This is a genomic window from Amycolatopsis jiangsuensis (genome assembly GCF_014204865.1).
Taxonomy (GTDB): domain Bacteria; phylum Actinomycetota; class Actinomycetes; order Mycobacteriales; family Pseudonocardiaceae; genus Amycolatopsis; species Amycolatopsis jiangsuensis.
This window is the reverse complement of the sequence record NZ_JACHMG010000001.1, coordinates 5,615,571-5,671,003: the sequence shown is the minus strand read 5'-3', so window position 1 is coordinate 5,671,003 and position 55,433 is coordinate 5,615,571. Positions and strand designations below refer to the sequence as shown.

The 55,433-nt window shown below is 70.0% G+C and carries 59 protein-coding genes and 1 tRNA gene (2 of these 60 cut by a window edge); 22 read left to right on the top strand and 38 right to left on the bottom strand.

The window, feature by feature from the left end:
- Window positions 1–43: the end of a DNA polymerase III subunit beta gene (locus BJY18_RS25680; RefSeq protein WP_184782513.1), read on the top strand. Its footprint begins 1,025 nt before the window's first position; 43 of the gene's 1,068 nt are visible here — the last part of the coding sequence; the start codon falls outside the window, past its left edge; its stop codon occupies window positions 41–43.
- Between the two features lie 1,287 nt (window positions 44–1,330).
- Here BJY18_RS25680 and BJY18_RS25675 read toward each other — a convergent pair.
- From BJY18_RS25675 to sp36, 7 genes are all read right to left on the bottom strand, one after another.
- Window positions 1,331–1,585, bottom strand: a complete 255-nt coding sequence (locus BJY18_RS25675) for a glutaredoxin domain-containing protein (RefSeq protein ID WP_184782512.1) — start codon at window positions 1,583–1,585, stop codon at window positions 1,331–1,333.
- The gene (locus tag BJY18_RS25670; protein ID WP_184782511.1) at window positions 1,582–2,355 is read right to left on the bottom strand and encodes an MBL fold metallo-hydrolase; all 774 of its coding nucleotides are present in this window, start codon (window positions 2,353–2,355) and stop codon (window positions 1,582–1,584) included. The genes BJY18_RS25675 and BJY18_RS25670 overlap by 4 nt, the downstream gene beginning before the upstream one ends.
- On the bottom strand, window positions 2,356–3,180 hold the full coding sequence (locus tag BJY18_RS25665; RefSeq protein WP_184782510.1) for an NUDIX hydrolase: 825 nt from the start codon (window positions 3,178–3,180) through the stop codon (window positions 2,356–2,358). It abuts the gene before it with no gap.
- A gap of 655 nt (window positions 3,181–3,835) precedes the next feature.
- Window positions 3,836–5,005: a hypothetical protein gene (locus BJY18_RS25660; RefSeq protein WP_184782509.1), complete on the bottom strand. Its 1,170-nt coding sequence runs from the start codon at window positions 5,003–5,005 to the stop codon at window positions 3,836–3,838.
- Between the two features lie 38 nt (window positions 5,006–5,043).
- The gene (locus tag BJY18_RS25655; RefSeq protein WP_184782508.1) at window positions 5,044–5,676 is read right to left on the bottom strand and encodes a hypothetical protein; all 633 of its coding nucleotides are present in this window, start codon (window positions 5,674–5,676) and stop codon (window positions 5,044–5,046) included.
- Window positions 5,676–6,131: a RidA family protein gene (locus tag BJY18_RS25650; RefSeq protein WP_184782507.1), complete on the bottom strand. Its 456-nt coding sequence runs from the start codon at window positions 6,129–6,131 to the stop codon at window positions 5,676–5,678. Before BJY18_RS25650 ends, BJY18_RS25655 begins: the two co-directional genes overlap by 1 nt.
- 10 nt (window positions 6,132–6,141) lie before the next feature.
- A complete protein-coding gene (gene sp36, locus BJY18_RS25645) occupies window positions 6,142–6,303 on the bottom strand; it encodes a Sp36 family protein (RefSeq protein WP_093572516.1) in 162 nt (53 codons plus the stop codon).
- A gap of 129 nt (window positions 6,304–6,432) precedes the next feature.
- Here sp36 and BJY18_RS25640 point away from each other — a divergent pair, with 129 nt between their 5' ends.
- The 3 genes from BJY18_RS25640 to bagB are packed head-to-tail and all read left to right on the top strand — an operon-like array spanning window position 6,433 to window position 8,823.
- Window positions 6,433–6,681: a hypothetical protein gene (locus BJY18_RS25640; protein ID WP_184782506.1), complete on the top strand. Its 249-nt coding sequence runs from the start codon at window positions 6,433–6,435 to the stop codon at window positions 6,679–6,681.
- Between the two features lie 22 nt (window positions 6,682–6,703).
- Entirely contained in the window at window positions 6,704–7,708 is a 1,005-nt protein-coding gene (gene bagA / locus BJY18_RS25635; RefSeq protein ID WP_184782505.1) for an ATPase BagA, read from the top strand.
- Window positions 7,708–8,823, top strand: a complete 1,116-nt coding sequence (gene bagB, locus BJY18_RS25630) for an ATPase BagB (RefSeq protein WP_184782504.1) — start codon at window positions 7,708–7,710, stop codon at window positions 8,821–8,823. The genes bagA and bagB overlap by 1 nt, the downstream gene beginning before the upstream one ends.
- 138 nt (window positions 8,824–8,961) lie before the next feature.
- Here bagB and BJY18_RS25625 read toward each other — a convergent pair whose 3' ends face one another.
- Window positions 8,962–9,258, bottom strand: coding sequence for a WhiB family transcriptional regulator (locus BJY18_RS25625; protein ID WP_184782503.1), 297 nt, complete (start codon window positions 9,256–9,258; stop codon window positions 8,962–8,964).
- A gap of 339 nt (window positions 9,259–9,597) precedes the next feature.
- Here BJY18_RS25625 and BJY18_RS25620 point away from each other — a divergent pair, with 339 nt between their 5' ends.
- The 3 genes from BJY18_RS25620 to BJY18_RS25610 all read left to right on the top strand — a co-directional run bounded on the left by BJY18_RS25620 (window position 9,598) and on the right by BJY18_RS25610 (window position 13,009).
- Window positions 9,598–11,742, top strand: a complete 2,145-nt coding sequence (locus tag BJY18_RS25620; protein ID WP_184782502.1) for a transglycosylase domain-containing protein — start codon at window positions 9,598–9,600, stop codon at window positions 11,740–11,742.
- 183 nt (window positions 11,743–11,925) lie between these two features.
- Complete coding sequence (locus tag BJY18_RS25615) at window positions 11,926–12,906, top strand: metallophosphoesterase (protein ID WP_184782501.1); 981 nt, start codon at window positions 11,926–11,928, stop codon at window positions 12,904–12,906.
- 29 nt (window positions 12,907–12,935) lie between these two features.
- Window positions 12,936–13,009, top strand: a tRNA-Pro gene (locus BJY18_RS25610).
- Window positions 13,010–13,168: 159 nt separating this feature from the next.
- On the opposite strand, the gene BJY18_RS25605 is transcribed toward BJY18_RS25610, so the two are convergent.
- Genes BJY18_RS25605 through BJY18_RS25595 form a run of 3 tightly spaced genes read right to left on the bottom strand, consistent with a single transcriptional unit; the run spans window position 13,169 to window position 15,236 of the window.
- Entirely contained in the window at window positions 13,169–14,020 is an 852-nt protein-coding gene (locus BJY18_RS25605; protein ID WP_184782500.1) for an alpha/beta fold hydrolase, read from the bottom strand.
- Entirely contained in the window at window positions 14,017–14,433 is a 417-nt protein-coding gene (locus tag BJY18_RS25600) for a helix-turn-helix domain-containing protein (RefSeq protein WP_184782499.1), read from the bottom strand. Before BJY18_RS25600 ends, BJY18_RS25605 begins: the two co-directional genes overlap by 4 nt.
- Window positions 14,434–14,492: 59 nt before the next feature.
- Window positions 14,493–15,236 (bottom strand): methyltransferase domain-containing protein, encoded by a 744-nt coding sequence (locus BJY18_RS25595; RefSeq protein ID WP_184782498.1) that lies wholly within the window; start codon window positions 15,234–15,236, stop codon window positions 14,493–14,495.
- Between the two features lie 39 nt (window positions 15,237–15,275).
- On the opposite strand from BJY18_RS25595, the gene BJY18_RS25590 reads away from it, so the two are divergent.
- The 4 genes from BJY18_RS25590 to BJY18_RS25575 all read left to right on the top strand — a co-directional run bounded on the left by BJY18_RS25590 (window position 15,276) and on the right by BJY18_RS25575 (window position 18,871).
- Window positions 15,276–17,123: a S9 family peptidase gene (locus BJY18_RS25590; protein ID WP_184782497.1), complete on the top strand. Its 1,848-nt coding sequence runs from the start codon at window positions 15,276–15,278 to the stop codon at window positions 17,121–17,123.
- A gap of 71 nt (window positions 17,124–17,194) precedes the next feature.
- Complete coding sequence (locus tag BJY18_RS25585) at window positions 17,195–17,650, top strand: hypothetical protein (RefSeq protein ID WP_184782496.1); 456 nt, start codon at window positions 17,195–17,197, stop codon at window positions 17,648–17,650.
- A 43-nt stretch (window positions 17,651–17,693) separates the two neighbouring features.
- Window positions 17,694–18,134: a hypothetical protein gene (locus BJY18_RS25580; protein WP_184782495.1), complete on the top strand. Its 441-nt coding sequence runs from the start codon at window positions 17,694–17,696 to the stop codon at window positions 18,132–18,134.
- Window positions 18,135–18,361: 227 nt separating this feature from the next.
- Window positions 18,362–18,871 (top strand): hypothetical protein, encoded by a 510-nt coding sequence (locus tag BJY18_RS25575; protein ID WP_184782494.1) that lies wholly within the window; start codon window positions 18,362–18,364, stop codon window positions 18,869–18,871.
- A gap of 17 nt (window positions 18,872–18,888) precedes the next feature.
- On the opposite strand, the gene BJY18_RS25570 is transcribed toward BJY18_RS25575, so the two are convergent.
- The 5 genes from BJY18_RS25570 to BJY18_RS25550 all read right to left on the bottom strand — a co-directional run bounded on the left by BJY18_RS25570 (window position 18,889) and on the right by BJY18_RS25550 (window position 22,654).
- On the bottom strand, window positions 18,889–19,515 hold the full coding sequence (locus BJY18_RS25570; protein WP_184782493.1) for a TIGR03085 family metal-binding protein: 627 nt from the start codon (window positions 19,513–19,515) through the stop codon (window positions 18,889–18,891).
- 19 nt (window positions 19,516–19,534) lie between these two features.
- The gene (gad, locus tag BJY18_RS25565) at window positions 19,535–20,926 is read right to left on the bottom strand and encodes a glutamate decarboxylase (RefSeq protein WP_184782492.1); all 1,392 of its coding nucleotides are present in this window, start codon (window positions 20,924–20,926) and stop codon (window positions 19,535–19,537) included.
- Between the two features lie 90 nt (window positions 20,927–21,016).
- Window positions 21,017–21,493, bottom strand: coding sequence for a Dps family protein (locus BJY18_RS25560; protein WP_184782491.1), 477 nt, complete (start codon window positions 21,491–21,493; stop codon window positions 21,017–21,019).
- Between the two features lie 32 nt (window positions 21,494–21,525).
- Entirely contained in the window at window positions 21,526–21,948 is a 423-nt protein-coding gene (locus BJY18_RS25555) for an organic hydroperoxide resistance protein (protein ID WP_184782490.1), read from the bottom strand.
- A 133-nt stretch (window positions 21,949–22,081) separates the two neighbouring features.
- Window positions 22,082–22,654, bottom strand: coding sequence for an NADPH-dependent FMN reductase (locus BJY18_RS25550; protein ID WP_312873957.1), 573 nt, complete (start codon window positions 22,652–22,654; stop codon window positions 22,082–22,084).
- Between the two features lie 185 nt (window positions 22,655–22,839).
- Here BJY18_RS25550 and BJY18_RS25545 point away from each other — a divergent pair, with 185 nt between their 5' ends.
- A complete protein-coding gene (locus BJY18_RS25545; RefSeq protein WP_184782489.1) occupies window positions 22,840–23,901 on the top strand; it encodes an alpha/beta hydrolase in 1,062 nt (353 codons plus the stop codon).
- Between the two features lie 61 nt (window positions 23,902–23,962).
- Here the strand turns inward: BJY18_RS25545 and BJY18_RS25540 are convergent, their stop codons facing one another.
- Entirely contained in the window at window positions 23,963–24,478 is a 516-nt protein-coding gene (locus BJY18_RS25540; protein WP_184782488.1) for a hypothetical protein, read from the bottom strand.
- A gap of 461 nt (window positions 24,479–24,939) precedes the next feature.
- Here BJY18_RS25540 and BJY18_RS25535 point away from each other — a divergent pair, with 461 nt between their 5' ends.
- Both BJY18_RS25535 and BJY18_RS25530 read left to right on the top strand, forming a co-directional pair.
- Window positions 24,940–25,524 carry a nitroreductase family protein gene (locus BJY18_RS25535; RefSeq protein ID WP_184782487.1) on the top strand — a complete coding sequence of 195 codons (585 nt, stop codon included), beginning with the start codon at window positions 24,940–24,942 and terminating at the stop codon, window positions 25,522–25,524.
- A gap of 108 nt (window positions 25,525–25,632) precedes the next feature.
- Entirely contained in the window at window positions 25,633–26,844 is a 1,212-nt protein-coding gene (locus tag BJY18_RS25530) for an MFS transporter (RefSeq protein ID WP_376774769.1), read from the top strand.
- Between the two features lie 222 nt (window positions 26,845–27,066).
- Here the strand turns inward: BJY18_RS25530 and BJY18_RS25525 are convergent, their stop codons facing one another.
- Window positions 27,067–27,444, bottom strand: a complete 378-nt coding sequence (locus BJY18_RS25525) for a DUF8711 family protein (RefSeq protein ID WP_184782485.1) — start codon at window positions 27,442–27,444, stop codon at window positions 27,067–27,069.
- A 205-nt stretch (window positions 27,445–27,649) separates the two neighbouring features.
- Between BJY18_RS25525 and BJY18_RS25520 the strand changes: the two genes are divergently transcribed.
- Window positions 27,650–27,838, top strand: a complete 189-nt coding sequence (locus BJY18_RS25520; protein ID WP_184782484.1) for a hypothetical protein — start codon at window positions 27,650–27,652, stop codon at window positions 27,836–27,838.
- A gap of 45 nt (window positions 27,839–27,883) precedes the next feature.
- Here the strand turns inward: BJY18_RS25520 and BJY18_RS25515 are convergent, their stop codons facing one another.
- Both BJY18_RS25515 and BJY18_RS25510 read right to left on the bottom strand, forming a co-directional pair.
- Window positions 27,884–28,921, bottom strand: a complete 1,038-nt coding sequence (locus tag BJY18_RS25515; RefSeq protein ID WP_246458972.1) for an aspartate-semialdehyde dehydrogenase — start codon at window positions 28,919–28,921, stop codon at window positions 27,884–27,886.
- Window positions 28,921–30,186, bottom strand: coding sequence for an aspartate kinase (locus BJY18_RS25510; RefSeq protein ID WP_184782483.1), 1,266 nt, complete (start codon window positions 30,184–30,186; stop codon window positions 28,921–28,923). Before BJY18_RS25510 ends, BJY18_RS25515 begins: the two co-directional genes overlap by 1 nt.
- A gap of 233 nt (window positions 30,187–30,419) precedes the next feature.
- Here BJY18_RS25510 and BJY18_RS25505 point away from each other — a divergent pair, with 233 nt between their 5' ends.
- On the top strand, window positions 30,420–31,010 hold the full coding sequence (locus tag BJY18_RS25505) for a nitroreductase family protein (RefSeq protein WP_184782482.1): 591 nt from the start codon (window positions 30,420–30,422) through the stop codon (window positions 31,008–31,010).
- A gap of 7 nt (window positions 31,011–31,017) precedes the next feature.
- Here the strand turns inward: BJY18_RS25505 and BJY18_RS25500 are convergent, their stop codons facing one another.
- Window positions 31,018–31,395, bottom strand: a complete 378-nt coding sequence (locus BJY18_RS25500) for a hypothetical protein (RefSeq protein ID WP_184782481.1) — start codon at window positions 31,393–31,395, stop codon at window positions 31,018–31,020.
- Window positions 31,396–31,636: 241 nt separating this feature from the next.
- Between BJY18_RS25500 and leuA the strand changes: the two genes are divergently transcribed.
- The gene (gene leuA / locus BJY18_RS25495; protein WP_184782480.1) at window positions 31,637–33,427 is read left to right on the top strand and encodes a 2-isopropylmalate synthase; all 1,791 of its coding nucleotides are present in this window, start codon (window positions 31,637–31,639) and stop codon (window positions 33,425–33,427) included.
- Window positions 33,428–33,437: 10 nt separating this feature from the next.
- Window positions 33,438–34,406: a helix-turn-helix transcriptional regulator gene (locus BJY18_RS25490; protein ID WP_184782479.1), complete on the top strand. Its 969-nt coding sequence runs from the start codon at window positions 33,438–33,440 to the stop codon at window positions 34,404–34,406.
- Between the two features lie 36 nt (window positions 34,407–34,442).
- Here the strand turns inward: BJY18_RS25490 and BJY18_RS25485 are convergent, their stop codons facing one another.
- Window positions 34,443–35,360: an SDR family oxidoreductase gene (locus tag BJY18_RS25485; RefSeq protein WP_184782478.1), complete on the bottom strand. Its 918-nt coding sequence runs from the start codon at window positions 35,358–35,360 to the stop codon at window positions 34,443–34,445.
- An 82-nt stretch (window positions 35,361–35,442) separates the two neighbouring features.
- Window positions 35,443–36,096 (bottom strand): peroxiredoxin-like family protein, encoded by a 654-nt coding sequence (locus tag BJY18_RS25480; protein ID WP_184782477.1) that lies wholly within the window; start codon window positions 36,094–36,096, stop codon window positions 35,443–35,445.
- A gap of 101 nt (window positions 36,097–36,197) precedes the next feature.
- Here BJY18_RS25480 and BJY18_RS25475 point away from each other — a divergent pair, with 101 nt between their 5' ends.
- Entirely contained in the window at window positions 36,198–36,806 is a 609-nt protein-coding gene (locus BJY18_RS25475) for a TetR/AcrR family transcriptional regulator (protein ID WP_184782476.1), read from the top strand.
- Between the two features lie 93 nt (window positions 36,807–36,899).
- On the opposite strand, the gene BJY18_RS25470 is transcribed toward BJY18_RS25475, so the two are convergent.
- On the bottom strand, window positions 36,900–37,805 hold the full coding sequence (locus BJY18_RS25470; protein ID WP_184782475.1) for a LysR family transcriptional regulator: 906 nt from the start codon (window positions 37,803–37,805) through the stop codon (window positions 36,900–36,902).
- Between the two features lie 87 nt (window positions 37,806–37,892).
- Here BJY18_RS25470 and BJY18_RS25465 point away from each other — a divergent pair, with 87 nt between their 5' ends.
- Entirely contained in the window at window positions 37,893–38,792 is a 900-nt protein-coding gene (locus BJY18_RS25465) for an EamA family transporter (protein ID WP_184782474.1), read from the top strand.
- A 4-nt stretch (window positions 38,793–38,796) separates the two neighbouring features.
- On the opposite strand, the gene BJY18_RS25460 is transcribed toward BJY18_RS25465, so the two are convergent.
- From BJY18_RS25460 to BJY18_RS25405, 12 genes are all read right to left on the bottom strand, one after another.
- Window positions 38,797–39,483 carry a DedA family protein gene (locus BJY18_RS25460; protein ID WP_184782473.1) on the bottom strand — a complete coding sequence of 229 codons (687 nt, stop codon included), beginning with the start codon at window positions 39,481–39,483 and terminating at the stop codon, window positions 38,797–38,799.
- A 216-nt stretch (window positions 39,484–39,699) separates the two neighbouring features.
- Window positions 39,700–40,788 (bottom strand): ABC transporter ATP-binding protein, encoded by a 1,089-nt coding sequence (locus tag BJY18_RS25455; protein WP_184784836.1) that lies wholly within the window; start codon window positions 40,786–40,788, stop codon window positions 39,700–39,702.
- Between the two features lie 122 nt (window positions 40,789–40,910).
- A complete protein-coding gene (locus BJY18_RS25450; RefSeq protein ID WP_184782472.1) occupies window positions 40,911–41,906 on the bottom strand; it encodes an ABC transporter ATP-binding protein in 996 nt (331 codons plus the stop codon).
- Window positions 41,907–41,912: 6 nt separating this feature from the next.
- Entirely contained in the window at window positions 41,913–42,848 is a 936-nt protein-coding gene (locus BJY18_RS25445; RefSeq protein ID WP_184782471.1) for an ABC transporter permease, read from the bottom strand.
- Window positions 42,845–43,846 carry an ABC transporter permease gene (locus BJY18_RS25440; RefSeq protein ID WP_184782470.1) on the bottom strand — a complete coding sequence of 334 codons (1,002 nt, stop codon included), beginning with the start codon at window positions 43,844–43,846 and terminating at the stop codon, window positions 42,845–42,847. Before BJY18_RS25440 ends, BJY18_RS25445 begins: the two co-directional genes overlap by 4 nt.
- Before the next feature lie 93 nt (window positions 43,847–43,939).
- Window positions 43,940–45,616 (bottom strand): ABC transporter substrate-binding protein, encoded by a 1,677-nt coding sequence (locus BJY18_RS25435; protein ID WP_184782469.1) that lies wholly within the window; start codon window positions 45,614–45,616, stop codon window positions 43,940–43,942.
- A gap of 567 nt (window positions 45,617–46,183) precedes the next feature.
- Window positions 46,184–46,711, bottom strand: coding sequence for a uridine kinase family protein (locus BJY18_RS25430; protein ID WP_184784835.1), 528 nt, complete (start codon window positions 46,709–46,711; stop codon window positions 46,184–46,186).
- Window positions 46,708–47,145 (bottom strand): DUF2304 domain-containing protein, encoded by a 438-nt coding sequence (locus tag BJY18_RS25425; protein WP_184782468.1) that lies wholly within the window; start codon window positions 47,143–47,145, stop codon window positions 46,708–46,710. The genes BJY18_RS25430 and BJY18_RS25425 overlap by 4 nt, the downstream gene beginning before the upstream one ends.
- A gap of 11 nt (window positions 47,146–47,156) precedes the next feature.
- Window positions 47,157–47,861 carry a glycosyltransferase family 2 protein gene (locus BJY18_RS25420; RefSeq protein ID WP_184784834.1) on the bottom strand — a complete coding sequence of 235 codons (705 nt, stop codon included), beginning with the start codon at window positions 47,859–47,861 and terminating at the stop codon, window positions 47,157–47,159.
- A 60-nt stretch (window positions 47,862–47,921) separates the two neighbouring features.
- Complete coding sequence (locus BJY18_RS25415; RefSeq protein WP_184782467.1) at window positions 47,922–49,892, bottom strand: DUF6541 family protein; 1,971 nt, start codon at window positions 49,890–49,892, stop codon at window positions 47,922–47,924.
- Between the two features lie 73 nt (window positions 49,893–49,965).
- Window positions 49,966–51,285: a hypothetical protein gene (locus BJY18_RS25410; RefSeq protein ID WP_184782466.1), complete on the bottom strand. Its 1,320-nt coding sequence runs from the start codon at window positions 51,283–51,285 to the stop codon at window positions 49,966–49,968.
- Entirely contained in the window at window positions 51,282–52,307 is a 1,026-nt protein-coding gene (locus BJY18_RS25405; RefSeq protein ID WP_184782465.1) for a glycosyltransferase family 2 protein, read from the bottom strand. The genes BJY18_RS25410 and BJY18_RS25405 overlap by 4 nt, the downstream gene beginning before the upstream one ends.
- A gap of 72 nt (window positions 52,308–52,379) precedes the next feature.
- On the opposite strand from BJY18_RS25405, the gene BJY18_RS25400 reads away from it, so the two are divergent.
- Window positions 52,380–53,489: a UDP-N-acetylglucosamine 2-epimerase gene (locus BJY18_RS25400; protein WP_184782464.1), complete on the top strand. Its 1,110-nt coding sequence runs from the start codon at window positions 52,380–52,382 to the stop codon at window positions 53,487–53,489.
- 84 nt (window positions 53,490–53,573) lie between these two features.
- Here the strand turns inward: BJY18_RS25400 and recR are convergent, their stop codons facing one another.
- Together recR and BJY18_RS25390 are read right to left on the bottom strand one after the other, a co-directional pair.
- Window positions 53,574–54,170, bottom strand: a complete 597-nt coding sequence (gene recR / locus BJY18_RS25395) for a recombination mediator RecR (protein ID WP_184782463.1) — start codon at window positions 54,168–54,170, stop codon at window positions 53,574–53,576.
- 3 nt (window positions 54,171–54,173) lie between these two features.
- Complete coding sequence (locus BJY18_RS25390; protein ID WP_184782462.1) at window positions 54,174–54,536, bottom strand: YbaB/EbfC family nucleoid-associated protein; 363 nt, start codon at window positions 54,534–54,536, stop codon at window positions 54,174–54,176.
- A gap of 95 nt (window positions 54,537–54,631) precedes the next feature.
- Between BJY18_RS25390 and BJY18_RS25385 the strand changes: the two genes are divergently transcribed.
- On the top strand, window positions 54,632–55,433 hold the 5' portion of the coding sequence (locus BJY18_RS25385; protein ID WP_312874121.1) for an N-acetylmuramoyl-L-alanine amidase. Its footprint extends 44 nt past the window's final position; 802 of the gene's 846 nt are visible here — the first part of the coding sequence; its start codon is at window positions 54,632–54,634; its stop codon lies off the right edge, out of view.

The window sequence follows — 55,433 nt, the reverse complement described above, 5'->3', positions numbered from 1 at the left end:
GTTGGACCTCACGTACTACCTGATGCCACTCCTGCCGAGATGAGCCGAACCGCTTCGGCCGCGGCCGTTGGCGGTAGCAGCCGTTGCGGGCGGGACAGCTGCCGCGGGCAGGACCGCAGTCGTGGACAGGACCGCGGCTCCGGCCGCAGGCGGCGGCAGCCCCTGCGGGCGGGGACCACCGCCGTCACCGTGGGCGGCACGGCGGCTGCAAAACCGCGGCTGCGGCCGCAGGCGGCAGCAGCTGTTGCGTGCGGGACAGCCGCCGCGGGCAGGACCGCAGTTGTGGACAGGACCGCGGCTCCGGCCGCAGGCGGCGGCAGCCGAGCCGTCGAGACCACCGACGCGGGCAGGACCGCCGCCGCAGGCGGGACGGCGGCTGCAGGACCACGGCTGCGGCCGCTGCGGGCGGGACCACCGACGCGGGCAGCGCCGCCGCGCGCGGGACGGCGGCTGCGGGACCGTGGCTCCGGCTCCGGCTCCGGCTCCGGCTCCGGCTCCGGCTCCGGCTCCGGCTCCGGCTCCGGCTCCGGCTCCGAGACCATGGTCACAAGCCGAGTCCGCTCGTCCCGCCGGGTCTGCATATCGGGCCGTGACTGCGGTCGGCAGCCATAGCCGCAGGCGGGTCGGCAGCCGTCGCGGCAGACCGCGCACTGGCGCGCCGGTCGGGATATACCGCAGTCTGCGCGTCAGGCCGATCCTCCGCCCGAAGGCCGGAGTCTGCGCGTCGAGCCGTGACCGCGGGTGGCAGTCGTCGCCACAGACCGGGCCCTCGCGCGCCGGTCCGAATCTGCCGTCGCCAGCTGTGCCTGCAGGCGGGACCGTCGCCGCAGACTGCGCCCTGGCGCGCCGGTCCGAACCTGCGGTCAGCAGCCGTCGCCACAGCCGGACCATCGCCGCGGACAGAGTCTGGGCGTCCGTCCGGGTCTGCGGTCAGCAGCCGTCGGGGCAGACCGCGCTCCGGCGCGTCGGTCCGAATCTGTGGCCAGCAGCCATTGCCGCGGCCGGACCGTCGCCGCGGGTCGCAGTCTGCGCGTCCGGTCCGGCGCGGGCCGCAGCTATCGCCCGCGATGGGGGTTTGCACGCCGGCCACAACCGCGCTCGGCAGCCGCCAACCGCGGCCAGCAGCCGTGGTTCTTGGAACCGGCCAGTGGCTGCGGGACTGTGGATTCCCTGTATCGCCGCCGTGACCGGCGACCGTTCCGGATCACGCTTCGTCCCGATTCGGCTCGGCTCGCGGCCGGTGCGACCCGACGGCAACGCCAACGCCAACGGCAGCGGCAGCGGCAGCGGCAGCTACGGCCGCCACTGCCATTGGCCGACTGGCCGACTGTCAGGCTGCGGATTCCGCGCGGACGGCGGCGTGCACCTGCTCGATGCTCGGGTTGACCAGCGCGGTGGTGCCGACGATCACGGTCGGGACGGTTTCGTTGCCGTTCGCGACTTCGCGGACGCGTTCGGCTGCGCCGGGGTCCTCCCAGATGTTGAGTTCCTTCAGGGAGAAGCCGCTCTCCAGCAGTTGCGGGCGCAGTGCACTGCAGAAGAAGCAGCCCGGCCGCCAGTAGAACTCGACCTCGACGTCACTCATCGTTCGTCCTCCGAAGCACGCAGGTAATCCAGCTGGGCCCGGACGCTCGCTTCCGCGGGCACCCACAGCGCCTGGTCGACGTCCGCGTAGACGATCTCGACGACCTGCCTGGGTGTCGCGTCCGCGCCGAGCACCTGCAAGGCCGAACGCACCTGGTCCAGTCGCTGTTCCCGATGTGCCAGGTATTCGCGGGCGGTGGCCGGGAGATCGGGCAGCTCCGGACCGTGCCCTGGCAGGCCCGGCGTGCCCGCGGGAAGGTCGATCAGCCGGCGCAGCGAGCGCAGGTAGTCGCCGAGGTCGTGCAGCACGGTGGTGCCCCGGCCGAGGATCGTGTCGCCGGTCAGGATCTGGTCCGCGACGTGCAGGGACACCGAATCGTCGGTGTGCCCGGGGGTGTGCAGCACGCGAATGTCGAGCCCACCGCCGCGCACCACGTCGCCGTCGGCGAACGGTTCGGCCGCCAGGCACAGCGAAGCGTCGAACGCCCGGACCGGCGCGCCGGTCCGCTCGGCCAGCCATGGTGCGCCCTCGGCGTGGTCGGGATGGTGGTGGGTCAGCAGGATCAGCTCGACGGCACCGACGCAGGCCAGCTTCTCCAGGTGCGCCAGGTCCCGGTATCCCGGGTCGACGACCACCGCGGCGGGAGCGTCCGGGGCACGCAGCACCCAGCTGTTCGTGCCCTCCAGCGTCATCGTGGACGGGTTGTTCTCGAGCAGTACCGACACCGTCTCGGAGACCCGGCGCAGCACGCCGTAGGCGGGGGTGGTCATTCAGTCCTCCGTCGGATCGAGGATGACGCGGACCTGCTCCCCGTCTCGGACCAGCTTCGGGATGGTCTTGACGATGTCGCGCGGCTCGCCGAGCACCTCGCCGGCGGTCGCGCACTCGTCCAGCTCGCTCAGGGTGAGCCAGGTCGGCGGCATCAGCCCGCGCCGGCCTTCGCGCGCGTCGGCGATCGCCGCGGACGGCCGCTGCCAGCCCACGGCGTCGGCCTCGGACGTCGCGCCGTCCGCGCGCTGGCCCTCGGGCAGCTTCGCGGCGAAGAACCGCGTGTCGTACCGGCGCGGCTCCTCCGGCGGCGTGACCCAGTGCGCATACGGGCGCAGCAGGTCGGCGCGCACTGTGAGCCCCGCGTCGGCGAGAAACCCGGCCAACGAGATTTCCCTGCTCTCCAAGGCTTTCCGGGCCGCACGATACGGCGCGACGTCGGCGACCACGGCATCCTCGGTCCCGGCCAGCAGCACACCGGACTCCTCGAAGGTCTCCCGCACCGCGGCGCACACGAGCGCCCGGGCGAGCCCCTCGTCGCACGCGAACCGCTCGCCCCACCACGACGGCGGCGGACCGGCCCAGGCGACGGACGCGTCCGCGTCCCGCGGATCCACACCCCCGCCGGGGAACACGGTCATCCCGCCCGCGAACGCCATTCCGCGCACCCGATGCTGCAGGAAGACCTCAAGCCCGTCCGCGGCGTCGCGCAGCAGGATCACCGTGGCGGCGTCCTTCGGCCGTACCGGCGGACCATCGGCGTTGTCCCGGATCGCGATACCCGGGCGGGCGGGGATGTCGAAAACGAACTCACGCGGCCGATCCACCCGCGCAACATACCTCGCAACCCGCGCGGATCACCGGACACTGGTCACATCTCACGCCGCGGCACCCGCGTCCCGGCAAGGAGGTCCCGCTCGCGAGACTCACCAGTGCCGGTCACTTCACCCAGCACCGGTCGCCACATCCACAAACACCCCGCCGACGTACGCACCGGCAACCCGACGGCGTTCGGCGTCAGAGATTCCATCGGCGCCGGACGTCACCCACGTGACTCACCGGCCAGGTCGACAGCGGCGTCCGGAAGTCGGTCAGCGCTGACCGACTTCCGGGCGAGATCCGCCGAAGCACGCCGGTCACCCGGCATCGCGCTGCATCGGAAGCCAAGCAGGGGCCCGACTTTCAGCCACCGGCGGCACGGCCACACCGACGACCGGCGGACCGGTCACGACCTTCAGCCACCGGCGGTCCGGTCACGATCTCCGACCACCAGCCACCCGCGACCGAGCGCGACCAGCTACCAGTGGACCGGTCACAGCCAACCACCGACGGATCCGGTCTCGACGTCCGACCACCACCAACCACGGCAGCCCCGTCACAACCCCAAGCCACCCGCGACCCAACGCGACCAGCCACCAACGGCCCAGTCGCGACAACCCACCGGCGAAGGCGAAGCCGGGGACGACGTCGCGGCGCCGGGTGTCAGGAAGTCGACCAGCGGGAGTCGCCGCCTGAGCGGGAGGCTCCGTTGAGGCGGAGGCGGGCGGCCTCGGCTCGTTCGCGTTCGGCGAGTTCCTCGTGCAGTTCCCGCAGGAGGGCGCGGTCTCGTTCGGACAGGCTCGGGTCTTCGAGGTCCAGCGCGGGCAGCTCCACGACCTCGTGCATGCTCGGCTTGCCCGCGGCGATCTCGCGGCCCTTCTCCGGGTTCTCCGCCAGTGCCTGACGCAGCTGGGCCACCTCGGCGGGAGTCAGGTCCGCGGTGCGCTCGGCCCGCGATTCCTCCCGGGCCGCGTGGGCACGTTCGGCCTCGGTGGGACGTTCCGGTGGCGGGTTCTGCACGATCGGCACCACCGGAGCGACCGGTGCGGGCGGGGCGGCCGGGGCGGGCGGTTCCGGGGCCGGCTGACGGATGCCGTGCCGGCTCGGCGTCTCCGACACCGGCTCGGCGACCGGCGGCGGTGGCGACGGCGCCGGGGTCCGCGGCGCCGACACCGGTTCCGGGCGGTAGTCCGGGGCCGAATGCGTGCTGCCGGTGACCCACACCGGCGTCGCGACGGCACCGGCCGACTGGTGGTAGTCCGACTTCGGCACGCCCGGGCCGCTCACCTCGACGACCGAGCGGATGCCCGCCCGGCGCAACGCGGTGTCGACGCGGAAGGCCACTGCGGGCGGGTTGCCCTCGGGGCCCAGCTCGACCAGCACCACCCGCTGCGGCAGCGCGCCCGGCACGCTGCCGGCCGGCGTGTTGCGCCACACCGCGTGCACGGACCGCACGTCCGGCAGCACCTGCAGCGTGCGGTCGAGCGCCTCGGCGAGTCCGAACTCCGGCTGGTTGTCGCCGGTGAACCGGTGACTGTGCACCGGTTCGGCGTCCTCGACCAGCAGATCGTTGGCGAGCGTCGCGTCCGACCGGCTCATCTCCAGTACGAGCGCCAGCTCCCGCTGCTCGTTCCCGCTCACCGGGATCCGGCCCGCGATCAACGTGCCGGTGGTCAGTTCCACGGCCTCGTCGATGTGCGCGCGGGCGATCAGCTCACGGGCTTCGGTGAGCGCACTGTCGTCGATGCGGCCAGCCAGGGCCAGCAACAAGTTGTGCAGGCGCAGGGGCACCGAGAACCCGTCCATCGGCGGGCCGTCGTGAACCTCCACCATTGCTGTGCTCCTCCCAGCTCGCCTGGCGGCTATGAGCGTTACGCGGCGACGAGTCGATGACCGGCACCCGCGGCACCGACGCAGACCAGCTCGGATTCGGCGAGCGCGGCCCGGTGGTACCCGGGAAGGTCGAAGCGCGGCGGGATGACCTCGACGCTGGGTTCCTCGTCCCCCAGGACCCGCAGCACCCGCTGCAGCTCCCCGGTGAGCCTCGGCTGACCCGCCGTCGCCGTCACCAGCAGGACCCGCTTGGCCCCACCCTCGCCGGCCGCACCACCCAGGTGCCGCCAGCTCTGCCGCACTTCCCCCACGTCCGCACGCCCACGCAGGGTCGCGTGGAGCAGGACGGACACAGAGTCGACGGAGTTCACCCATTCGGGGGCACTCCGCGTGAATGTGTACCGGGTCTCGACGACGTCGTCTACCCCCAGGGTGGAACTCACCTGGTGCCAGTCCGCGCCGTGCGGGATCAGACCCGCCACGAGCAGGCGGTACTCCGCCTGATCGAGATCGATCCTGTGCTTGAGCAAAGACCTGGGCAAAGTCCGCGCGAGCGTGCCCATGGCACCCTCGCCGAGCCAGTCCCGGAATCGCCACAGCAGCTGGTCCGGCGTGCGGCCGGCCAGCCGGAGCAGCAGCTCGTGCAGCGACTGTTCGATGTCGGGGTCCATCACTCCACCTCCACGATCAGTTCGACCTCCACCGGCGCCCCGATCGGGAGCTCCGCGACGCCGACCGCGGAGCGCGCGTGCACCCCGGCGTCGCCGAACACCTCACCGAGCAGCTCGGACGCCCCGTTGACCACCGCGGGCTGGCCGGTGAAGCCGTCCGTGGACGCGACGAAGCCGACCACCTTGACGATCCGGGTGATCGAATCGACACCCTGGAGCGCGTGCACCGCGGCGAGCGCGTTGAGCACCGCCGTGCGCGCGTGCCCCTTCGCCTCCTCGGGGCTGACCTCCGCGCCGACCTTGCCGGTCGCGGCGAGCACGCCGTCGACGAACGGCAGCTGGCCGGAGGTGTAGACGTGCGAGCCGCTGCGCACGGCCGGCACGTACGCGGCCAGCGGTGCGGCGACTCCGGGAAGTTCGATACCGAGCTCGGCGAGCCGTTCGCTCCAGGTCACGTCCGCCCCCTCAGCTCTTCGGCCGCTTGAGGTAGGCGACGTGCTGTTCGCCGCTCGGGTTGGGCAGCACGGTGACCAGCTCCCAGCCGTCCTCGCCCCACTGGTCGAGGATCTGCTTCGTCGCGTGGATCAGCAACGGGACGGTGGCGTACTCCCATGTGGTCGCGCTCATGACTCGGGAGCGTAACCAAGCGGGCAAGTCCCGTCCGGACCGCCGTCCGCGAAGCTCACCACCCGGACAGGTGAACGAGTCACGCACCGTGACAATCTCCTGCGTCGTCGTGGTCGTTAGCGTGGGCGGATGGAAACGTGGCGGGTGGTGGCGACGGTGCTGCTGGCGGTGGCCGGGGTGCCGCTGGCGTTCGTGGTGATGGCGAAGACGCGGGATCACGTGAACGAGTCGGGCCGGGTCGCGGTCGCCGGCGCGGTGACCGCCACCGCACTGCTCGTGGTGGCCGTGCTCACCCTGACCGTGCTGCCGGGCGTGGCGACCTGGTGCCTCGTCGCGGTGGTCGCGGCTGCGGTCGGCGTCATGATGCTGGCCAGCTGAGCGCCGGTTTACTGTTGATGTCGTGACCACACCCCCCGCCGGCTGGACCGACGAGCTCACCAGGGCCCGGCTGCACTTCGTCACCGGCAAGGGCGGCACCGGCAAGACCACACTCGCCGCGGCGCTGGGCCTCGCGCTCGCCCGCGACGGACGCCGGGTGCTGCTGATCGAGGTCGAGGGACGCCAGGGCATCGCCCAGCTCTTCGACACCGAGCCCCTGCCGTACGCGGAGCAGCGCATCGCCGCGGTACCGGGCGGGGGTGAGTTGCGCGCGCTGCACATCGACGTCGAAGCGGCGCTGCTCGAGTACTTCGAGATGTTCTACAACCTCGGTTTCGCCGGCCGCACCCTGCGCCGGATGGGTGCGATCGAGTTCGCCACCACGCTCGCCCCCGGCCTGCGCGACGTGCTGCTCACCGGGAAGATCAAGGAGTGCGTCGGCCGCACCGAATCCGACGGCAGGCACACCTACGACGCGGTGGTGGTCGACGCGCCGCCGACCGGTCGCGTGGTGAAGTTCCTCGACGTCACGAAGGCGCTCACCGACCTCGCCAAGACCGGTCCGATCCGCGGCCAGGCCGACGGGGTCGTACGGCTGCTGCACTCCGGCCAGACCGCGGTGCACCTCACCACACTGTTGGAGGAGATGCCGGTCCGCGAGACCGTCGAGGCGGTGGCCGAGCTGGACGGCGCCGACCTGCGGCCGGGTGCGGTGCTGGTCAACCGGGTCCGTCCGCCGCGGCTGCCGGCGCGCTCGGTGACCGCGGCCGCGGACGGCCGGGTGGACGCGGCGCGGGTGCGCTCCGGGCTCGCGTCGGCCGGGCTGAAGCTGCCGGACGAGACGCTGGACGCGCTCGTCGAGGAGACCGTGGAGCACGCCGTGCGGGTGGCTGCCGAGCAGCGTGCCAGGGAACAGCTCGCGGAGGCCGACCTGCCGACGCTGGAGCTGCCGGAGAGCACCGACGGCGTCGACGTGGCCGCGCTCTACGAACTCGCCGAGGCGCTGCAGGAACAGGGGGTGCGCTGATGCCGGAGCTGGACGTGGACGCGTTGCTCGACGATCCGGAAAGCCGCGTGATCGTGTGCTGCGGGTCCGGCGGGGTCGGCAAGACCACCACCGCGGCGGCACTGGCGCTGCGCGCGGCCGAACGCGGGCGGCAGACGGTGGTGCTGACCATCGACCCGGCCCGCAGGCTGGCCCAGGCGCTCGGGCTGCGGGAGCTGGGCAACCACCCGCGGCAGGTGCGGGTCGAAGGCTTCGAGCCCAAGGGCGAGCTGTGGGCGATGATGCTCGACATGCGGCGCACGTTCGACGACATGGTGCGGGTGCATGCCGGACCGGAACGGGCCGAGCAGCTGCTGCAGAACCCCTTCTACCAGACCATTTCCACCTCGTTCTCCGGAACGCAGGAGTACATGGCGATGGAGAAGCTGGGGCAGCTCGCCGCCACCGACGAGTGGGACCTGATCGTGGTCGACACGCCGCCGAGCCGGTCGGCGCTGGACTTCCTGGACGCGCCGACCCGGCTGTCCACCGCACTCGACGGCCGGATGATCCGGCTGCTGACCGGCCCGGCCAAGGCCGGCGGCTGGGGTCTGCGCAAGGTGGTCAGCGCCGGGTTCTCGATGTTCGCCAAGGCAGTGTCGACGATCATCGGCGGCCAGCTGCTCGCCGACGCGTCGGCGTTCATGCAGGCCTTCGACAGCATGTTCGGCGGGTTCCGGGAACGGGCCCGCAAGACGGCCGAGCTGTTGCGCTCGTCGGGCACGTCGTTCCTCGTGGTCGCCGCGCCGGAGCCGGACGCGCTGCGCGAGGCGTCCTATTTCGTGGAGCGGCTCGCCGGTGAGGCGATGCCACTGGCCGGGCTGGTGGCCAACCGCACCCATCCGGTGCTGGCGCCGCTGTCCGGGCCGGAGGCGCTGACCGCCGCCGAATCGGTGCGCAACGCCCCGCTCGCCGAGGCCGTGCTGCGGCTGCACGCGGACCGGGTGGTGCTCGCCGACCGCGAGAACCGCCTGCTCGCCCGTTTCACCCGCGCGCACCCGGAGGCTCCGCTGGTGCGGGTGCCCGCGCTCGCCGGAGACGTGCACGACCTCGAAGGCCTGCGCGACATCGGCGGCAAACTCGCCACCTCCCCGTGATCACCGCCGCCTCGGCTGCGGCCAACGTCGCAGCTCACGGGCGGCCGGCAAGGCACCGGCACCGATGTCCGGGCATGACTCGGATCCCCGCGGCCGGGTGGCCGGCCGGCGGGGATCCGAGTGCCGTCAGGGCGTGTTTCAGCCGGCCGCCGCGGCGGCGAGCGCGTCGCGTTTCGCCGCCTCGAGCAGGCCGGTCCAGCTGACCACGTCCGGGCGCCGGCGCAGCAGGGCCCGCCGTTCCCGTTCGGTCATGCCGCCCCAGACGCCGAAGTTGATCCGGCCGTCAAGTGCCTCCGCGAGACATTCCGTGCGGACCGGGCAGCCCAGGCACACGGCCTTCGCCCGGTTCTGCTCCGCGCCACGGACGAAAAGCCCGTCGGGATCAGCGTCCCGGCACGAAGCACTGACCCGCCAGCTCGACTCTTTGGTCTGCATACCCCCAGCTCCCTCATCTGGTGTATGACACCAGCGAAGGCGAAGCTCCCCGCTCCCACCCCCGCGAGCGTTATTCCCTCTGCGCCGCACGTCGGTGCCGGCACCTCCCCGGTGCCGCTGCCGCCGTTCGGGCCAGTGGGGCTCCCACCCGCACTGGACTCCGCTGCCGGCATTACGTGAGACGTTGACGGACTGTAGGGGTCACCGGTTCCCTTCGCCAAGACTTAACCTGCATTCCGTGACCAGAAGTGACCTCCATCGCCCGTTTCATCCCATTGATCCCCTGGCCACGGGTGTGAGGTCACGGAAGCACCACATGCCTTCAGTACCCTGGCCTCCGTGCGCACAACGGACGGTCTGTTCAAGCTGCTCGGTCTCTGCCTGCTCGCGGGCGTGCTGGTCGCGGGGATCCTGTTCCCCGTGGTGGGCGCCGCCGGCGTGGCCTCCAACCAGGCCAGCGAGACGGTGGAACAGACCTCGTCCGACCTCGCGGACGTGCCGCCACCGCTGGTGACGACCATCACCGACTCCGGCGGACGGGCGATCGCGACGCTGTACGACCAGTACCGCGTGCCCGTGGCGCCGGACCAGATCAACGACGCCATGCGCTGGGCGCTGCTGTCCGCGGAGGACAAGGCGTTCTACGAGCACCACGGCGTGAACTGGGCGCGCACGCTGCGTGCCGCGGTGTCGAACACCGCGGGCGGCGACACGCAGGGTGCTTCCACCATCACCCAGCAGTACGTCAAGAACTACCTGATCAACGTCGTCTACCGGCAGGACAAGGCGGGCCAGGAGAAGGCGCAGGAGCAGACGCTCTCGCGCAAGCTCAAGGAAGCCCGCATCGCGATCAACCTCGAGACCAAGCTGTCGAAGGACCAGATCCTCGCCGGCTACCTCAACGTGGTCGAGTTCTCCCGGCAGATCTACGGCATCGGCGCCGCCGCGCACGCGTACTTCGACACGACCCCGGAAAAGCTCACCGTGCCGCAGGCCGCGCTGCTGGCCGGGCTGGTGAACAACCCGATCGTCTTCGACCCGTGGAACCACCCGGACAAGGCCACCCAGCGGCGCAACCTGGTGCTCGACCGGATGGTGTCCAACGAGAAGCTGGCGAAGGCGGACGCGGAGCGGTTCAAGACCCAGCCGCTGGGCGTCGTCCCGGACACCCCGTCGAAGCCGCCGTCGAACTGCACCGGCGCCGGCCCGGAGAACGGGTTCTTCTGCCAGTACGTGCAGGACTACCTGCTCAAAGCGGGAATGTCGAAGGACCAGCTGTACACCGGCGGATACACGATCAAGACCACACTCGACGAGAAGGCCAACCACGAGGCCAAGCTCTCCGCCCAGACGCAGGTGTCGAAGACGCAGAAGAACGTGGCGAACACCTTGTCACTGGTGCGTCCGGGCAAGGACCGGCACGAGGTGGTCGCACTGGCGGCCAACCGCGACTACGGGATCGACGCCGACCAGGGCCAGACGACCTACGCACTGCCCTCCGGCGTCTACAACACCGGCGGCGCGGGCTCGAGCTACAAGATCTTCACCACCGCGGCCGTGATGGACCGCGGCATCGCCGGCATCTACAGCACGATCCCGGTCGGCAGTAGTTATACGTCGCACGTGTTCACCGGCGGTGGCGCACAATGCCCGGCGACGGGGCCTCCGCTGAATTCCAAGTGGTACTGCGTGAGCAACGCGAGCAAGAACTCGCCCGGCTCGAGTTCACTGCAGAACGCCTTGGCGACGTCGCCGAACACCGCGTTCGTGGCGCTCGAGGACAAACTGGGCAGCACCGGCCCTGCCATCGAGATGGCGAGCAAGCTCGGCATGCGCACCACCATGGCCAGTGACACCAACGGCGGTGCCGTGGATCCGAAGGACCCGAAGAGCGTGCCGCAGTCGAAGGCCTACGGCCCGACCGCCAAGTCACCCGGCTTCGGCGCGTTCACCCTGGGCTTCAGCCCGACCAACGGCCTGGAACTCGGCAACGTCGCGGCGACGCTGCTCAGCGGCGGCGTCTGGTGCCCGCCGACGCCGCTGTCGTCGGTGACCGACCGCGACGGGAAACCGGTGCAGGTCAAGGAAGAAGCCTGCCAGCAGGTGGTGCCCGAGGGCCTGGCGAACACCATGGCGATCGGGATGAGCAAGGACGACCAGCCGGGCGGCACGTCGGCGAAGGCCGCCGCCGCCGCGGGCTGGAACCGGCCGCTGCTCGGCAAGACGGGAACGTCGCAGAACAACGGATCGGCCACGTTCGTCGCCGGCACCCCGCAGATGGCCGGCGCCGCGATGGTCTTCCGTACCGCAGGCAGCGGCGGGCTCTGCTACGCCGGTGTCGGCAACGTCCGGACCTGCGGCGAGGGCAACATGTTCGGTGGCGTGACCCCGGCCCAGACCTGGTTCGGCGCCATGAAGAACATCCTGGGCGACCAGCCGGCCGTCCCGCTGCCGCCGGAGGATCCGAAGTACACCGGACGTTGACACGCTGCTATCACCATTCGATGACGTGGAGTAGTCGGAGCGCGAGCCGGTCCGACTGTCCGGACCTGCCACGATCATCCAGGTAGAGCACACAATCCCGACGGCTTCAACACGCTCTGTGATTACCTGAAAACACTGCGCCCATGACACCACGGACCACGATCGAACACGTATCCTCGCATTGTGAGCACGCTCAGTAATTCCAGTCATCGGGGCACGAAAGCTGTCCGCCTCACCGCAGGGACGGTCGCGCTGGGAGCCGCGACCCTCGGTTACGCCGTCGGTATCGAGCGGCGGCGCTGGACGCTGCGGACCGCCGAACTGCCCGTGCTCGCGCCCGGTACCCGGCCGTTCACCATCCTGCACATCTCCGACCTGCACATGCTGCCAGGGCACCTCAGCAAACAACGCTGGGTCGCCGCGCTCAGCGAACTCCAGCCCGACCTCGTCGTCAACACCGGAGACAACCTGTCGCACCGGACCGCGGTGCCGTCAGTGCTGCGGGCACTCGGCTCGCTGCTCGAACGGCCCGGCGTGTTCATCTTCGGCAGCAACGACTACTACGCACCCAAACCCAAGAACCCCGCGCGCTACCTCATGCCCCGCGGCAAGAAGAAGCGCATCCACGGCACCCAGCTGCCCTGGCGCGACCTGCGCGCCGCCTTCGTCGAACACGGCTGGAGCGACCTCACCCACGTACGCCGCACCGTCGACGTCGGCGGCCGGGCAGTCTTCGCGGCCGGCGTCGACGACCCGCACCTGCGCCGAGACCGCTACTCCGACATCGCCGGCCCCGCCGACTCCGCCGCGGTCGTCCGGCTCGGCATCACACATTCGCCCGAACCCCGCGTGCTCGACACCTTCGCCACCGACGGATACGACCTCGTGCTCGCCGGCCACACCCACGGCGGCCAGCTCCGCATCCCCGGCTACGGCGCACTGGTCACGAACTGCGAACTCGACCGCACCCGCGCCCGCGGCGCCTCCCGCTGGGGAGCCGACATGTGGCTGCACGTCTCCGCCGGACTCGGCACCTCCCCCTACGCACCGGCGCGCTTCGCCTGCCCGCCGGAAGCCAGCCTGTTGACGCTGGTCCCCCGCGGATCCGGCACCCCCGACCCCCGGAAGCCAGCCCGGCGCAAGACCGCAAAACCCGTCCGCTAGACTTCTTCCCGACCCGTTAAGCAGTACCTCGGGGTGTGGCGCAGCTTGGTAGCGTGCCTCGTTCGGGTCGAGGAGGTCGTGGGTTCAAATCCCGCCACCCCGACGCGAGTCCCGTGGGGCCCGTGTGCCGGCAGAAAGCGCCGGTTACACGGGCCTCGCGGTGTTTTCCGGGGGTCAAACCCCCGGACCCCCGCCAGGCGGGCGTTGCCCCCTGGCCCCCCACAAGGTGGGGCACCAACCGAGGTCGGTCACCAGTAGTGGGTCACCGTTCCAGGTTGGTCATCAGGAAGGTGTGGATGGGGGCTTGGTAAGCGGTGGGGAGGTGGCCGTTGCCGGGGATCAGGGTGACGGTGGAGTGGGGTGCCGCGGCGTGCAGGCGGGTTGCGGTGTCCTGGCTGTCGAACATGCGGTCGGCGGCGCCGGCGATGGTGAGCACGGGCATGATCAGGGTGCGGAGCTGAGCGTCGGTGAAGCGGGGCACCGGCGTCAGGCGTGGCTGGTAGGAACGCTGCACGGTGAACACGTAGTCGGCGAAAGGTCCGGCCATGGGCGTGGTGGTCGGGCCGATGGCGTAGTTCATCGCCCGGCGGCGGCCGGGGCGGCCGAAAGGCTGCAGCAGCAAGGAAACAGCCAGAGCTCGGTAGCGCTGCCGGCCGATGCCGGCTGGCACCACCAGAGCCAGCCGCGTGACCTTCTCCGGACGGCGAAGGGCGTAGTCGGTTGCCAGCCAGCCGCCCAGCGAAATGCCGGCGAACGCGGCGCTGGTCACGCCCAATGCGGCGAGCACGTCGTCCAGCCACTCCGCATGCGCCGCGGTGTCCAGCGCCGGACGGGACTCCGCGCTCAAGCCCGGTTCGCCGAGCACGTCGACCGCGTGCAGGCGATGGGTTTTCGACCAGACCGGGAAGTCCGCGGCCCAGGCCAGGGTGTTGCTTCCCGCGCCGTGCAACAGAATCACGGGTGGCGCGTCGGGCGGGCCACTGGATCGGACGAAAGTCTCACCGTGCCTGGTCGGCACAGTCGTCTCGTCCGCCCGCTCGGTCTGCTCGAGGAACGTGCGATAGCCCTCCAGTACGGCGCGGCGGGCTGCGACGGATCGGTAGATGCCGGTCATACGGATGCCTCCGAGAAAGTGGCGATCAGGTCGATCAGCCGGGCGGCCTCCGCCGCGGGCCCGATGACCACGATCTTCAGGGTGTTGTGGTGTTCGTCCCGCGCCGTGTGCACGTGCAGTGGGCGGCCGGGATTCGGGCCGTTGACGGCGGCCAGCACGAGCGTGGACAACCGGTCCTGGTGTGCCGGGGAAAGATCTTCCAGCTGGACCACGGCGGTGACCTCCACCCGGCGCGCACCGCGTTCGAGTGGCCGGCTGCCGGTGAAGCTCTCCAGGTCGGCCGCGGCGATCCGGTACTGCTTGCCGATCTTCATCGCGGGCAGCCGGCCTTCCCGCACGTAGCCGCGGACGGTGCGGACGTGCAGCCCCAGGAGGTCGGCGACTTCCTCGGCTGAGTAAAAGGTCGGCGTCATGTCCCGATACTGACGTAAACTTCCCTAATAAGCCACCTAATAAGGAAGGTTAGGGAAGATCAGCGCGTGGCGGTGAGCTCCTGCCAGCACTGGACGAAGTCACCGGGGCCCGCGGTGCGGACCCACGACCAGGCGGACCGGGCCGCCGAGGTCAGCTGGTCACGGTCCGGATGGTCCGGATCGGCGAGGGCGGCGGCCAGGCGGGACTCGACGTAGGTGGCCAGGGAGCGATACGGCAGGTCCTCGCGGAAGCGCGCGCGTTCGGAGATCCCGGTGAAGCCGGCCTGCGCCACCAAGGTGCCGATGCCGCGGCCGGCGAACGGGTCGCCGCCCGCGCGGCGTCGCAGGAGGTAGTGGCCACGCAAGGCGGCGTCGACGTTCGCGCTGCGCGGCCGTACCCTGGCCCGACTCCAGTCCGAAGTGGACAAAGCGAGGCGGCCGCCGGGGCACAGCACCCGCCGGACTTCGGCAAGCGCCGCCAACGGATCCGCGAGGTGTTCGAACAGAGCGTGGGAGAAAACGACGTCCACCGATGCCGTGCTGAACGGCAGGGCGTACGTGCTCGCCGCGACGAAGTCCACTGTGGACGACCCGGGTAGTACGGCGAGGTGCGCGTCGACCCCGATGACGTGCGCGCCCGCGGCCAGCTCCGCGGTGATCGAGCCCGGGCCGCAGCCCAGATCGAGCACCCGCATCCCCGGAGCGACCAGCGCCCGCGCGAAGGCCGCCCGCTCGGCCGCGGTGCGTGCCGCCATCATGGACACCGCATCATGGCCGTACCCCGGCGCGTAACCCTCCAGCACCCCGCACACAGTACGGCCAGAAGGTGGCAGGATCGAGGGGTGAGCACGCAGTCAGGCAACCAGTATCCGCCCGCGGTGGTCCCGGACCGCCTGTTCGACGACGCCGAATCCGAAAACCGCTGGCGAGCCCGTTTCCACGCACCCCGCATCTCGGTGCCCGACTGGGCCCGCGACGCCCCGGACGCCAACGTGTACGTCTCCAACGCCAGCGGCGTCTGGGAGGTGTACGCCTGGGATCGCGCCACCGGCGGTCACCGCCGCGTCACCGACCGCCCCAACGGCACCCTGCACGCCACCCCCACGCCGGACGGTTCGGCGATCTGGTGGTTCGACGACACCGACGGCGACGAGTTCGGCTCCTGGCGCAGCCAGCCGTTCGACGGCGACAGCTCGGCCGCGGCCAAGGCGCTGCCGGACATCCACGACGGCTACCCGGCCGGGCTGGAGATCGGCGCACGGGTGATCGCGGCCGGCGTCTCGACCGACGACGGCACCGAGCTGTTCGCCAAGATCGACGGCACCACCGAACGCTTCTACCAGCACGAGGACGACGCGGGCATCGCCTCGCTGTCGCGCGACGAGAGCCTGCTGGCCATCTCGCATTCCGAGCACGGCGACTCCCGGCACCCGGCGCTGCGCGTGCTGTCCACCGACGGTTTCACCACCGTCGCGGAGAAGTGGGACGGCGAGGGCAAGGGCCTGCAGGCGCTGGAGTTCTCGCCGCTGCCGGGCGACCAGCGGGTGCTGGTGCTGCACGAACGGCGCGGCCGCGAGGAGCTGCTCGTCTGGGACGTGCGCGCGGACACCGAAACCGAGCTGGAGATCGACCTGCCCGGCGAGGTCGTGGCCGACTGGTACCCGGACGCGCGGGCGCTGCTGGTGGTGCACTTCCACGAGGCGCGCAGCTCGCTCTACCGTTACGACCTCGACACCGGTGAGCTGTCCTCTGTGGACACCCCGCCGGGTCGGATCGGCGGCGCGGGCGTGCGTCCGGACGGCACCGTCGAGTATTCCTGGTCCAGCGCGGCCGAACCGGCCGCGGTGCGGGCGCGGACCGCCGAAGGCGCCGATTCGGTACTGCTGACGCCGCCGGGCGAGCCGGCGCCGGGTTCGGCACCGGTCACCGACGCGTTCGTCGAGGGGGTCGGGGGCCGGATCCACGCACTCGTGTCCCGCCCGGAGAACGCGCCGGAAGGGCCGCTGCCCACGGTGTTCTCCCTGCACGGCGGCCCGCACGCGGCGGACGAGGACCGGTTCTCCGCCTACCGCGCGACCTGGCTCGACGCCGGGTTCGCCGTGGTCGAGGTGAACTACCGCGGCTCCACCGGCTACGGCTCGGCGTGGCGTGACGCGATCGAGGGCCGCCCCGGCCTCACCGAACTCGAGGACGTGGCCGCGGTCCACGACTGGGCAGTCTCGAGTGGACTGTCCGATCAGGACAAGTGCGTGGTGAACGGTGCTTCCTGGGGCGGGTACCTCACCCTGCTGGCACTCGGCACCCAGCCCACACGCTGGGCGGCCGGGGTCGCCGGCGTCCCGGTGGCCGACTACGTGGCCGCCTACGACGACGAGATGGAGCAGCTGCGCTCGTTCGACCGAGCGCTGTTCGGCGGCGCCCCGGCCGACGTACCGGCGGTGTACCGGGAGTGCTCGCCCCTGACCTACGTCGACGCGGTGGCCGCCCCGGTCCTGGTCCTGGCCGGCGACAACGATCCGCGTTGCCCGATCCGCCAGATCGAGAACTACCTCGACCGCCTCGGCAAACGCGGGGCACCGCACGAGTTCTACCGCTACGACGCGGGCCACGGCTCCCTGGTGATCGCCGAGACGATCAAGCAGACCTCCATCGAGGTCCACTTCGCCCTGCGAGCGCTGGGGATGCGCTGAGTATCGGGGCCGTCCGGGCGTCTTCCCCGGACGGCCCCGCGGAGGTGGCTCCTTCGGCTAACATGCGATCGATGCCCACGATCGCGCTCCGAGATTTCAGGTGCAGCAGTCAGTACACAACTTCCGGCACCCTCGTTCTCGCAGAGGTCAGACTCGTTGATGAGCGTCCGCTACAGGTGGCTCTGACGGAAGTGTTACAAGTCAACGCACTCGCCGCCCGGCTTCGCCGCAGAATGGCCTACCGTGTGCTGCAGCACGAGTTACGTCTGGTGCTCAGCTTTCTCCGCACACCGAAGAACGGAAGGCTGGTCGCCCGAACCGGGGACATTCAGTCGGCTGCGCGGCACATCGGAAGCTTCTTTGCGGAATCAGTGGGGTTGGGCCTGTTGACTGCCGGGATGCGTAGCGAGCACGGCTGGGACGGCGACTACCGGAACCGGATCGATCGCCGGCGAAGCCCGCGGACGATCGTCGAGGCAATCGAGAATGACCCGCCCTACCGCGGAACAGCGCAAGCGCCTGGGTGAAATGCTCGACTGGTCGGGCCGCCACGGAAATCATCCAGTGACCATGGCCTGGACCTGCACCGGCGGTGACCATATCGGAGTCGATCTGTTCACGTTCGACGCGCCGGCGGAACCACCACGGCCGATTCCGGTGAAACCCGCACCAGAGCTGCGAGAACGAAAGTTCGAGACTCTCCAGGTCAACACCGCGGCGGCGCTCGACGCGCTCTACGCGACCGCTCCGACCTCGGACGGCATCCACTTTCTCGACAGCACCGGAGAAGTTCGCGGCGACTGGGTCCGGACCGACCTGATCGCCGAGTCGACGACTCATTTGTTCGTGGGCGTACTCCCCCGGGAACCTGGCTCTGCTCTCCGGACAGCAGCGCAGCGGGCGTCCGAGGGCGCCATCCAGTTCGGGGTCGTCGGCCGACTACTTCTCGCGACCACACACAGCATCGCCGGACCTCCCCCGTGGGACGAAATCCGCGCGGCACTCGGCTGATCTTGCCTGCTGGGCGTCCCGGACAACGCTGGGCCGGACAGTAATGCGGCTCCGGCTCGGGGCTCTTCACGACAACACTGCGCACGACGTGGAGTTCGTCGCCGATGACCCCCGCGGTGATCCCGGCATTGGGCGCGGTGCAGTTGGTGCCGGGAGTCACCAGGGCCTGACTCGTCCGGTACGAAAATGAGTGGCCCGCAGTGCCATCCCTGAGCGACGCTCGGGGGATGGAAATCCACTTCCGGCATGATCCGCGGGGGGAGAGTTACACGCGTATCCGGCGGGTGGACGGGGTTGTGCTCGGTCTCCCTTCGTATTCGCGCAAGTGGCGGGTGCCGCATGATCTGGCGCATGCGGTTGCCGAGCGTGAGCTCGGCTGGGGCGGTGGGGTCTTCGGCTGCATCGCGGCCGGTGGGGTGTTCGACAACATGGTGGTCCTGCGCGGAAAAACTCGGCACGACGCCCGGGTTCGCAGTCAGCGCGTGTTCCGGTCGGCGAAGCGTTCGATCGGCGTGGCGGAATGCCTGTCCGGCGTGCTGCACCACGCGGTGGAACATCGGCTCGGCACCCCGCTGGCCGAGGCCCGGGAAGCATGGGGCGTCCTGCGCGAGGACTCGTTTCCCTGGCAGGACAGCGAAATCCGCGACGCCACCGATCGGCTACGCGAGCTGGCCGGCGTCTGGTCCGGCGGCGCCGACCTCGACTTCCACTGGCCGGAACGGCTGCGGCCCGCCTGACCACGCCGCCGTCGGCCTCACACCCCGCGTTTGGCCGAAATCAGCTGGGCCACCGCGGACTCGTCCCCCTCGTAACCCAGCTTTACCGCGTCGCGACCGAAGACGAACAGCAGAAGGTCCACCGGTTCTCCGGTCACGGTGACCACCGGACTGCCGGAGGCGACGGCGGCGGAACGGCCGTCCGGGGTGCGCAGGACGACACCGACCGGGGTTTTGCGGAGGTTCAGTTTCGCCGCCTGGCGGGCCAGCTGCCACACCCGGTCCGCCCGCGCGGGGTCGAGCCGGCGCGGGTGCCAGCCTGGCTGCGCGCGGCGGACGTCTTCGTGGTGCACCAGGAACTCCGCGGCGTTGGTCAGCTCCGCGAGCGGGCCGATCGCGGCAGGCCAGTACCACGCCGGACCGCGCCGGACCTGTTCCACGAGCTCGGGCCACGGCTGGGCCGCGTAACCGTCCTGCACCCGCTGCGTGTAGCCGGCCAGCGCGGGCACGGCGATGCCCGGCGCCGCGTCCAGCCGGTGCTCACGCACGACCAGGTGCGCGGCCAGATCACGCGTCCGCCAGCCCTCGCACAGCGTCGGCGCGTCCGGGCCGACCTCGTCGAGAAGCGTGCTCAGCAGTCGGCGTTCGTCCGCGGCAAGGCCCATCTGCCCAGGTTACCGCCGTTCAGTGGTGGAAAGCGGTCGAAGTGGCCTGATCATGCTGAGGCTCGGGCTGCCGCCGCAGCTCGGGCAGTGCGCGGACCAGGTCTTCGAGCAGCAGATCGGCCAGATCGTGGGTGAAGCCGTTGCGCACCACGACGCGAAGCACCGCCAGATCGGTCCGGTCCGCCGGGAACGTGTAGGCCGGCACGAGCCAGCCGCGCTCACGCAGCTTGCGGGAGACGTCGAACACGTCGAACCCGGTCACTTCCGGCCGGGTGGTGAAGGCGAACACCGGCAGCTGGTCCCCGCGGGTCAGCAGCTCGAACGGCCCCAGCTCCGCGATCGCGGCGGACAGGTGCGTGGCCACGTCCCGCGACGCCTGCTGCACGGCGCGGAATCCTTCCCGGCCGAGCCGGACGAACGTGTAGTACTGCGCGGCCACCTCCGCGCCCGGGCGGGAGAAGTTCAGCGCGAACGTGGGCATGTCGCCGCCGAGGTAGTTCACGGAGAACACCAGCTCCTCGGGCAGCGCCGCCCGGTCGCGCCACACCACCCAGCCGACGCCCGGGTACACGAGGCCGTACTTGTGTCCCGACGTGTTGATCGACGCGACCCGCGGCAGCCGGAAGTCCCATTCGAGGTCCTCGTCCAGAAACGGCGCGATCATCGCGCCGGAGGCACCGTCCACGTGCACCGGGATGTCCCAGCCGGTGCGCTCGGCCAGCGAGTCGAGCGCGGCCGCGATCTCGGCCACCGGCTCGTAGCTGCCGTCGAACGTGGAGCCGAGGATCGCCACGACGCCGATGGTGTTCTCGTCGCAGCGTTTCACCGCTTCCTCGGCGGAAAGGTGGAACCGGTCACCCGCCATCGGCACCAGCCGCGGCTCGACCTCCCAGTACTCGCAGAACTTCTCCCAGCACACCTGGACGTTCGCGCCCATCACCAGGTTCGGCCTGCCCCCGCGGCCCAGCTTCGACCAGCGCCGTTTGAGCGCCATGCCGGCGAGCATGCAGGCCTCCGACGAACCGGTGGTCGAGCAGCCCATGATGTCTTCCGGATCGGGGGCGTGCCACAGGTGCGCGAGGATGTTCACGCACCGGCGCTCCAGCTCGGCCGTCTGCGGGTACTCGTCCTTGTCGATCATGTTCTTGTCGACGCATTCGGCCATCAGCTCGCGGGCCTGCGGCTCCATCCACGTGGTGACGAAGGTGGCGAGGTTGAGCCGCGCGTTGCCGTCGAGCATCAGCTCGTCTCGCACCAGCTGCAGAGCCGTGTCCGGCGGCAGCGAGTCGTCCCCGAGCTTGTCGCGGGGCATGCTGAACCCCGCGGCAAGTGCCGGATTCGCCCCGGCATACAACGGATTCGTCCCCGGTTTCCGTTCCGTACGGCGAGTTTTCCCGTGATGCAGCACCATGCCGGTGAACCTACTGCGCGGCCCGGTCCGGGACCACCACACGCGGAAAGCCGCCCGCACGCGGCGGACGGCTTTCCGGGTGAAGCGTGCTCAGGCCTGCTGGGCCTGCCACATCCAGTGCGCCTTCTCCAGCTCCTGGGTGATCTCGATGAGCAGGTCCTGCGTCACCAGATCGCTCTTGTCGGTCTCGTCGATACGCTTGCGCAGCCGCTCGATCAGGGCCTCCAGCGCGGCGACGACACCGGTGATGGTGGACTCCACCGACTGCCAGTTGTCCGGGTACTCCGGAATGCCGGAGCTCTCCACGACGGTCTTCGCCTTGCCGTTGGGCGAGATGCCGATCGCGTTCGCCCGCTCGGCCACCGCGTCGGTGTACTGCCGGGCGGTCGCCACCAGCTCGTCGAGCTGCAGGTGCGCGCTGCGGAAGTTGGCGCCGACCACGTTCCAGTGCGCCTGCTTGGCGATCAGCGACAGGTCGACCAGATCCACCAGGGTCGCCTGCAGGGCGTTGCCGGTGATCTCCTTGTCGGATTCCGCCAACGGGCTCTTGATCGGAGAGTGGGCCATCTCTGGTGTCCTTCCTGTCTTCCTCGGGGTGCTCAGACGGTGGTGCTGAGCGCCACCTCGATATTGCCGCGGGTCGCGTTCGAATACGGGCAGACCTGGTGGGCCTGCTCCACGAGCTGGTCCGCCTGGCCCTGGTCGAGGCCGGGCAGCGAGACGGTGAGCCGGACTCCGAGCTGGAAGCCGGGGTCCTTCTTGTAGACGCTGACCTCGCCGGTCACCGTGGCCGCCGGCAGCTGCACCTTCGCCTCGCGCGCGACGGCCTGCAGGGCGCTGAGGAAACAGGCCGAGTAGCCCGCGGCGAACAGCTGTTCCGGGTTGGTCTTGTCCCCGCCGGGACCACCCATCTCCTTCGGGATCGCCAGCGATTCGTCGATGACCCCGTCGGACGAGGTCACCTCGCCGTTGCGGCCCTCGCCGCGTGCGGTCGCCGCTGCGGTGTAGATCGCGTCAGCCATCCGTTGCCTACCTCCTCGTCGGGACGCCTGGAGTCAAAGCGTCTCAATCAGGAGAACGCCCCGCATCCGCGGATCAGTGCCGCGGCATGGCAGGCATCACCCCGGGAATACCCGGCGGCAGGCGCGCGAAACCTCAGCGCGAGCGCAGCAGTGCCTGGTCGGCCACCTGGGCTCCGATGAGCCGGAGCGTGCGCACGGTCTTCTCGTCGGAGGCGCCGCCGCCCTCGTCGAACTTGGTCTCGGCGGAGTTGACGGAACCACCCAGCGGGGTGGCCCACCCGCGCAGCGCGTGCGTGATGGTGCGCAGCTGCTCGAGCGTGGTGACCGCGGCCTGCCAGCCGTAGGCGACCGCGGCCAGCCCGACCGCGCGGCCGTCGAGGTAGGGCCGGGTGTCCTCGCGCAGGTCCTCCACGTAGTCGAGGGCGTTCTTGACGAGCCCGGACAACGCGCCGTGGTACCCCGGTGAGACGACGATCAGCCCGTCCGCCCGGCGCACCGCCTCGATCAGCCGCACGGCACGTTCGGTCCGCTCGGCGGCGGCCGTGTCGTAGAACGGGAGCACGAGTTCCGGGCCCGGGATCAACTCCGTGACGACCCCGCGTTCGGCGGCCGCGTCGAGCGCGATCCGCAGCGCCCGCTCCGACTGCGAACCCTCGCGCAGCGAGCCGCCGATACCGAGCACCCTGACCGGGTTCGCTGCCGTCACGTCCACCGTCCCTTGTCCCACGACCACCCGAAAGTGGTCTCGACGTCCTGCGTCTCCAGGCTAACTGCTCTACCTAAGTGGAGGACCAGGATGTGAGAGGGAGTGCTGGGTCACACGAAACGGCCCACTGGACCGAGCTGCCTACTCGCTAGTAACGTCGGGGCATCCGGCGTCGAGGAGGAACGATGGCGATCCCGCTCCAGATCCGTGTCCAGGCCGCGGCCGCGCAGCTGGTCTTCGCGCTGCCCAGGCCACTGCGGCGGTTGATCGCCGGACGGCCGGTGCGCATCGACGGACAGGAACTCGCGCTCGACGCGCAGGTGCTGCTGCGGCTGCAGAAGGTTTCCGGGGCCGGGCTGGGCACCGGAGAGGTCCCGAACGCCCGCACGATGCTCGAAGCCGGGCAGCTGGTCATCAACGGCAGGCGGACCGAAGGCGTCACCACTCGCGAGGTCACGATCCCCTCCGGCGACACTTCGCTCGAGGCCACCCTGTACACGCCGGACGGGCTGCCCGAACCGTCCGGGCTGCTGGTCTTCTACCACGGGGGCGGCTGGGTGGTCGGCAGCCGGACCACGCACGACGGCGCGGCGAGCTACCTCGCGAAGCACGCCGGGGTGCGGGTGCTGTCGGTTGAGTACCGGCTGGCACCGGAAGCTCCCTTTCCCGCGGCGGCGGACGACGCGCTCGCCGCGTTCGACTTCGCGCACGCCAAGGCCGCCAATCTGGGTGCCGACCCGGACCGCATCGCGGTGGGCGGCGACAGCGCGGGCGGGAACCTGACCGCCGTCGTGGCACTGGAGACGACCCGCAGGGGCGGCCCGGCGCCGGCGTTCCAGCTGCTGCTCTACCCGGCCGTCGACTTCACCACCCGGCGCCGCTCCCGCGCGCTGTTCGGCGAGAACCTGTTCCTGACCGACGAATCGATGACCTGGTTCGAGGGCCACTACGTGCCCGAAGGTACCGACAAGGCCGATCCGCGGCTTTCGCCACTCCTCGCGTCCGACCACAGTGGACTCCCACCGGCGTATGTGGTCACCGCCGGTTTCGATCCACTGCGCGACGAAGGCGAGGCGTACGCGGAGAAATTGCGCGCGGCAGGCGTATCGGTGGCGCTGAGTCGGCAGGAGGACCTGATCCACGGTTTCCTCAGCTTCACCGGGATCGGTACCCGCTTCCGCGAGGCCGTGTCGGAAGTGGCCGGCGCGCTTCGTCTGGGATTGGCGGACACGAAAACCACCTCGTGAGCGGTCGCACCGGCTTTTCCGGTGCAGTGCCCACGAGGTGGTTTTCGGCGTGTTCGCGTTTTTACGTGGCCGGAACGGGAACCGGCAATGGTGGCACCGGTACGGATCCGAGCAGGCCGCCCAGAATGCCGGTCACGGCGCCGAGTACCGCTTTGAGCAGATCGCTCACGATTTTCAGCGGGCCGGGCAGGTCCGGGATCGGCGGCAGCGGCAGCGGCGGAAGCTGCTGCGGGACGGCCGCCGGGTCCGCCAGGAGGCGGTTGGACTCGTCCGCGCGCACCTTGGCCGCCGACGAGAGGTTCTGCGTTTCGGACTGGACCTGGTAACGCTTGCCGGACGCGAGATCGCCGAGCACCGGGCTCAGTTTCTCCAGATCGCCCCTGGTCATGCCGACGTCGCCGGCGTACGCCACCTTGGTCAGATCATCGCGCATCTGCAGCACCTGCGCGGCGACTGCCTGGGTGGACGACGACCCTTTGCCGCCGGCGGGGCTCGCGGCAGCGATCCCCGAGGTGCTCACCGCGAGCAGACTGCCGGCGGCTACCACGGCGAGGATTCGCCCGATCTTGCCTTTCATTCCCTACCTCCTGGCCTCTGGGGACCTGACGGGATAAATCGATACCCGCCGTGTCGGCCCAGCACCACCCGATCACCGGTCAGTGAGATTTTCTCACCCTCACGTGCCGAATCCGACGACGACGAATAGCCCCGCAATTGATTAACGTGGATCGCTTGTCCATCCCCCCGAAGATCATCGGGACCGATTCTGAAATTGACTCATGGTAGCCGTGCCCCCTGAAAGGACGGCGCGCTCACTCACACGGGGGTAGTTGGCTCCCGGTTACCCGCTTCACTCCGTCGGACAGCGTGTCGCCACTGCTCCGGCCGGGGCGTCCCCCACGCACGCACCGCCACCCGGGCAAGCGACCCGGCGTGCCAGCACGTGCGGTCCGGCGCGGCCGGAACCGACGTTCGTCGGGCCACCACGCCATTAGGCTGACCGGACTGCATTCCGTGGACCTGCGCCAAGGGGGAACGATGGAGTTTCAGGACGTGGTGCGGCGGCGGCGCATGGTGCGCGAGTTCACCGACGAGCCGGTGCCCGACGAGAGCATCCGGCGGATCATGGCCAACGCGGTGCGCGGGCCGTCGGCCGGCTTCTCGCAAGGGCAGTCCTTCCTGGTGCTGCGAGGCGACGAGGTCAAGCGGTTCACCGAAGTGGTGGGGCACTGGTCCGCGGACGCCTACCGGACGGCCCCGCTGCTGGTGGTCCCGTTCGCGGTGAAGGACGCCTACCTCGACCGGTACGCGGAGCAGGACAAGGGCTGGACCGACCGCAGCGAGGACCACTGGCCGGTTCCGTTCTGGTACATCGACACCGGCATGGCGGTCCTGCTCATCCTCCAGACGGCGGTGGACGAGGGGCTCGGTGCGGTGTACTTCGGCATCGGGGACGAGGACTTCGACACGCTGCGCACCGAGTTCGGCATTCCGGCCGGGCACGTGCCCATCGGCGCCGTCGCCATCGGCCACGACAACGACCGGAAGATCTCCGAAGGCGCCTCCCCGAACACCCGCAAACGCAAGCCACGCAGCGAGGTCGTCCACTACGGCCGGTGGTGAGCCAGCGGCCGTATCGAGGAGAGGAGCGCCGGCTCGTGGCGGGCCGTGGTCTCGCCCGCTGGAAAAAGAAGTTGCACGCGCGTACCAACTCTTGTTCTCATGGGGCACGTGCCTTTTCAGCCGTACCGCCGGGTTCTCGCCGTGCCAGGGGTCCGTCCATCGATCACCCTGATGTTCTTCGCGCGGCTGCCCCTGACCATGACCGGCGTCACGCTCACCCTGTACGTGGTCAGCGACCTCGGGCACGGGTACGGCGCGGCGGGCGTGGTCGGCGCCGCCTCCACCCTGGGCACGGCGCTCGGCGCACCGCTGGTCGGGCGCTGCATCGACCGGTACGGCCTGCGTCCGGTGGTCGCCGCCTGCGGGACGACGTCCACCGCGTTCTGGTTCGCGGCGCCGCACCTCTCGTATCCGGTGCTGGTGGTGTGCGCGCTGCCCGCGGGCGTGCTCAGCATGCCGGCCGGTTCGCTGGCCCGGCAGATCCTGGCCGCGCTGGTCCCAGCGGGCCAGCGGCGGGCGGCCTACTCACTGGACACGATCCTCGTCGAGGCCTCGTTCATGATCGGACCGGCGGGCGGGATCGCGGCCATCACCTCGCTGTCGGCGACGGTCGCGCTCAGCGGGATCGGCGTCCTGTTCGGGCTCACCGCTCTGCTGACGTACCTGCTGAACCCGTCGATCCGCAACGAGGACGAGCTCGCCCCTGCCGGTTCCGTGCGGCCCCCGCTGCGGAGCTGGTTGTCCGGGCGGCTGGCGGCCACCCTGCTCGTCGCCGCGGGCGCGCTGTTCTGCCTGGTCGGCACCGAGGTCGCGACGCTGGCCGCGCTGCGCTCGCACGGCGACGTCGGCTGGACCGGCCTGGTCATCGTGGTGATGTGCGCGGCCTCGATGCTCGGCGGCATCGTGCACGGCGCGGTGCGGCGCTCGCTGCCCCAAGGCGTGCTGATGGTGTTGCTGGTGGTGCTCGTGATCCCGGTTGGCCTGGCGGATCAGCCGTGGTGGCTGCTGATGCTCGCGCTGATCCCGACGAACCTGCTGTGCGCCCCGACGCTGGCCGCGACCACCGAGACGGTCAGCTCCCTGGCCCCACCGGCGGTCCGCGGCGAAGCAATGGGCCTGCAGGACGCGTCCACCCGGCTGGGCCTTGCCGCGGGCAGCCCGGTGGTCGGCTTCGCGATCGACCAGACGAACCCGTCGTGGGGCTTCGCCGCGGCCGGCCTCGGCGGCTTGCTCCTGGCCGCGATCGGACTCCTGTGGACCGCACGACGCGGGACCACGAAGGTCCCCGCACTGGCCGCCGCGCTACGGGCGCGCCGCTGACCCAGCCGGCCCGCCCGGCATCGGCACCCGGCACCGGCGTCTGGCACCCTGCACGTCGCGTCGCGTCCCGAAGTCCCGGAGCGTCCGTGGAGCCGTGCGGGAGGTGCCGAACGACCAGCACAACCGAGTCTCGACGCGGGGCAGCCAGCGCGGCCGGGTCCGGACGCAGGGCGACCTGCGCAACCGTCCAGCGCAGGCAGGAAGTGAAGCGCGAGGCCGAGGTCAGCCGCAGGCTTTGCGCAGGACGTCGAGTTTCGCCACGTTGCGCTTGGCCCACCGGGCGATCACGCCGGCGTCCTCGATGTGTTCCTTCTGGACCTGCACGTACGAGTCCGCCATGCCGAGCAGCGCGTTCTTCACCTCGTTGTCCTGCACGTCGCCCGCGAGGTCACGCAGCCGGCGTTCCTTGTCCTGCGCGCGGGCCTTCAGCTTGGCCGGGTCCACGAGCGGGTTCAGGTCCGCCAGCCCCAGCGCCTCGGTGCACGCGGAAACCTTGTCCACGGCCGAGCCCGCCCCCTCGACCGCCGAGTCCACCTGGGCGCACCCGGCCATCAACGTTCCCCCGATCGCCAGTACGGCGAGCGCTCCCCACCTCTTCATACGCCAAGGGTAGCGGTCCTGTGGGCGGACCGGGACCGGTTTCGCCCGCGGGAGGTGCCCGGTCCAACTGACTTCCCGGCCACACGAACGCGGTGGGACCCGTCCCGGAACGTTCGTGGTGCACTCGCCCCATTGCCGCCGAGGGCGGTGCGCGACCTCGAAGGAAGGGCGGTTCTTCCGTGACCGGAGCATCGCCGCACAGGCGGTGCTGCTGATCGGCACGATCCTGGCTTTCGCCATGAGCTCGGGATCCGGCGGAACAGGCGCGCCTGCCGGGCTGCTGCTGTGGGGCCTGCTGATGCAAGCGGTACTGCGGCCCGTGCACAATCCGGAGCTGCGCGCGGCATTCGGCATGCCGCCGGTCCGGCCACGGCAGAAAAAGCCGACGAAGTGAACCGCGCCCGGCCCCGAGATCGGGGCCGGGCACCGTTCGGACCGGTCAGCGACCGGCTGCCACCAGTTCGGCGATCTGCACGGTGTTGAGCGCGGCACCCTTGCGAAGGTTGTCCGCGGTCACGAACAGCACCAGCCCGCGTCCGTCCGGCACGCCAGGGTCGGCGCGGATGCGGCCGACGAAGCTCGGGTCGGCACCGGCCGCCTGCAACGGCGTCGGCACGTCGGTCAGCTGCACACCCGGCGCGTGCGCGAGGAGTTCGGTGGCACGCTCCGCCGAAATGGGACGCTCGAACTCCACGTTCACCGACAGCGCGTGGCCGGTGAACACCGGCACCCGCACGCAGGTACCGGACACCAGCAGCTCCGGGATACCGAGGATCTTGCGGCTTTCGTTGCGCAGCTTCTGTTCTTCGTCGGTCTCGTTGGTGCCGTCGTCGACCACCGAACCCGCCATCGGCAGCACGTTGAACGCGATCGGCGCGACGTACTTGGCCGGAGCCGGGAAATCCACCGCCGAACCGTCGTGGGTGAGCGCGGCCGCCCGCGACGCGACGGCGTTGACCTGCGCGGCCAGCTCGTCCACCCCGGCCAGCCCGCTGCCGGACACCGCCTGGTAGGTGCTGGCGATCAGCCGCACCAGCCCCGCCTCGTCGTGCAACGGCTTCAGCACCGGCATCGCGGCCATCGTGGTGCAGTTGGGATTCGCGATGATTCCCTTGTGCGCCTCCTTGATGGCCTCCGGGTTGACCTCGCTCACCACGAGCGGCACATCCGGGTCGCCGCGGAAGGCCGACGAGTTGTCGACCACCGTCACGCCTGCCGCGGCGAACCGCGGGGACTGCTCACGCGAAGTCGCGCCGCCAGCGGAAAACAGCGCGATGTCCAAACCGGACGGATCCGCGGTGGCGCTGTCCTCCACCGTGATTTCTTCGCCACGCCACGGCAGCGTGCGCCCCGCCGAACGGGACGAGGCGAAGTACCGGATCTGCTCGACCGGGAAATCCCGCTCATCGAGCAGCTTCCGCATCACAGCACCGACCTGGCCGGTCGCGCCGACCACGCCGATCCGAAGCCCTGCCATCAGCGACCACTCCCCGCGTACACGACGGCTTCCTCGTCGCCGCCCAGTTCGAACGCCTCGTGGATCGCGCGCACCGCCTCGTCCAGCTGCGCGTCGCGGATCAGCACGGAAATGCGGATCTCCGAGGTGTTGATGATCTCGATGTTCACGCCCGCGTTGGCCAGTGCCTCGCAGAACGTGGCCGTGACACCGGGGTGCGAACGCATTCCCGCGCCGACAAGGGAAACCTTGCCCACGTGGTCGTCGTAGAGCACCGTGTCGAAGCCGATCTCCGCCTTGATCTTCTCGAGTTCCTTGACCGCCTTGGCGCCGTTGGCCTTCGACAGCGTGAACGTGATGTCGGTGCGCCCGGAGGAGGTGCTGGACACGTTCTGCAGCACCATGTCGATGTCGATCTCGGCGGCGGCGACCACGCGGAAGATGCGACCGGCGGCGCCGGCGTGGTCCGGCACCCCGGTGACCGTGATCTTGGCTTCCGAGCGGTCGTGTGCCACTCCGGTGATCAGCGCTTGTTCCACGGGGATCTCCTCGATCGATCCGGCCACTGTGGTGCCCGGCTTGTCGCTGTAGGAAGAACGGACTCGGATCGGCACGCCGTAACGGCGCGCGTATTCGACCGAACGCAGATGCAGGATCTTCGACCCGCTCGCGGCCAGCTCGAGCATTTCCTCGTACGGAATGGTGTCGAGCTTCCGCGCGTCCGGCACGATCCGCGGGTCCGCGGTGTACACACCGTCCACATCGGAATAGATCTCGCAGGCGTCGGCGTTCAGCGCCGCGGCGAGGGCGACCGCTGTGGTGTCCGAACCACCGCGGCCGAGGGTGGTGATGTCCTTGGTGTCCTGTGCCACGCCTTGGAAACCGGCGACCAGGGCCACGTAACCCTGTTCCAGCGCCTCGGTGACGCGGCTGGGGGTGACGTCGATGATGCGCGCGTTGCCGTGCACCGACGTGGTGACCACGCCTGCCTGGGAACCGGTGAACGACCAGGCCTGCGCGCCCTGCGCGGAAATGGCCATCGCGACCAGCGCGTTCGAAATGCGCTCACCGGCGGTGAGCAGCATGTCCATCTCCCGCTCCGGCGGGGCCGGATTCACCTGCTGCGCAAGATCAAGCAGCTCGTCGGTGGTGTCACCCATCGCGGAACAGACGACCACCACGTCGTTGCCCGCTTTCTTGGTGGCCACGATCCGTTCCGCCACGCGCTTGATCCGATCGGCACTTTCCAGCGACGATCCGCCGTACTTCTGGACCACGAGGGCCACGCCCGAACCTCCTTGACGGGCCGGGTCTGCTCCTGGCGGGCACCGAGGAGCCCCCGCGTCCCTTCATGTGGGGCAAAGCCTACCGGCGCGGCATCGGCTCGCCACCCCATCGAGTGGCCGCGGTCGCCCGGACGGTGCCCTTCGGAAGTAAATTTTCCTTAATGCCACGGAAATACTCGGAGGGCTTCCGCCGGAGTGATAGAGAGCACTCCCGCCGTACTACGGTGCGAAGCGTGCGCAAACCAGCCGAGACGAGCGTCCCCGTCGCGCCGGCCATCGCCGAGCGCTGGAGCCCCCGTGCCTTCGACGAGACCGCCGCGATCACCGACGACCAGCTGACCGCGCTGCTGGAGGCGGCCCGCTGGGCACCGTCCTTCGGAAACACCCAACCGGCGCGGTACCTGGTCGGCCGCCGCGGTGAACCCGCGTTCACCCGCATCCTGGCCACGCTCAACTCCGGCAACCAGGCGTGGGCGCTGCGCGCGAGCGCGCTGCTGGTCGGGGTGATGGTGACGACGAACGAGAAGGGCGAGGTCCCCTACGCCGAGTACGGGCTGGGGCTGGCCAGCGAGAACCTCGTGGTGCAGGCGGTGGAGCTGGGCCTGGCCGCACACCAGATGGCCGGCTTCTCCGCGGACGCGGTCCGCGCGGAGTTCGCCCTGCCCGCGGACGCCGTGCCCCGCGTCGCGATCGCGGTGGGCACCCCGGCCGACGCCTCGGTGCTGGGCGACCCGAAGCGAGTGGAACGAGAACTGGCCCCACGACGGCGACTACCCCTGGCGGAGTTCGCCTTCGGCGACGGGTGGGGCACTCCCGCGCTGTGAAGCCGCGTCAGGAACCCAAGCCGCCGATGCGGCGGAGGATCTTCGCCAGGATCGCGGACACGACCAGCCAGAAGATCGCCGCGATGCCGTAGTTCACCAGGACGCGCAGCTTTTCGTCACTGGGGGTGAACAGGTCGCGGAAGCCGAGGGACAGTCCGTCGGCCCAGCTGCGGACGAACGACACGATGCCGTTGCCCGGGTTGGCGGAGCCGATCACGAAGATCACGTGCAGGACGAGGATCGCCGCGAACACCAGGCCGACCCAGCGCACCACCGAGGCGACGAAGGAAAACCCCTGCTCACGGGTGCGTCGCCAGTTCACCGGCGCGCGCTTGGCACGCACCTCGGTGTCCTCGCCCTTCGCCGATTCGGCATGCTCGCCCATGCCGGGCAGTCTGGCACGTCGCCGGGCCTGCCGCTACCCGCTGGTAACACCTGACGGGCACCGGACGTAACAGTTCGATCGCGCGGCCGCCTTCCCAACCGGGGACGCCGGTGGTTAAGGTGGGCACGTGGCTCGCGCTCTCCTGCTTCGCTGCCGCGACGGGGCCTGATCCGACCGGCTCCTCGTCGCGGGGCTTCGTGGTGCCGGTCAACCGCACCCTTGACCAGGAGATTTCCCAGCAATGAGCAGCAGCACCGATCCCCGCACGTCCACCAGCCGCATCCGTACGCCCTCGCGTCCCGCGCCCGCCGGGCAACCCTCGTGGAACTCCCAGCGCGGCACCTCCATGCCGGTGCACCGCTACCGGCCGTGGCACCAGCTGGTCGAGAACATCGAGCTGCCGGACCGCACCTGGCCGGGCAAGCGCATCGAGCGTGCCCCGCTGTGGTGCGCGGTCGACCTGCGCGACGGCAACCAGGCGCTGATCGACCCGATGTCGCCCGCCCGCAAGCGCAAGTTCTTCGACCTGCTCGTACGCATGGGCTACAAGGAGATCGAGGTCGGCTTCCCGGCCGCCTCGCAGACCGACTTCGACTTCGTCCGCGAGATCATCGACGAGGGCGCGATCCCGGACGACGTGCACATCCAGGTGCTGACCCAGTGCCGTCCCGAGCTGATCGAGCGGACGTTCCAGGCGCTGGAAGGCGCGCCGCGGGCGATCGTGCACATCTACAACTCGACGTCGATCCTGCAGCGCCGCGTGGTCTTCCGCGAGGAACGCGAGGGCATCAAGAAGATCGCGACGCAGGCCGCGGAAATGGTGGTCGAGCTGGCGGCGAAGCAGCCGGACACGGACTTCCGGTTCCAGTACTCGCCCGAGTCCTACACCGGCACCGAACTGTCCTACGCGGTCGAGGTGTGCAACGCGGTCACCGAGATCTGGCAGCCGACGCCGGAGAAGCCGGTGATCCTCAACCTGCCGGCCACGGTCGAGATGGCCACCCCGAACGTCTACGCCGACTCGATCGAGTGGATGAGCCGCAACCTGGAACGCCGTGATTCGGTGATCCTGTCGCTGCACCCGCACAACGACCGCGGCACCGGGATCGCCGCCGCCGAGCTGGGGTACGCGGCGGGCGCGGACCGGATCGAGGGCTGCCTGTTCGGCAACGGGGAGCGCACCGGCAACGTGGACCTGGTCGCGCTGGGCATGAACCTCTACAGCCAGGGCGTCGACCCGCAGATCGACTTCTCCGACATGGACGAGATCAAGCGGACCGTCGAGTACTGCAACCAGCTGCCGGTGCACGAGCGCTCGCCGTGGGGCGGGGACCTGGTGTTCACCGCGTTCTCCGGCAGCCACCAGGACGCGATCAACAAGGGCCTGGACGCGTTGAAGGACGCCGCGGACAAGGCGGGCACCCCCGTCGAGGAGTACGGCTGGGAGGTGCCGTACCTGCCGATCGACCCGAAGGACGTCGGCCGCAGCTACGAGGCCGTGATCCGGGTGAACTCGCAGTCCGGCAAGGGCGGCGTCGCCTACATCATGAAGGCCGAACACCAGCTGGACCTGCCGCGGCGGCTGCAGATGGAGTTCTCCAAGGTGGTGCAGGCCTACACCGACACCGAGGGCGGCGAGGTCGACCCGGCGACGATGTGGAACGCGTTCTCGACCGAATACCTGGCCGCGAAGACCCCGCTGGAGCTGATCAAGCAGCGGGTGACCGACAGCGGTGGCGGCGAGTACGACCTCGAGGCCACGGTCAAGGTCGAGGGCGACGAGCACGACATCACCGGCCGTGGCAACGGCCCGATCGCGGCGTTCTTCGACGCACTGTCCACAGTGGGCTATGACCTGCGGCTGCTGGACTACAGCGAACACACGCTCAGCCCGGGTGACGACTCGCGGGCGGCGTCCTATATCGAGTGCGCGATCTCCGACCGCGTGTTCTGGGGCGTGGGCGTGGACCCGTCGATCGTCACCGCGTCGCTGCGCGCGGTGGTGAGCGCGGTCAACCGGGCCAACCGCTGATCCGGTCGCGATGCGCGCCGAACGGCTCGTGGCGCTGCTGTTCATCCTGCACCGCAAACGCGCGGGCACGGTGGGCGAGCTGGCGCGCGAGCTGGGCGTGACCGAGCGGACGATGCGTCGCGACCTCGCCGCACTGCGCGAGGCCGGCGTTCCGCTCTGGAGCGAACCCGGACGCCATGGCGGGGTCCGGCTGGTGGACGGCTGGCGTTCGCGGCTCGACGGGCTCACCTCGCGGGAGGCCGTCGCGCTGCTCGCCCTCGACGCGCCGGACGCGCTGGCCGGGCTCGGCCTCGGCACCGCAGTCGCCGCGGCGCACGCGAAGGTGTCCGCGAGCATGCCCGCGCCGCTGCGGGACCAGGCAAGGACCGTGGCCGGGCGTTTCCACCTGGACGCCCCGGCCTGGTTCCGTTCGGCGGACGACGCGGCCGCGCTGCCCGCCGTGGCGAAGGCGGTGTGGACCCAGCGTCGTCTCGACGTGCGGTACCGGCGGCGGGACACCATCGCCGAACGGCGGCTGGATCCGCTGGGGCTCGTGCTGAAGGCGGGCGTCTGGTACCTCGTCGCCCGGGCCGGGGACGGCGGATTGCGCACCTACCGAGTGTCCCGGCTGGTCGCGGTGGACGAGACCGGCGAGACCTTCGCACGCCCGCCGGAGTTCTCGCTGGCCGACTGGTGGCGGGCGTCGTCAGCGGAGTTCGAAAAGGTCTCTTTTCCGCTGCGTGTCACGGTTCGGCTCGACCGCCCGGCGGTGTCGGCGCTGCGCCGGGTGTTCGGCGAGGAGTATCTGGCCGAAGTGGTGGTTTCGCTTGCCCAGCCGGACGAAAGCGGCTGGGCGGCGGCCGAACTGGCGTTGGAGAACAAGGAAATCGCGGTCGGCCAGCTGACCTCGCTCGGCCCCGGGGTACAGGTGTGCACGCCGGCGGAGATCCGCGAGGCGGTCGCCGACGTGGCCCAGGCGCTGGCCGACCGCAACCGCTGACGCGCGACGACGGTTCTCCCGCCGCGCATGAGGATCTCAGCGGTAGCCGCTCGCGTCCGCGGGCTTTCCAGTCTCCTGCACTTCCACGACGTACCGCCACGCGTCCGGTCGGCTGCCGTCCACGTCGTCGATGCCGTAGACCGCGGCCAGCTGTCCACTTGAGACAGTCTGGCCGCTCCACCGGGCGCGGTCGGGATCGGCGGCGAGAGCGGCGACCGTGCGCCCGGCGAACGTCGGCGTCTCCGAAATCACGAAATGCGGCTGGCGAACCGTTGCGGCACGCCAGTTTTCTTCCGTGACGCCGTAGGCGTCGAGCATTGCCTCCGAACGCAGCCAGCCCGGCGTGAAGGCGACCGCGTGACAGCCGTACTCCGCGAGCTCCGCCGCTTCCCCGGTCGCCAGCGGATGCGCGGACGCCTTGGCCAGGTAGTACGGCAGCGCGGTGCCTTCGCGGTACTTCGCGTTGTACTCGGCGGTGCCGTCGGTCAGCTCGACCACCAGCCCGCCCGGGCGGCGGATCAGCAGCGGCAGCAGGTGGTGACTGGTGATCAGGTGCGCGTCGATCGCCAGCCGGATCATCCGCAGTGCCTTCTCCAGCGAATGCGCCCAGACCGGCCTGCCCCACTCCAGGTGGTTGTCCCCGCCCCAGATCCCGTCGACCAGGAGGTCCAGCCGGCCGTGCCCGGCGTCGATCCGCTCGGCGAGCGCGGCCACCTCGTCGCTCACCAGGTGGTCGACCCGTACCGCGGTGCCCGTGCCGCCGGCGGCCTCGATCAGGTCCACCGTGCCTTCAACGGTTTCCGGACGGTCCACTTCGGACCGCCCGTGCCGGGTGCTGCGCCCGCTCACGTACACATGCGCCCCGGCCCGGCCCAGTTCGACCGCGATCGCCCGGCTCGCCCCGCGCGTGCCGCCGGCCACCAGCGCCACCTTGCCGGACAGTTCCCCGCTCATCCTGATGCTCCCTTCCGTCGATGGAGCACCAGCCTCTTCGCAAACCCGGACAAGACTCGTCCGGGTTCGCGAAGAGCGTGGGTCAGCGCTCGTCGAGCGCGGCGAGCACCTGCGCCGGGTCGGTGCGGGTGGTGTAGTCCGGGTGCACGTCGAGGAACTGGATCGTGCGGTCGGCAGCCACCACGGCCACCGCCGGATGCGGCAGCTCCCATTCGCCGGTCCCGTTCTGCACGCCCAGGTCGAGACCGAGGCTGGACTGCGCCTCGCGCACCTCGTCGGACGTGCGGAAGGTGATGCCGAGCCCCCGCGCGACGATGTTGCCGACGTCGGAAAGCACGGAGTACTCCAGCCCGTTCGCCTCCTTCGCCGACAACGACCCGTCGGGAATCTGCGGGCTGATCGCGGCCAGCCGGACGCCGCGGCGGTTCAGCTCGGGCAGCAGGTCGCGCTGGTAAGCACGCAGCGCGACGTTGCAGTACGGGCACCAGGCGCCGCGGTAGAACACGAGCACCGCCGGACCGTCGGCGACCAGCTCGGACAACGACGTCTCGCCGCCGTTCGCGTCCGGCAGCGTGAATTCGCCGACCGTGGCGCCGACCTGGGCGAACTTGTCGCGCTCCACGGTCTTTTCGGTCCGCTCGGCGTCAGCCGCGAAAACCGCCGAGACGGCGGGCGGCAGCTTCTCCTTGCTCTGGGTCCGCAGGTCGTTCAGCTCGTTCTCGAGTGTGGTGCTCACCGGATCTCCTTTTGTACCGATCAGTACAGCGACTTCGACTGTACTATCCGGTACAGATTTTCACCAGCCGTTCTGACCTGCGGGAATGTACTATTCAGTACATGGAGGCGCACAGTACGGCGGCGGTCACCGATCGCGGACGGCGCTCGCGCGAGGCAATCGTCGACGCGGCCGCGGACCTGATGTACCGCAACGGGGTGGCGGGCACCAGCCTGGACAGGGTGCTCACCGCCAGCGGTGCCGGGAAGTCCCAGATGTATCACTACTTCAAGAACAAGGATCAGCTGGTCGAGGCGGTGATCGACCGGTACCTGGAACAGATCCTCGGCAACCAGCCCGCCATCCGCGGCCTCGCGTCGTGGGCCGATTTCGACCGCTGGGCCGAGGAACTGCTGGGCCTGCACCGCGGACCGGACGGTCCGATCCCCTGCCCGCTCGGCAACCTGGCCGGCGAGCTGGGCGACCACCCCCGCGTGCGCACCCTGCTGGACCGCGCGTACCGGGAATGGGAATCCTATCTGGAACGCGGCCTGAAAACCTTGCGGGACAACGGCTTGCTCCGCGCCGACGCGGATCCCGCGCGGCTGGCACAGGCCACCATGGCCTGTCTGCAGGGTGGCCTCCTGCTCGCCCACATCCGCGGCGAGTCGACCCCGCTCGAGGACGTGCTGCGGATCGCGATCACGCACCTGCGCAGCCACGCCGTCTGATCACTCCCGGGCCGTGAAGGAGCCTTGACGGACGACCAAGTCCCTGAAGGTCCCCCTTCACCGGCACCAAGCCCGTCGAGCCGAGGTGGCAGGTCAGGCGGTCAGCGCGGCGACCTCGGCCCGCATTTCGTCGATCACCGTCGCCACCGCGGGCCGGTTCAGCGCTCCGGTGCGGCACACCACTTCCACCAGCCGGGCGGCACGGATGCCGGCGAGCGGACGGGCGACGAGTCCGCTGCCGCGCCGGGTGTCCATGGTGTAGCGGGGCACCAGCGCAATGCCGTGCCCGGCCGCGACGAGCCGTTCGGTGATCCGGAAATCGTTGATCCGCTGGACGATCCGCGGGCGCACACCGGTGCGCACGGTCAGCGAGCGCAGCACGTCGTCGACCGGGAAGCCGTGGTCCACGGAAATCCAGCGTTCGTCAGCGAGATCGGCCAGCCCGACCCGGCGTCTGCGGGCCAGCCGGTGATCCGAGGGCAGCGCCACGTCGAGGGGTTCCCGCAGCAGCGGAACCACCTCCAGCCGTTCCGAGCCGAACTCCGCCGCGTGCTCGTCGCGGTGCGCCACCACCACGTCGTAGTCGGCGAGCAGGCCGGGTACCTGCGGCGGGATCATGTCCACATCGCGCACATCGACGTCCAGCCCGTCGTGCCGGGCGATCCGGCTCAGCAGTCCGGGCAGCAGCATCAGTCCGGCCGACTGGAAGATCGCCATGCGCACCCGGCCGCGGGGCGCGCTGCGGTAGGTGTCGAGCTCGGCCTCGGCACGGTCGAGTGCCGCCAGCACCTCGTCCGCGCGGGCCACCAGCGCCTGCCCGGCGTCGGTGAGCCGCAGGCCGCGTCCCGCCGGCTCGGTGATCGCCACACCGATCTCGTCCTGCAGCGCACGCAGCTGCTGCGAAACCGCCGACGGCGTGCAGTGCAGTGCCCGGGCGGCGGCCGTAACGCTGCCTCGGTCGGCGAACTCCCGCAGGGTCCGCAGCCTCCCCACATCCATCCGCCGAGTGTATGTGAAGCAGAACTGAACGGTCAGTGCAGTTATTCTCGCTGGTCCTTCACAGTTTTCCCCGGCAGAGTACGGGGTATGGCCGTTCGTGACCGCTTGCTCGCCGTGTTCGTCGCCGTCCTGTGGGGCCTCAACTTCCTCGCGATCCACGCCACGCTCGGCCAGTTCCCGCCGATGTTCGCCGGTGCGCTGCGGTTCGCACTGATCGCGGTGCCCACCCTGCTGTTCGTCCCGCGGCCCCGGGTCAAACTGCGGTACCTGCTCGGCTACGGCCTCGGGTTCGGCACCGGACAGTTCGCGTTCCTGTTCGTGGCGATGGACCTGGGCATGCCGACCGGCCTCGCCTCGCTGGTACTGCAGTCCTCTGCGCCGTTCACCGTCCTGCTCGGCGCGGCGCTGCTGCGGGAACGCATTTCCGGGCGCCAGCTGGCCGGGATCCTGCTGGCCGTCGCGGGCATGACGGCGATCGCCTGGCAGCAGGCCGGGCACGCCGCGCTGGTGCCCATGCTGCTCACCCTGCTCGCCGCGCTGAGCTGGGCGTTCGGGAACCTGAGCATGCGCAAGGCGGAGCCGGACAATCCACTGCACCTCACGCTGTGGATGTCGGTCGTGCCGCCGCTGCCGATGCTCGCGCTGTCACTCGGCTTCGAAGGCACCGCGGGCTTCCGGTCGCTCACGACCCTGGGCACGCACGCCGGGCTGATCGGCCTCGCCGGGCTGGCTTACGTGGTCCTCTTCGGCACCGTGGTCGGCTCCGGCGTGTGGACCACGCTGATGCGCCGGAACCCGGCGAGCGTGGTGGCCCCGTTCTCCCTGCTCGTGCCGGTGGTCGGGCTGAGCGCGTCGTTCTTCGTCCTCGCGGAGGTGCCCACCCTCCTGGAGATCGTCGCCGCGGCGGTGGTGATCGGCGGCGTGCTGCTGGGCAGCCTGCGCCGGAAGCCGGCAGCCGCCCTGGACGAGGAGCTGCTGCCGGCTTGAGCGTTCAGGCGACCGCGTCGTCCTTCGTCGCCGGGTCGGTCTCGGCGTCCGAGCTGCCAGAGGTGCCTGAGCTGCCTGAGTTGTCGGGGTGAGCGCGGCCCATCCGCTTCTTCAGCACGAACGCGATGACCACACCCAGCACCAGCGCCACGGCGAGGGCCGCCCACTGGAAACCCTTCAGCCACTTGTCGGCGACCACGCCCAGGTAGTAGATGAGCGCGGTGGTGCCGCCGGCCCAGACGATGCCGCCCAGTGCGTTCGCGATGAGGAAGCGCGGATAGTGCATGTTGAGCGAGCCGGCGAGCGGGCCGGCCAGGATCCGCAGCACCGCGACGAAGCGGCCGAAGAACACCGCCCACATCCCGCGTTTGTGGAACATCCGCTCGGCATTGGCCACGTGTTCCGGGCCGAAGTGCTTGGGGAACTTCCGGCCTGCCCAGTCGAAGAGCCGTTTACCACCCTTGCGGCCGATCAGGTAGCCGATGCTGTCCCCGATGATCGCGCCCGCACTGGCCAGGCCGCCGATCCACAACGGGTTCAGCCCACTGTGCGACGAGGCCAGCAGCGCCGCGCTCACCAGCACGATCTCACCGGGCAGCGGGATGCCGAGGCTCTCGATCATCACCACCAGCCCGACCAGGAGGTAGACCGAGATCGGCGGAATCGCCTCCAGCCAGTGCTCGATACTCACGTACGCCAAACCCCCTGCTGATCGCCGGTTCCGTGCCTGCTCCCCGCAGCGTACCGGCGCCGCTTTCCCCCGGCGTCACCCTTCAGTCGGGGGTGGGATCCGCCTTGAGACCGGGGTAACCGGACATATCACCCGAACCGCACACCTGCGTCGGGTGTCGCCGGTCCGTGACGGCCTCCCCTCAGGAATGTTCCCCGAAGGAGGCCGTCACGGCCGTCAGAGGATCTCGGTGACCGAGCCGACGTCCGGTGGGCCGGAATCGGGGTTCACCGCGCCGGCTTCGACCAGCTCCGGTTCGACCTTGTGCGGCTGGATCCGGCCGTCGCGGATGTCCTCGGCGTAGTGGCAGGCCACCCGGTGTCCGGCGCCGATCTCCCGCAGCTGCGGACGGTCGGTGTCGCACAGGGTCGCCTGCCGCCACGGGCAGCGGGTGTGGAAACGGCAGCCGGTCGGCGGGTTGGCCGGGGACGGCAGGTCGCCGGCCAACAGGATCTGCTCACGGCTGTCCTCCACCACCGGATCCGGCACCGGGATCGCCGACAGCAGCGCCCGGGTGTAGGGGTGCAGCGGATTCTCGTACAGCTCCGCCGAGCTCGTCTCCTCGACGAGCGCGCCCAGGTACATCACGCCGATCCGGTCGGAGATGTGCTGCACCACGGCCAGGTCGTGCGCGATCACCACGTAGGTCAGACCCAGCTCGTCCTGCAGTTCCTCCAGCAGGTTCACCACCTGCGCCTGCACCGACACGTCGAGCGCGGACACCGGTTCGTCGGCCACGATCAGGTCCGGTTCCACCGCCAGCGCCCGTGCGATGCCGATGCGCTGGCGCTGGCCACCGGAGAACTCGTGCGGGTACTTCCGCAGCGACGACTCCGGCAGGCCGACCGCCGACAGCAGCTCCCGCAGCCTGCGCGCGGTGGCCTCGGGATCGCGGTCGAGGCCGTGCGCGTGCATGCCCTCGACCAGGATCGACTCCACCGACTGGCGCGGATCCAGGCTGGACATCGGATCCTGGAAGATCATCTGCATCCGCCGCCGGGCCCTGCGCAGCTGCTCGCCCTTGAGCCGGGCGACATCCGTGCCGTCGAACACGACACTGCCCGCGGTGGGCTCGTTCAACCGCAGGATCGCACGGCCCAGCGTGGACTTTCCGCAGCCGGATTCGCCGACCAGCCCGTAGGTCTCGCCGCGGCGGATGGACAGGTCGACGCCGTCCACCGCGTACACGTACCCCACCGTCCGGTCGACGATGACGCCACGCTTGATCGGGAAGTGCACCTTGAGGTCGGTGACCTCCAGCAGCACTTCCCCGGACGGCACCTCGGAGTCCGGCAGTTCGGAGTTCGGCGGTTCGAAGTCCGGCGGCCGGGAGTCAGACGGCTGGGGGTTCGGCGGCTGGGGGTTCGGCGGCTGGGGGTTCGGCACCGTCATCGGGTCCCTCCTCCGGCGGCCACCGTGGGCTGCACCGGGTTGTGGCAGCGCAGCAGTCCGCCGCGGTCCGCCGCGAGTTCCGGCGTCCGTTCCCGGCACACCGGCAGCGCGTTGGGGCACCGGGGCGCGAAGGCGCACCCGTTGTCCCACGGGATGTTGTCGGCCACCGAACCGCGGATCGGCACCAGCTTCTCGCCCCGGCCCTCGTCCAGCCGCGGAATCGAGGCCAGCAGACCGTTCGTGTAAGGATGCCGCGGCTCGGCGAACAACGCGTGCCGTTGCGCGCGTTCCACGATCCGGCCGCCGTAGAGCACGTTCACCTCGTCGCACAGCCCGGCCACCACGCCGAGGTCGTGCGTGATCATGATCAGCGCGGTTCCGGTGTCGCGCACCAGGTCCCGCAGCAGCGCGAGGATCTGCGCCTGGATGGTCACGTCCAGCGCGGTGGTCGGCTCGTCGGCGATGAGCAGCCGCGGCTGGCAGGCCAGCGCGATCGCGATCAGCGCACGCTGCCGCATCCCGCCGGAAAGCTGGTGCGGGTACTCGGAAAGCCGCCGCGACGGATCCGGGATGCCGACCTTGTCCAGCAGTTCGGCCGCCTCCACGCGGGCCTTCTTGCGGGGCATGCCCCGGTGGCGTTCCAGCACCTCGGTGATCTGCAGCCCGATCGGGATCACCGGGTTCAGCGAGGACAACGGGTCCTGGAAGACCATGCCGAGGTCGCGACCGCGGCGGTCACGCATCTCCCGGCCGGACAGCTTCAGCAGGTCGGTGCCCTCGAACCGGACCGAGCCGCTGACCCGGTTGCCGCGCTTGGCCAGCAACCGCATGATCGCCAGCGACGTGACCGACTTGCCGCAGCCGGACTCGCCGACGAGGCCGACGGTCTGGCCCGGCTCGACGTCGAAGCTCACGCCGTCCACCGCGGTGAACGGCTGCTCGCCCTTGCGCTGGAACACGACCTTCAGGTCGCGGACTTCAAGGAGTGCCATCGGGAGTCACCGCCGGTTCTTCGGGTCGAGGGCTTCGCGCAGGGACTCGCCGAGCAGCGTGAACCCGAGTGCCACCACGACGATCGCGACGGCCGGGTAGTACGCCAGCTCCGGGCGGATGTCGAGGAACTGGCGCGAGGCGTTGCCCAGCATCAGTCCCCATTCCGCACGGGTCGGGTCCGGATCGCCGAGACCGAGGAACGACAGCGCGGCCGCTTCCAGGATCGCGGTGGCCAGGGTCAGCGTGGCCTGCACGATCACCGGGCCGAGCGAGTTGGGCAGCATGTGCCGGAACACGATCGTGCCGCGTTTGACGCCCAGTGACGTCGCGGCCAGCACGTGGTCCGCTTCCCGTTGCGCCAGCATCGAGCCACGCAGCAGCCGGGCGAAGATCGGCACGCCGATGATCGACACGGCCAGGATCACCGTCCACTGGCTCGGCTTCGCGAACAGCGCGGCGATCGAGATCGCCAGCAGCAGCGAGGGAAACGCCAGCAGCACGTCGACCAGTCGCATGAGGACGGTGTCGACCCAGCCGCCGAACGCGCCCGCGATCCCGCCGATGATGACCCCGAGCAGCACGCCGATCACCGTGGCCAGCACGCCGACCAGCAGCGTCTGCTGTGCGCCGACGAGCAGCCGGGACAGGAAGTCGCGACCGAAGTCGTCCACGCCCAGCGGGAAACCGGGCTGCGCGCCAGGGATGATGCCGCGGCCGAGCTCCACCTTGTCCTGCAGATAGCGGGTCTGCGGGTCCTTCGGGGTGAGCAGCGGCGCGAAAATCGCCAGCAGCAGGAACAGCAGGGTGATCACGCCGCCGGTGATGGCCACCGGGCTGCGCAGCATCCGCCGGAACGCCTCGCCGCCGAGGCTCCGCCCGCTCACCGACGACGCGGCGAGCTTGTCGATCGGTTCCTTCTTCTTGTTCAGCAGAGTGTTCACCGCACACGCACCCTCGGGTCGATCAGCCCGTACGAGATGTCGACGAGCATGTTCACCACCACGTAGACCAGCGCGCCGAACAGCAGCAACGCCTGCAGCCGCGGATAGTCCCGCCGTTCGATGCCCTCGGCCAGCAGGAATCCGAGGCCGCGGAAGTTGAACACCCGCTCGGTCAGCACCGCGCCGCCGAGCAGGGCACCGGTCTGCAGGCCGATCGTGGTGACCACCGGCAGCAGGGCGTTGCGCAGCACGTGCCGCTGCCGCACCACCGAATCGGTCAGGCCCTTGGAGTTGGCGGTGCGGATGAAGTCCTCGTTGAACACGTCCAGCACCGACGCGCGGGTGATCCGGGTGATCACCGCGAGCGGGATGGTGGCCAGCGCGAACGCCGGCAGGATCAGGTGCTGGATGGCGTCCCAGACCGCATCCCACTCGCTGGTCATGATGCCGTCGAGGATGGCGAAGTTGGTGACCGCGGTGGCGTCGATACCCGGCGCCTGCCTGCCCTGCGACGGCAGCCCGAGCGGGGCGGACAGCAGGTCCTGCATGGTGTAGCCGAGGAAGAAGATCGGCACCGCGACGCCGACCAGGGTCAGCACGATGATCACGTTGTCCGCGACGCCGCCGCGGAACCGGGCGGCGAGGTAGCCGAACGGGATGCCCACCACCACCGCGATGATGATCGCGGACAGGCCGAGTTCGATGGTGGCCGGCAGGAAAGTGCCGATCTCCGACATCACCGGCTGCGCGGAGACCAGCGAGTTGCCGAAGTCACCGGTGACCGCCCGGCCGAGGAATCTGAAGTACTGCAGGAAAATCGACTGGTCGAGGCCGAGCACGTGGTTCAGGTCGGCGATTTTCTCCGGGGTCGCCTTGTCCCCGAGCAGCGCGGCGGCCGGACCGCCGGGCAGGGAGCGCAACCACGCGAAGACCAGGATGGACAGAATCAGCAGCGTCGGGATGGCTTGCAGCACCCGGCGCACGATGAAACGGAGCACGAGTAGTCCTTTGTGTACAGCCCGGGAACGTGGACCAAGGGGCAGGCGCGGTAGCACCTGCCCCTTGGCCTGAGCTGTTAGTGGTGGTGCACGTCAGCTGGTCGTGACGTTGTTGAAGCGCTCGTCGGTCAGCGGGCTCGCCACGATGCCCTTGACCTTCTCGTTGACCACGATGGCGGGCGAGGGATAGGCGATCGGGATGGCGGGCAGGTAGTCCATGATCTGCTTGTTGGCTTCCTGGTAGGCCTTCGCGTGCTCGTCACCCGCGGGCGAGGCGTCGGCCTGCGCCAGCGTGTCGAACAGCTCCGCGTTGTCGAAGCCGAACTCCTTCTTCGGGCGGCCGAAGAAGGTCCCGATGAAGTTGCCGGCGTCGTTGTAGTCACCGGTCCAGCCGAGCAGGTGGATGTCGTGCTTGCCGAACTGCTGCACGTCGTCCTTGTAGCCGCCGTTCCATGGCTCGGCCACCGGCTGGATGGTGATGCCGATGTTCTTCAGGTCCTGCGAGATCGCGGTGAAGGTGTCGGCCGGGTTCGGCATGTAGGGCCGGGTGACCTCGGTCGGGTAGTAGAACTTCAACGACAGGTTGCTCGCGCCTGCCTGCTGCAGCAGCTGCTTGGCCTTCTCCGGGTCGTACGGGTACTTCTTCACGTCGTCGGTGTAACCGGAGATGGCCTTCGGCACGAACTCGGTGGCGACCTCGGAACCCTCGGCCAGCTTCGACTTCACGAACTGCTCGCGGTTGATGCCGTAGGCCAGCGCCTGGCGGACCCTGGGGTCCTTCAGCTTCGGGTTGCCGGACTGGTTGATGCCCAGGTACAGCACGTTGAACGACGGGCGGACCAGCACCTGGTCACCGTCCTTGCGCAGCAGCCCGTAGTCGGCGGGCGCGGGGAAGTCGTAGCCGTCGATGTCGCCGGCCTTGAGCGCCTGCTTGCGGGCGTTCTCGTCCGGGATCACCTTGAAGATCAGCTTGTCCAGCTTCGCCGGCGAGGGCATCGTGCTGCTGTCGTTGCGCACCAGCGTGATCTCGCCCTTGCCCTGATCCCAGCTCTCGAACTTGAACGGGCCGGTGCCGGTCACGTGCTTGTAGGCGTAGTCGCTGTAGGTGAACGAGTCGCCGGACTGGGAGACCTTGTCCGCCTGGTACTGCTTCATGGCGGACGGGCTCTGGATGGACAACGCGGGCAGCGTGAACGCGGCCGGGAACGCACCCTTGGCCTTGTTCAGGTTGAGCACCGCGGTGTTCGGGTCCTTGGCCTCGCAGTTCTTGTACAGCGGGTCGCCGGTCGCGGAACCCTCGTTCTTCGCGAAGCCGCCGAAGACGTCGGCGTAGTAGATCATCTGGCTCTGCGCGGCCGCGCCCTTCATATTGAACCAGCGGTCGAAGTTGTAGCAGACCGCGTCGGCGTTGAAGGGCGTTCCGTCGCTGAACTTCACGCCCTGCTTGAGGGTGAAGGTCCAGGTCTTGCCGTCGTTGCTGGGCTCCCACTTGGTGGCCAGCGAGGGCTGGAGCTCGGCGGTGCCCGGCTTGTTCTGGATGAGCGTGTCCAGCATCTGCCGGGTGATGCGGTACGTCTCGCCCTCGTCGGTGAAGGTCGGGTCGAACATCTTCGGGTTGCCGGTGTTGCCGAAGACCATGGTGCCGCCGGAGCCGCCACCTCCGGCCTCGTCGCGCTTGGACTCCGCGCACGCGGACAGCGAGACCGCGAGCACCCCGGCGAGCCCGATCAGGGCCGCACGACGTGTTCGGGTCAGCCGCAATTGCTGCATCTGGCACCCCTTGGGAGATGTTCGGTCTCGAAGTCACCGCCCACGCCGGTCGGCAGACCGGAAATGTCGGTGTGGTCGCCGACATTAGCGGCAAGTGGGCCCACGCTTAAGCACGTGAGGTTACGATCGCGCTACGCAAGGACCGAAATGACCGCAAAGTGTCGGCAAATCTGTACGTTACGTAGTTGAATCGTGGGTTTTGGCACGAAGAGTGGCAGCTTGGTCGCACGAATGGACTAGTCGGATTAGCCCGGACGCGAGCACCTGCGGACGACTTCGGACACGCCGTGACGATCCCGGCGGCACCAGCAGCGCACAGATACGCACGGGCGTGCCGAAGGTTCAGACCACCTGCGGCCGGATGCTGGGCAGGATCGTGCTCGGTGGCCGGGGCTCGCGGTCGCCGGGCCTCACGATCGCCGGGCCTCACGATCGCCGGGGCACGCGGTCGCCGGTGTCCAGACCACTGGCAGCCAGTCTCACGAACACCGATTCCGCCCCGCTGCCGACTGTCGTCACCTGCGTGCCGACGTCCAGACCACTGCCAAACCCGCGCCGCCGCGTTTCTCAGTGCAGCCGGATGTCCGCGGCGGCTCGGGTGCCGTCCACCGGGAACCAGCCTCGTTCGAAGAGCTGCCACCGGTGCAATTCCTCGCGAGAAGCGGGGCCATCGCGAATGAGGGTGCGGGAGAGTCTCGTCGCCTCGTCGCCGCCCTCCAGCCAGCAGAGGCGGGACAACCGCGCGCGCATCGCGTGGCGGCCGCTCGAGACGCCTTCCAGGATCAGCACCTCCGGTACCGGCAGCCGCACCACAGCGCCCGCGCGCGGGGCGCCGGAGGTCCAGTCCACCTGCCGGTAAGAGCCGGGACGGCCGCGGGACAGGGGCTCCAGCACACCGTCCTCCAGCCGGGGCCACCAGGACACCGGTTCGTCCCAGGTGGCGAAGGCGTCCGTGCTCACCAGCGCAGCCGTGGGACCGAGGGCGGCGAGCACGGACCGCGCCAGAGTCGATTTGCCGGCTCCGGACGGGCCGTCGATCGCGAGGACCCGGACGTCACCGAGGCGAGGTGGGGCGGCGAACAGGGCCGAGATCAGCGCACGCGTGCGTGACTCACTTCGGGGAGCCCGTTCACGTCGTCCGGGGCGGAGGTGCGGGCCTCGAGCTCGGCGATCCGGGTTTCCAGTGCGCGCTTGCTGTCGTCCAGCTCGCAGCGCAGCAGCGCGATCTCCTCCACCGACGTGCGCACCTCCTCCTCGAGGTGACCGACCTCGGTGGACAGGTGCAGGGCGACCAGCGCCAGCACCACGCCGGCCAGCAGGAAGACGAAGTTCGACGGGGTCTGCACGCCGGTGATCTTCGCCAAGAACGACGCGGCCTGCGGAATCACCGCGAGCACCACGACGCCCACCGCGACCAGGAGCCACACGCCCGCGTACTTCTCCCGCAGCTTCCGGCGCCGCATCATCTCCAGGACGACGAAGAGCACCAAGCCCGCGACGACGATGCTGAGAATCTGCCAGCCTGCCATGTGCGGACCCCTTACGCTGCGTCGGACGAGTCGACGGACGGACGGCGGCGCACCAGCGCCAGCAGGAGCGCGAGCCCCGCTCGGCCGAGGTACACGGCCGATTTCACCGGCGAGTGGCTGGGTGTGCCCCCGGCCCGCTCGCGCATCAGCACCGGAACCTCGGCGATCGTCAGCTTCGCCCGGATCGCCATCACCAGGCCCTCGACGGTGTCCCCGAGGTACTCGGCCGGGTAGTAGGAGGCGAACAGCTTGATCGCCCGCGGGCCCATCGCCTTGAACCCCGAGGTGACGTCGGTGAGCTTGTTCCGGGCCAGCCGGGAGAACACGAACGACAGCACGACCATGGCGTACTTGCGTGGGCCGACCGCACGGTAGGAACCCTTGCCCGCGAACCGGGAGCCGATCGCGATGTCGGCGCCCTCCTCGAGCACCTTCAGCAGCGCGGCGACCTCTTCCGGATCGTGCTGGCCGTCCGCGTCGACCTGGACGACGACGTCATAGCCGCGGGCGGCGGCGTAGCGGAAGCCGGTGCGCATCGCGCCGCCCACGCCGAGGTTCACCGCCAGCCGCGCGACCTCGGCGCCTGCCTCCCGGGCGATCCGGGCGGTCTGGTCCTGCGAACCGTCGTCCACCACGAGGATGTCCAGGTCCGGCAGGGACCGCCGGACCTCGGCGAGCACGGATCCGACGCTGGCCTGTTCGTTCAGCGCCGGCATCACGATGAGGACTTTCCGGGTGCTCACAGAGGTGGTGGACACGGCGAACACTGTATCTTCTCACTGCCCGTGAGGGGCGTCGGACCCGGACGCGGCCCCCGCCGCGACCACACCCTGCTGTCCCTCGATCTGGTAAACGGTGGCCCCGGCGTTCTCGAAGACCACGCGGAACTCCGGGCTCGCCTCGAGGTCGGCCACGGCCATCGACGGGCGCGCGTCCGGGGTGACCTTGCCCTTGCCCTGCATCACGTAGCGCACGTGCAGGTCGGTGAGATCGTCGCGGACCTGCTGGTACTTGTCGATCTCGTTCAGCCACAGGCTCAGGTAGCCGGCCTTGGTGTCCGGTTCGGCGCCGTAGTAGGTCCACTCCACCGGGGTCACCCCGGCCAGCGCATACATCCAGACCGATCCGTCGGACTTGTCGTTCATCACGCGTTCACCCGGCTGGGTGTGTTCGGCGAGCCAGGCGTACGCGGCCTCCTCGTCCTTCGACACGGCCGGGCCGTTGTCGCCGTAGTTGATGGCCAGGCTCGAGGAGTTGCGGCCGAGGTAACCACCGCGGCTGAGTCCGGTCACGACCAGGCCGACCAGCACGGCCGCGAGCAGCGTCACGGTGACCGGCCGCAGTTTCACCCGGCCCTGAACCTTGCCGGCGAGCCAGCCCGTCACGGTGTGCACGAACTCGCCGAACGCGACCGCACCCGCCAGCGGCACCAGCGCCGCGATCCGCCAGTGGTCGTTGTAGAAGATGCCGGTGAGCGTGTGGATGAGCGGCGTTTCGAGGGAGACGGTGAACGTGAACAGGACGCCGAACACCGCGTAGGCGGCGACCATCCAGAGCATCCGGCGGTGCCGCACCATCAGCACGATGCCGGCGAACGCGGGCAGGCCGATCCACCACTGCGGGAAGTTCGACATCGGGGAGAACGTGACCGTCTCGCCGAACCCGCCGCTGACCGTGGCCTCCGACGCCCAGAACGCACTCGTCACGCCACCCGCGTTGTAGAGCGACGGCAGCACCAGCGGGACGCCGAGCACGGCGGCCAGCACGACGGTGGCGATCAGCGAGGGCGCGCTGCGCCGCCACTGCATTTTCTCGAAGCGGAACACGACCGCGAGCAGGATGAGGATGAAGTAGACCGCGATGACGAACACGATGCTGGTGTGCAGGCCGGTCAGCCCGGCCACGCCGACACCGATCGCGACCGGGCCGGCGATCCCGCGTGGCCGCAGCAGATACCGCGAAATGGCCAGCATCGCCGGGATCATCGCCACGCCGGCCACGTACGGCCACAACGGGCCTCGCCACAGCGAGTCGTACGGGAACGCGGTGAACCAGGTGGAGACCGCGGCGGCCGCGGCGGTGCCCAGGACGGGCATGCGCCACGCGTGACACATCGCGGCGACGCCGAGCGGGACGCTCAGGATCACGGCCAGCACGGCGAGGTTCAGGGTCGGCATCATGGTGAGGCCGCCCTTGTCGAACACGAGCGCGAGCAGTGCGTGGTAGGTGTCCGGGTAGAAGTAGTCGCTCTGGTCCGGCAGGTTCGCGATCGTGCCCACTGTGGACGGACGCGCGTCGCCGTGCTCGGCGATCCAGCGCACCAGGTTGCCGTGGAACGGCGCGTCCCAGCCCTGCTGCACGTTGGTGATGGAGTGGGTGCCGCGCAGGAAGGTGGCGGTGCCCACGACCATGCCGACGAGCACGCCCAGCCCGATCAGCACCTGCCCGCGCACCGAACGGTCCGTCGAGGGCTCGCCCTCGGTCCAGTCCTCGTGCCGGCGGGCGGTAAAGCGGCGCACCAGGAACGCGACGCCGTACGCGACCGCGGACAGCACCACCGTCCACAGTGCCACGTCCAGCAGGTTCCAGCGGATGCCGAGACCGCCCAGCACCGGAACGCCGAGCGCGACGATCCCGAAGCTGAGCAGGGGCCCGGACGCGGCCAGCGTCCAGCCGCGCAGCCCCACCGCGGTGCCGAAGACCAGCCCAGGCAGCCAGAAGGCGAGCAAGATCAGTACTACATTCATCGGATTCGCTGTCCAACCCTCACCGGTACACCACACCGACCGTTTCGGCGGATCGACCCGGGGTGCACATTACTCAGACGCCCGGAGCGTCCGGCACGTTGCCCGGCCTCCGCAGGACGAAGCCCAGCGCGACCACCAGCCCGGCGGTCGGCCCGATGGCGAGGCCGAGCACCGCACGCAACACCGTGTCCCCCGGCACCAGCACCAGGACCAGCGCGGTCGCCACGGCCACCACCGCCCAGGTGACCAGCACCCGGTTCGCCTGCGTCCGCGCGACGAGCACCGCGGTCATCAGCTGCAGCGCGGTCAGCAGCACCGCCCCCCAGACCATGCCGGCGATCCACCAGCCCTGCGCACCGGCGTACTTCGACCGGAACAGCAACTCCACCAGCCACGGTCCGATCAGCCAGCCCACCACGACACCGAGCACGCCGACGCCGATCGTGCCGAGCGTGCCGAACGCGAGGAGCCGGCGCAGCCGATGCATGCCGTCCGCGGTACCGGACAACCGGACCACGGTCGGTACCGCGAGCGCCTGCAGCGGCGTCAGCAGCAGCAACGGCACCCGGGAAACCTGCAGCGCAGCGAAGAGAATCCCGATCTGCTGCTCGTCCCCGCCGGGCGCGAGCACGCGGACCAGCGCGGGATACCCGGTGATCACGCTCGCCGTGAGACCCGCGCCGAGCAGCAGCACCAGCATGCGCGCGGTGACCGGGCGCCAGCCCTCACCGTCGACCTCGAAGTCCAGCATCCGCCGGGCAGGGCGCACGAAGAGCAGCCAGGCGAACGAACCGGCCGCGGCGGCGATCGCGAACGTGGTGATCCCGGAGATCGCGGACACGACCACGAGCCCCATCAGCACCGCGCGGATCGCGGCCTCGGCCACGACCAGGCGGGAGTAGGGCTTGATCGCGTTGCCGCCGACCAGCAGGCCGCGGGTGGCGAACTGGCAGGCGAAGGCGATCCCGCCGCACAGGGTGATGATGCCGAGTTCGAGGTGCCCGCCGTAGAACCGCTCGTTGAGCACCGGCACCGCGAGCGTGATCGCGGCGACCACCGCGACCGCGACCATGCCGACCGCGAGCACCCGCAGCGCGGACCGGCCGACCCGGTGCCCGGCCACCGACGCGACCGCGGACTGCCGGGACAGCTCCTGCTCCAGCGGCGAAAGCGCGCCGCCGAGGCCCATCAGAATGCCCCAGAACGAAGCGAAGACCGCGTTGTTCGCCGGCCCCAGCACGATCGCGGACACGAAGGTGAAGACGTAGCCCAGCCCGATCGCGACCAGCAGCGAGATGCCGATCTTGCCCGCCGAGCGGCCGGTTTCGCGGGCCAGCGAGGGCCCCGACGGCTCTGGGGATTCCGGAGTTTCCGCGGTCACCGGCGTGCTCATCGGCCGGACCGGCGCGTGCGGCCGCGCAGGGCGAAGACGAGGCCACGGACCGCGCCGGCCCCGAAGCCGGTTCCGAAGACCGGGGTGAGCAGAGCGACCGCGCGGGCTTCGGCCCTGGTGGCACCGAACCGGGTCACCGCGGCGCCCGCGACGGCGGAACCGGCCGCGGCCAGCGCCACCGCGGTACGCGGACGGCGGGCGGCGAGGCCGAGGCCCAGCGCACCGGCCGCGAACACGGCGAACAACCCGTTGCGGGCCGGTCCCGGCGACGCGAGGTAGGAATCCACGAACGTGGTACCGCGGAAGTAGGACTGCGCGGTGAACTTCCGGAACGAATCGCGCCCGTGATAGGTCGCGGACAACTGCGGGGCCAGGAAGATCCGGTGCCGCTGCGCGATCCAGCGCAGCACTCCGGTGTCGTCACTGGCGAAGCGGGAATCCTCGAACAGCGATTCGAATGCCGCACTCGCCTGTTCGAGAACGTCCCGCGGTGCGGAAAAGAATCCGGTGCCCTTGGGGAACACGTCGAATTCGTCGATGCCGAACGACATCAGCCGCGGATTCGCGCAGTAACGCCGCCACGGGATCTTCACCAGCCCGGCCATGAAACCGGCGTACGGGTTGTGTTCGGAAGCGACGTTGACGTGCCCGTTCCACACCGTGCGTTCCGGATGCCCGACGAGCTGGTCACGCAGGAACACCAGCGCTCCCTCGTCCACGATCACCCGGCTGTCCAGCAGCAGCACCTGCTGGCCGGAGGCCTTGGCGAGCCCGGCGCGGCGGGCCTCGAACCGGCCGCTGTTGGCCTGGGTGAGCACCGTGATCCCGTGCCGTTCGCGCAGCTGCGCGAGCTTGTCCGGGGTGGCGTCGGTGCTGCCGTCGTCGACCACCACGATCTCGGCCGCCCAGCGCGCGGCCTCGGCGGCGGTCACCAGTGCGCCGACACTGCGTTCGATCCAGTCCTGCTCGTTGTGGACCGGAATCACGACGCTGAGCGAGGGGAGGAGCGGGTTGGCACTCACGGGGGCGAGGCTACCCTGTGCCGGGGAACCGGACGTGGCCAGTATCCTGGCGCTCACCGCAACCGACCAGAAATGGGCCCCACGGTGATTTCCTTCATTCTCGGCACCACTGCGGAACTGATCAAGATCGCCCCGGTCTACCACGGGATCGCCGAACGCGGCATGCGGCCGAAGATCTGGTTCACCGCACAGCACGTCGACGAGGTGGCCGATGTGCTGGCCGACCTGAAGCTGCCCGAGCCCGACGTGTGGCTGGTGCCGGAGGAGAAGGCGCACAACCTCGAATCGCCCGCGCAGGTGCCGGGGTGGGCGGCGCAGGTGCTGCGCACCGCGTGGGGCCGCCGCCACGAACTGCGGGCCGCGCTCACCGAGGACGGCCGCCCGCCGCTGGTGCTGGTGCACGGTGACACGTTCACCACGCCGTACGGTTCGCTGATCGGCAAGCGGATCCTCAAGGCCAGGGTGGGGCACGTCGAGGCGGGCGCGCGGTCGGGCAGCATCATGTCGCCGCTGCCGGAGGAGCTGAACCGCAAGATCGCGGCCAAGATCGTGGACATGCACTTCGCGCCGAGCGAGCGTGAGGTGAACAACCTCCGCAACGCACGCGGCGTGGTCGTGGACACCGAGGCGAACACGGCGATCGACGCGATGCGCCTCGCCATCAATCAGCCGCTGGACGTGCCGAACCTGCCGGAGAAGTTCGGGCTGGCCACGCTGCACCGGTTCGAGCTGGTCTCGCGGGCGGACAAGTACCGCGAGGCGCTGGAGATCCTGCGCGAGCAGAGCAGGCAGCTGCCGATCCTGTACCTGGCGGGCGCGCCGGAGCGGGAGAAGATCCGGGCGCTGGGGCTGGACCACCTCTTCGACGACAAGTTCATCGCGCAGCCGAAGATGCGGTACCTGAAGTTCCTGCCGCTGGTCGCGCGGGCGGAGTACGTGGTCACCGACTCGGGCGGGCTGTCCGCGGAGTGCTACTACCTCGGCCTGCCGTGCGCGGTGCACCGGGAGCGCACGGAAACCCCGCAGCACCTCGGCGAAACCGTGATGCTCACCGAAATGCGCGGCGACAAGCTGCAGAACTTCCTCGACACCTACGAGAACCGGCGCGGCGAGTCCTGGATGGACAAGTACCACCCGTCGGAGATCATCGTGAACTCCTTGGCACAGCTCGGTTACTGCTGACGGGCTCGGTATCCGGGCACGAACGCCGTGAAAGCCTCCTTCGGTTCAGGAAGGAGGCCTTCACGGCGTTTCCGGGAGTGCGGGCTACAGCGCGCGCCGGCCGGACAGCGCCCGGCCCAGGGTCAGCTCGTCGGCGAATTCCAGGTCGCCGCCCATCGGCAGGCCCGAGGCCAGCCGGGTGACCGACAGGCCGGGGAAGTCGCGGAGCATGCGGACCAGGTAGGTGGCCGTCGCCTCGCCCTCGGTGTTCGGGTCGGTGGCGACGATGATCTCGCGGACGTCGGCCTCCCCGATCCGCTTCAGCAGCTCACGCATGCGCAGCTGCTCCGGGCCGATGCCGGACAACGGGTCGAGCGCGCCGCCCAGTACGTGGTAGCGGCCCTTGAACTCCCGCGTGCGCTCGACCGCCAGCACGTCCTTGGGTTCCTCGACCACGCAGATGACCGTGAGGTCGCGCCGTTCGTCGCGGCAGATCCGGCAGGTCTGCTGCTCGGAGACGTTGCCGCAGATTTCGCAGAACTGCACGCCTTCGCGGACCTTGCCCAGCACGTCCTGCAGCCGGGCGATGTCCGCGGGGTCGGTGGCCAGCAGGTGGAACGCGATCCGCTGGGCACTTTTCGGACCGACCCCGGGCAGCCGCCCGAGCTCGTCGATCAGATCCTGGACGACACCCTCGTACAACGCTCAGCCGCCGAACCCGAGGCTGCCCAGATCCGGCATACCGCCCCCGCCGCCGAGACCGCCTGCCAGCGGGCCGAGCTTCTCCTCGGTCAGCTTCTGCGCGTTGGCCGACGCGTCGCGCACCGCCGCGACCACGAGGTCGGCCAGCGTCTCCACGTCGTCGGGGTCGACCACCTTCGGGTCGATGGCGAGGTTCTTCAGCTGGCTGTCCCCGGACACCGTCGCGGTGACCAGCCCGCCGCCGGAGGTGCCGGTGACCTCGGTGTTCGCGAGTTCTTCCTGGGCCTCCACCAGCTTCTGCTGCATCTGCTGGGCCTGCTGCATGATCTGCGACAGGTCGAAGCCGCCGCCGCCGGGTTGCACCATGATCGCACTCGGTCCTTCCGCCTCTGGGTGTTGCTCCCCAGCGTAGCCGCGTGCCCGGCGCGTCCGTCCGGGCGGCACGCGGGCGCTGTGGCACCGTGGTCACCGTGCGTGCGAACCCGCTCCCGCTGCTGACCGGACTCGTGCTGCTCACCGCGTGTTCCGGCGGTGGTGGCAGCGCTCCGTCCGCGGCGGCTCCCTCGCCGGCGCGCTCCAGCATTCCGGCGCCGTCCGCCTCCAGCACGCCACCGTCCACGCCCAGCACGCCACCGTCGTCGTCACCGCCGAATGCCGGGAAGGTGATCGTGCTCGACCCTGGACACAACGGCGGCAACAGCACGCACCCCGGGGAGATCAACCGGAAGGTGCCTGCCGGGCGCGGGGAAACGAAGCCGTGCAACACCACCGGGACGTCGACCAACGCCGGCTACCCCGAGCACGCATTCACTTTCGCGATCGCTCAGGAAGTCGGAAACGCCTTGGCGGCCAAGGGAATCAGGGTCGTCTACACGCGTTCCGACGATTCGGGCACCGGCCCGTGCGTGGACAAGCGGGCGGAGATCGGCAACAGCGCCGAAGCCGACGCGGTGGTGTCGATCCACGCGGACGGCGCGACCGCGGCGAGCGCGCACGGCTTCCACGTGGCCTATTCGTCGCCAGCGCTGAATGCGGCGCAGGGCGAGCCGTCGCTGGAGCTGGCCCGCACGATGCGGAACACGCTGCGCGACAACGGTTTCGCCACATCGACCTACGTCGGCTCCGCCGGGCTTTCCGCACGGTCGGACCTGGCCGGGCTGAACCTGTCGACCCGCCCGAGCGTGCTCGTGGAATGCGGGAACATGCGCAACGCCACGGAGGCCGCGCGAATGTCCTCGGACATCGGGCGAACCCGCTACGCCG

Bases quoted from the DNA above. Each gene is read 5' to 3' on its own strand.
- BJY18_RS25425 (WP_184782468.1), bottom strand. From the start codon at position 47,145: ATGGCAGGCTGGCAGATTCTCAGCATCGTCGTCGCGGGCTTGGTGCTC.
- BJY18_RS25560 (WP_184782491.1), bottom strand. From the start codon at position 21,493: ATGGCCCACTCTCCGATCAAGAGCCCGTTGGCGGAATCCGACAAGGAG.
- BJY18_RS25540 (WP_184782488.1), bottom strand. From the start codon at position 24,478: ATGAAAGGCAAGATCGGGCGAATCCTCGCCGTGGTAGCCGCCGGCAGT.
- BJY18_RS25475 (WP_184782476.1), top strand. From the start codon at position 36,198: ATGGAGGCGCACAGTACGGCGGCGGTCACCGATCGCGGACGGCGCTCG.
- BJY18_RS25435 (WP_184782469.1), bottom strand. From the start codon at position 45,616: ATGCAGCAATTGCGGCTGACCCGAACACGTCGTGCGGCCCTGATCGGG.
- BJY18_RS25600 (WP_184782499.1), bottom strand. From the start codon at position 14,433: ATGACGCCGACCTTTTACTCAGCCGAGGAAGTCGCCGACCTCCTGGGG.
- BJY18_RS25625 (WP_184782503.1), bottom strand. From the start codon at position 9,258: ATGCAGACCAAAGAGTCGAGCTGGCGGGTCAGTGCTTCGTGCCGGGAC.
- BJY18_RS25660 (WP_184782509.1), bottom strand. From the start codon at position 5,005: ATGGTGGAGGTTCACGACGGCCCGCCGATGGACGGGTTCTCGGTGCCC.
- sp36 (WP_093572516.1), bottom strand. From the start codon at position 6,303: ATGAGCGCGACCACATGGGAGTACGCCACCGTCCCGTTGCTGATCCAC.
- BJY18_RS25420 (WP_184784834.1), bottom strand. From the start codon at position 47,861: ATGCCGGCGCTGAACGAACAGGCCAGCGTCGGATCCGTGCTCGCCGAG.
- leuA (WP_184782480.1), top strand. From the start codon at position 31,637: ATGAGCAGCAGCACCGATCCCCGCACGTCCACCAGCCGCATCCGTACG.
- BJY18_RS25575 (WP_184782494.1), top strand. From the start codon at position 18,362: ATGGAAATCCACTTCCGGCATGATCCGCGGGGGGAGAGTTACACGCGT.
- BJY18_RS25545 (WP_184782489.1), top strand. From the start codon at position 22,840: ATGGCGATCCCGCTCCAGATCCGTGTCCAGGCCGCGGCCGCGCAGCTG.
- BJY18_RS25580 (WP_184782495.1), top strand. From the start codon at position 17,694: ATGGCCTGGACCTGCACCGGCGGTGACCATATCGGAGTCGATCTGTTC.
- BJY18_RS25555 (WP_184782490.1), bottom strand. From the start codon at position 21,948: ATGGCTGACGCGATCTACACCGCAGCGGCGACCGCACGCGGCGAGGGC.
- gad (WP_184782492.1), bottom strand. From the start codon at position 20,926: ATGGTGCTGCATCACGGGAAAACTCGCCGTACGGAACGGAAACCGGGG.
- BJY18_RS25525 (WP_184782485.1), bottom strand. From the start codon at position 27,444: ATGAAGAGGTGGGGAGCGCTCGCCGTACTGGCGATCGGGGGAACGTTG.
- BJY18_RS25535 (WP_184782487.1), top strand. From the start codon at position 24,940: ATGGAGTTTCAGGACGTGGTGCGGCGGCGGCGCATGGTGCGCGAGTTC.
- BJY18_RS25670 (WP_184782511.1), bottom strand. From the start codon at position 2,355: ATGACCACCCCCGCCTACGGCGTGCTGCGCCGGGTCTCCGAGACGGTG.
- BJY18_RS25655 (WP_184782508.1), bottom strand. From the start codon at position 5,676: ATGGACCCCGACATCGAACAGTCGCTGCACGAGCTGCTGCTCCGGCTG.
- BJY18_RS25570 (WP_184782493.1), bottom strand. From the start codon at position 19,515: ATGGGCCTTGCCGCGGACGAACGCCGACTGCTGAGCACGCTTCTCGAC.
- BJY18_RS25450 (WP_184782472.1), bottom strand. From the start codon at position 41,906: ATGGCACTCCTTGAAGTCCGCGACCTGAAGGTCGTGTTCCAGCGCAAG.
- BJY18_RS25390 (WP_184782462.1), bottom strand. From the start codon at position 54,536: ATGGTGCAACCCGGCGGCGGCGGCTTCGACCTGTCGCAGATCATGCAG.
- BJY18_RS25470 (WP_184782475.1), bottom strand. From the start codon at position 37,805: ATGGATGTGGGGAGGCTGCGGACCCTGCGGGAGTTCGCCGACCGAGGC.
- bagB (WP_184782504.1), top strand. From the start codon at position 7,708: ATGCCGGAGCTGGACGTGGACGCGTTGCTCGACGATCCGGAAAGCCGC.
- BJY18_RS25500 (WP_184782481.1), bottom strand. From the start codon at position 31,395: ATGGGCGAGCATGCCGAATCGGCGAAGGGCGAGGACACCGAGGTGCGT.
- BJY18_RS25410 (WP_184782466.1), bottom strand. From the start codon at position 51,285: ATGAGCACGCCGGTGACCGCGGAAACTCCGGAATCCCCAGAGCCGTCG.
- BJY18_RS25675 (WP_184782512.1), bottom strand. From the start codon at position 1,585: ATGAGTGACGTCGAGGTCGAGTTCTACTGGCGGCCGGGCTGCTTCTTC.
- BJY18_RS25485 (WP_184782478.1), bottom strand. From the start codon at position 35,360: ATGAGCGGGGAACTGTCCGGCAAGGTGGCGCTGGTGGCCGGCGGCACG.
- BJY18_RS25605 (WP_184782500.1), bottom strand. From the start codon at position 14,020: ATGACCGGCATCTACCGATCCGTCGCAGCCCGCCGCGCCGTACTGGAG.
- BJY18_RS25585 (WP_184782496.1), top strand. From the start codon at position 17,195: ATGCCCACGATCGCGCTCCGAGATTTCAGGTGCAGCAGTCAGTACACA.
- BJY18_RS25640 (WP_184782506.1), top strand. From the start codon at position 6,433: ATGGAAACGTGGCGGGTGGTGGCGACGGTGCTGCTGGCGGTGGCCGGG.
- BJY18_RS25415 (WP_184782467.1), bottom strand. From the start codon at position 49,892: ATGAATGTAGTACTGATCTTGCTCGCCTTCTGGCTGCCTGGGCTGGTC.
- BJY18_RS25400 (WP_184782464.1), top strand. From the start codon at position 52,380: ATGGGCCCCACGGTGATTTCCTTCATTCTCGGCACCACTGCGGAACTG.
- BJY18_RS25515 (WP_246458972.1), bottom strand. From the start codon at position 28,921: ATGGCAGGGCTTCGGATCGGCGTGGTCGGCGCGACCGGCCAGGTCGGT.
- BJY18_RS25490 (WP_184782479.1), top strand. From the start codon at position 33,438: ATGCGCGCCGAACGGCTCGTGGCGCTGCTGTTCATCCTGCACCGCAAA.
- BJY18_RS25465 (WP_184782474.1), top strand. From the start codon at position 37,893: ATGGCCGTTCGTGACCGCTTGCTCGCCGTGTTCGTCGCCGTCCTGTGG.